The organism is Leptolyngbya sp. AS-A5 (assembly GCF_039962495.1).
GTDB lineage: Bacteria > Cyanobacteriota > Cyanobacteriia > Leptolyngbyales > Leptolyngbyaceae > Leptolyngbya.
Genome location: NZ_JAMPLL010000003.1, coordinates 173,015 through 230,685, shown reverse-complemented (window position 1 = coordinate 230,685; position 57,671 = coordinate 173,015). Strand labels below are relative to the sequence as shown.

The following is a 57,671-nucleotide window of genomic DNA, read 5'->3' as shown; positions in this document are numbered from 1 at the left end:
AGGGTGCCATCGAGCTTCCAAAGTTTAATCGTGCGATCGAGTCCACCCGTCGCCAGAATTGAACTCGAGAACGCGATCGCTCTAACTTCCCCATCATGTCCAACGAATGAAGTTAAGAATTTTCCGGTGTCGGCTTGCCAGAGTTTGACGCTGCCATCTAAACTCGAAGACGCGATCGAGCGACCATCGGGACTAAAAGCAACCTTTTGAATCGGCGCGCCGTGGGCAACCCAGGATTTCACAACGCCTCTTCGCAGATTCCAGATTCGCAAGCGTTTATCCTGTCCGGCAATGACAAGAAAAGTGCCGAGCGGATGATAGTCTAAGCTTTGGATCGCACCGATGCTAGGATTTGGGGTTGGTTTAATTGCTGTACCATCTAACTCCCAGCGCTCTACTATCCCGTCTAATCCAGTTGCGATAATCTCTTCACCCGTTGGACGAAATTTTGTATCCAATTTCCAACCGCCATCACTCCTCAAATCCCGGATAAAATTACCGCTTTGTGACCAGAGCTTCACCGATCGATCCTTGCTTGCAGACACCAGCCATTCACCGTCCGGGCTAAAGGCTACCTGATGCACATCGCTACGATGTCCTTCCAATCGGGTCATTAATCCATTGTTCAATTGCCAAATTCTTGCCGTTCTATCCGCACTGCCAGTGACGATCGTTTGTCCGCTTGGGTGGTAGGCTGCTGCCCAAATTCCATTTTCGTGTCCTGGCAGCGTTCGCACTAATGTTCCATTGCGCTGCCATAGCTTTAGGGTTTTATCAAATCCAACCGAGGCAAAGGTTTGCTGATGTGGATTCCACACGACGCAATTGACACCATCGCTTTGCGCTTCAATTCTGCGAATCAGGCTTCCCGATCGGCTCCATAGCCCGATCGTATCGTCGAGGCTCGCTGATGCAATTTCGCTTCCGTCTGGGCTAAAGGCAACCGATCGCACCGAATCTTCATGCCCCGATAAGGTTTTGATCAAGCGACCTGTGCGCGTCCAGAGTTTGATCGTGCGATCGGCGCTGGCGGTTGCGATCAACTCGCCATCCGGACTAAATGCGACAGCATTCACCCCTTGTTGATGCCCGTTCAGCGTCTGGATGAATTGACCCTGGCGCGACCAGAGTTTCACGGTACGATCGGCGCTGGCAGTTGCGATCGTGCGATTATCGGGACTAAATGCGACTCCATAAACTGTGTCCTCATGTCCGCTCAGCCGCTGTATTTGCCAACCATCATGGCTCCACAACTGCACCATATTATCTGCACCCCCGGTCGCGATCAGTTCCCCATCAGGACTAAACGCGATCGCAAACACACTTCCGGTATGCTGCTTTAGGGTTGTAACCGGAGATCCATCTTTGCGCCAGAGCTTGACGGTTTGATCTTCAGATGCTGTAGCAATAAAATCTCCATCAGGACTAAAGCTCACGGCGCGAATCCCGCCGGTATGACCCGACAGCCGATTCGACTCAGCCGCCGTGTAAACAGCTTGCCCCAACACGCGATCGACTTGGGCCAAAACTCCACGATCCTGAATGTGCGATTCTTGCGCGATTGCACGGGCACGGAGCGCTTCGATCATGGCATCTAATCCATGCCCTAGAGCGTAAAGCAACTCGGAATTGCTGGTCATCGCGATGATGCTGCTCCGAGTTGCCTGCTGATACTGCACAGACGCGATCGACCCCAGCGCGATCGCGATCACTAATACCGCGCTCAGCAACACTAAAAGTTGGCGCTGGAGCTTTGTATTTCTGCGCTCTAGTACCAGTCGTGCCGCGATCACTTGAGCGCGATCGGCTTCAAGATCGCGCAGCGTGGTCTGTTCTTGTAGCGTTTGACTGGCAGAGAGAAAGCGGTAATCGTCGTCACTGAGTTGTTTTCCGATCGACCAGTTTCGCGCATCGATTAGCGCTTGTCCCCGCAACAATCGCGATTCATCTTCATAACCGGAATTTTTCCACTGTGTCAGTGCCTCGGAATACGGACGCAGCTTGGCAAATTGTCGATCTATCCAGCTAAGATTAAACACCGCTTCATACACGGGATTCTTAACGCGGAGATATCCGTCCGATCGCTTAACTAATCCAGACAGCAGTAAGGCGATTTGTTCGACGCTGTTATCGATTTCAATACCCTGATGTCGTTGCTGAAATAAAGGATAGTTTTGATCGATATCGAGCTTAGGCGATCGTAAAATTTGCTGATACAACTCCAATAGCCGTCCAATTCGGCCTTGATCAGCGACAATGCGATCGCGAATAGTTTTCAGATGTTCGGGGCGATCTTGCGCTTCCCAATTGTCGATCGCGCGCAGTTGAAACCAATACTCTAGCGTCAGTGGAGAAATCGCGACAGTTTCGCCTGGTTCTGTAGACTGCTCGGAAGCCTCGCGCACTACAATCTCGCAGAACTTCTGAGTCAGAAACGGCTGTCCCCCTGTCCACCTTAGAATCTGGTGCAGCACCAATTCTGGATTTTTCACCACTCGCCTTAAGCCTTCGATCAAAGGAGCCGATTCAGAAAACTGAAATCCTGCAAGCTCGATCGCTCTGCCAATATTAAACGGCGTTCTTTGTTTGTCGCTGATCAGTTCGGCAGGCGTTGTCACTCCAAACAGCGCAAAACTCAACCGTCGAAATGCAGGATTTTCCGATCGCTGGTGATAACAAGAGCGAATCAACGCAAAAAAATCATCAGCGGGAAACTTGAGTGCCAGCACACTATCAATTTCGTCGATTAAAATTGCAACGTTTTGCTGGATCTGTGCGAGCAAAACCGTCTCCAAAAACTGTTCTAACCGCTTCACAAACGTCAAATGCGCGCGATCGCGCCACCACCGCCCAAGCTCAATCTCTAAGTCAAAACTACTGACTAGCGCCGCCGCGATCGAGGCATACCACTGCTCTGCGCTCACCTGCTGCACGCCAATTCCAGTCATATCGATCGTGCAGCACTGTACCCCTGCTTGCCGCAGTCGCTGCATCGATCGCACCCGCAAGCTCGACTTTCCCATCTGCCGCGAATTAAACACATAGCAGAATTCACCCGCAAGCAGCGCTTGATATAGCTCCTCATCGGCTTTGCGCTCGACGTAATACGCCGCATCCGGCGGCAAACTGCCCCCCACCTGATAGCGCGAATTCGAGCCTTGAACAGTCACAGTGTCGAAAGTGCTTGCTGAAAGAATTGACGATACAGTTCGCAGCTTGGCGAAATCAGAGAATTCTTCATCCGCACTAACCCTTTGCTCTGAAGCTTAAATGCTTGAAGTGGTTCCACTTCTACGGGCGCGTCCGAGAACACCACCCGCCTTAATGCTGCCATTAACTCTGGATATTTTTGCAGATCCCACAAAAGATTCCGTAAATGATTCCCATATACGCCATCACTGGTGGTCGATCGCAATAATTCCTCGATGCTAACGCTCTGAAGGCTCAAGTGATGCAGACCCACCTGCACCAAATAAGGATTGCCGCCCGTTAAGTTCAATAGCGCTTCTGCCGCAGTTTCGAGATCCTCAAAGCCATAGCGTTGCGCCAGATCAAGCACCTGTTCTGCATTCAGCGTTGGTAGCTCAACCAGCAACCCTGCATTAAACGGCGATTGATTCAGGTGCAGCGGGACATAGACTTCAATGGAGTGAATCAGCACCAGCCGTAGTTTCTGCCAAAGTTCACTTTTCGCATCGCCATAGCGCGATTTTTCATACCATGCCCGCAACATTCCAAAAAAATCAGCCGCGATTTCTGGATGCTCAAACACGGCATCCACTTCATCGAGCGCCAGCACGATCGGCTCGGTAATCTCGGTAAGAATGTAATTTTCAAAGTAGTTGGTGCAGTTGTAGCTGTTGCCAAACAAATCATCCCAGTGGCGATCGAGGTGATTGTGCAAGCCGAAATTTTGCGACACGATCGCGCAGAACCACTGCAAAAATCGCCGCAAATCCGTTAATACAGACGCATCGGCTAACTGCAAGCTAATAATCGCAGTGTGATAGTGCTGCTCTCTGAGCTGGGTGAGGACTCTCGACACGAGCGAGGTTTTTCCCATTTGCCGAGGCGCTTTGACGCGCACCAAGGCTCCAGGCTGCATCAACGCTTCATAGCACAGCGCTTCGATCGGCGGACGGTAGACGTAAAACGGTGAATCGATCGGCAACTGCCCGTTTGCAAGCAGGCTCTGTCGGTTGAAGGGCGGACTGTCTGCATCAGTATAGTCTTCGGGGCTGAGCCTCAGGTCAAACGCCCGAAAGTAGTTCTCTAAAGTATGTTGATCAACGGCAACCTTGCGGCTCCGCACTCGTGCTAAGGTGTTTGGACTCAATTCCGTCCGATCGCTTAGCTCTTGGAGTGTGTAAGGCTTACCAGAATGTTGCTGTTGATTGAATCTCGCTTCAGCAGCTTGGAGGCGTTGCCAGCCGCGAGCGCTAAGGATAACTCCTCGTTTGCGCTTCGCGGGCTGGCGTGGAGACGGTGCATTTGACATGGATAGACATTAACCTGACAAACAGCATAGGCTTTGGAAATACACACAAGCAATAACGTGATTTCTAGCTTTTTAAGTAGAATAAAAGGTTTTACCGGCAAAAAGCTTGCCGCTGAGTTAATTCAGTGAAAGGACTTCGGATTAGATGATTTGCCTCAGTCATCCGTCGCTTCTAGCCAGTATAAGTTTGTCTGAAATTCTTGCCGCACAGCAAATTCACAAATTACTTTTTTTGGCTTCGTTTTAACGACAAAAATCTAAATCATTACGCAAGTTTGCAGTGTAACTTTTGTGTATCCGCAAAATGGCGTAATTTAGTACGACAAATGAATGATGAATCTGAACCAATTTCAGCGAATTAGAGGTGAAGCAGTAAAACAATAAGCGCTCTGGCGCTTGACAGTCGTGCTATTCAGGCTATTTTCTGCAAGCGCCCGAATCGTTTAACTGTTGCTCAATCCCTCGATCGCAGCATTTTCGGCTTAAGTGGTGGACTTAAGTCGTGATCTTCAGTAGCCAATCGGGGCGTTCAGAGGCAAACTAAGCAAAGGTAAAGTCTGCATTGCATCCGTATTTTCCCGGTTAAGTAAGTAGGATACGCAGTGCTAATGCTCTTAGAGGTGAGTAAAAAGGCGATTCTGCTTCGATCCAGATAGTAGAAATATTCAAATAGAAAATTACTTAATTCCGACTTAGCTGAAATTAAGTAATCAGGGTGCATGAGGGATGAGGATATGATGTCAACCCTATCTAGAACTTCGAGACAATGTTAACCCGAAACAAAGCGTTAACCCGAAACAAAGCGACCGAACTTAAAAGCCGCAGACTTGAGGCGATCGTAATTGATGGACAATCTCGCGTAAATAGGATAGGTTCTTGTGAGGTTAATTGCAGGACTGCAAACTATATTATTACACGGCTGATTAGTGCAGTTCGGGACTGAACAATTCTTTAGTCCCTCTCCACAATTTTTTGCCAGGTAACGCTTTACAGTTTATTTTTACCTTCATACACTGCCCCATTACAATCTCGTTTGACATTCGTTTTTATTCGCTCAGTTGATGAGTTGTGTAGGCTGATTTACTTCTAATGAAGACCATTCTTGTAATCGAAGACGATGAGCTGATCCGGAACAATCTGCTTGAAATTCTGGAACTCGAAGGGTTCCGGGCGATCGAAGCAGAAAATGGTCAAGTCGGAATTCATAAAGCCAATGCCTATCTCCCCGATCTTGTGCTTTGCGATATCTGTATGCCAGAGCTTGATGGCTATGGTGTTTTAGAGTCGCTGCGATCGACTTCGCAGACTTCGACCATTCCGGTTGTGTTTCTAACGGCAAAAAGTGAACAGCGCGATATGCGGTACGGAATGAATTTAGGTGCAGATGACTATCTCGTTAAACCCTGTTCGGTGAATGAGCTAGTCGGCGCGATTTCAACCCGCCTGAAGAAGCAGGCAGCCTTCATTCAACGGTATGCTGCTCAACAACATCAGGCAACCGCAGCCTTCCGTCGCGGTGCAATGCTCGATCCGTTGACCAACTTACCGACTCGCGGCTTGTTGTATCAGCATCTGCAAAACCTACTGACTCTGCAGTCTGATACTCAGTCTTCTATTGCAGTGCTGTGTCTGAATCTGCGACGCTTCCATGTGATTAACTCCAGCTTTGGGCACACGGTTGGCGATATCGTGCTGCAAATGATTGCTAACCGTCTGAGCAAGATTGTGCAATCGAATGGATTTTTAGCGCGACTCAATGGGGATCAGTTTGGAATTGTGCTGAGGGATGTGTCGGGAGCAGAACTCGAAGCCTATGCTCAAATGCTGCTCGATCGCGTGACGCTGCCCTGTGTGATCGACGGTCGCGAGATTCGATTGAACATCAGCCTTGGAATGACCTGGACGAATCAGGCGGAGGGAACGCCGCAGGACTTGCTAACTCAAGCGGAAACAGCCCAACACTGGTGTCAGCAGCCCAATATATCGGCTTACCGGCGCTATGACGCTGAGTTGGATGCGCTGGAGATGGAGCGGCGCTTGATCGAGATGGATTTGGTCAAAGCGATCGAGCGGGCTGAGTTTCGGGTGTATTATCAGCCGCAAGTGGATTTGAGGAGGGGGCAGATCGTCGGGGTAGAGTCGCTGGTGCGGTGGCATCATCCAACGCGAGGCATTGTATCTCCGGACACGTTTATTCCGATCGCGGAAGAGCTGGGCTTGATTGTGCCGCTAGGAGAATGGGTGCTAAGAACGGCGTGTCAACATGCAAAACAGTGGCAAGACTTCTATTTGCAGCCGCTGCAAGTGTCGGTGAATTTATCAATGCGGCAGTTTCAGCAGCAGGATCTACCGAAGCGAGTGGAAGCGATTCTGCAGGAAACGGGGATTGATCCAAAATTGCTGATTTTGGAGTTGACGGAAAGCTGTGTGATGCAGGATGTGCAGATGACGATCTGTACTTTAAATGCGCTCAAAGCATTAGGAATTGAGATTTCGATCGATGATTTTGGTACGGGCTATTCGTCGCTGAATTATCTGTATCAGTTGCCGATCGATGCGTTGAAGATCGATCGAACGTTTGTGAAGCAAATTCATTCGAGCGAGGGTGCAGTTGCGATTTCTGATGCCATTATCAGCATGGCAAAAGGGTTAAGGTTGCACATTGTGGCGGAGGGAATCGAGAACCAAAATCAGTTGGAGTTCTTCCGCGATCGAGGATGTGATGCCATTCAAGGATATTTCTATAGTCCGCCGATTTCGGCAGAGGAAATGCAATCTCTTCTGAAGAAAGATCGACGACTTTAATAAGTGGAGATTTGATTTAGGCTCCAGTCATAATCCAGATAAGAAATTCTGGCGTTTTTAGGGATTGCTGGATTAATGTATTCGGCGATCGAGGGGGCAACGCTGAGAAAATCTTGGCGATACCATTTGAAAATTTTGCTACAGTGCAAAACATTGCGATCGGCATCGTATTTTACTTTTTCGGGGTTTTGAATAAATCGATTTCTGTCGGCTTCAAGTTGTTGATCAACGCAGTTGGGAAAATAGGCTTCATTTCTTAATAACGGGCAGCCGATCGAAGCGCAGACGATCGCAAAATGAATGCGCGGATCTTGAAATTGTTTTCTCAGGCGTTCGTTTTCGATTTGTCCTAAGCTGAATTTCTGATTGAATGCAGTGCGATCGCGATTGAAAAAGAATTGAAAAAAGGCAATCCAATTGGGAATGCCGAAAACTTTAGGCTGAATTGATCGGATCGGATAGCGCGGCAGAATTTTCTCAATGACAAAGGCATTGTAGAGGTTAATCCACAAACTTAATTGCTCATCGGGTGTGGGATTGCTCCATTCTAGAGATGAGATCCATTCTGTGACTGCGTTAGGCTGTTCTTGTTTCCAACGAACGTAATCGACTTGTCCGTGATCGTTTACATACGTCTGTAAGAGCTTGTTCCAGGGCTCAAAATCCATTGTTATCCCTCAATTTCAGAAAGTTCCATCCAGCGAATCGTAGACGTTTCGATTTGTTCTTCTAGCTTTGCTAATTGTTCAGAAAGTTTCTGAACTTCGGTAAATCCGGCGGGTGGATTGTTGTAGAGTTTTTTCTCGATCGCTGCTTTTTCGGCTTCGAGTTCAGGAATTTTCGTTTCTAGAGTTTCAAGTTCGCGCTTCTCTTTGAAAGATAATTTACGCGGTTTATTAGAAACAGATTTTGCTGCGATTGGCTTCGGTTCTGGTGCTTTTTCGACAGTAACTTCTTCATCCTTTTTGTAATCCAGATAAATCGAGTAATTTCCTGGATACTCGCGCACGTTGCCGCCTGATTCGAGGGCGAAGATTTTATCAACGGTACGATCGAGAAAATAACGATCGTGCGACACCACTATGACGCAGCCGTTAAAATCTTCTAGATAGTCTTCTAAAACCGCTAAAGTTTGCACATCTAAATCGTTAGTCGGTTCGTCGAGAATTAGAACATTCGGTGCGCTCATCAATACTCGGAGTAAGAATAAACGCCGTCTTTCTCCACCCGATAACTTATTGATTGGCGCATATTGCTGATTTGGTGGAAACAGAAAGCGCTCTAGCATTTGAGACGCGGTGATCACTTCACCTTCTGAGGTTTTGACTAGTTCCGCCACGTCTTTTAGATACTCGATCACGCGCTGATTTTCGTTGATTAAAAGATCGTCAGAATGCTGATCAAAGTAGCCAAAATGAATCGTACTTCCGGTTTCGATCGTGCCCGAATCCGGCTCAAGTCTGCCTGTAATTAAATTGAGAAGCGTCGATTTTCCTGCACCATTTCCACCGATGATCCCAACTCGATCTTCAGGGTTGAAATTATAGGTGAAATCTTTGATTAGGGTACGATCGCCAAACCCTTTCGCGACGTGATCCAGTTCAACAACCTTTTTACCAATGCGCCGTCCTGCAGTTGAGATCTGCACTTTAGTCTGAGCTTGTCTAAACTCAGTTTCCTGCATATCGTGAACGCGATCGATCCGGGCTTTCTGTTTGGTGCTGCGGGCTTTGGCTCCTCGTTTGAGCCATTCTAATTCTCGTCGTAATACGCCTTGATGCTTGCGTTGTGAACTCGCCTCAGAAGCTTCTTGCGCGGCTTTCTTCTCCAGATAGTAAGAATAATTGCCGTTATAGCTGTAGAGTTCGCCGCGATCGAGTTCGATGATTCGATTGGTGACGCGATCGAGGAAATAGCGATCGTGCGTTACGAGGAGCAATGCACCCCGAAATCTGCTGAGATAGCTTTGCAACCATTCGATCGACAGTGCATCTAAATGGTTGGTCGGCTCGTCCATTAATAAGACATCCGGCTCTGATAACAATGCAGTCGCCAGCGCAATTCGTTTCCGATAGCCCCCGGAGAGTTGTTCAATTTTGGCGTTGAGATCTTGAATTCCGAGCTTCGTTAAAATGATCTTCGCTTTGGTTTCCAGTTCCCAAGCGTTGAGCGAATCCATCTTCTGCGTCACCTGCGACAATCGCGCCATAGTCGCATCAGAATTGCCGTTTGCATGGGCTAACTTCTCAGATAGCTGCTCGTATTCTTTCACCAGCGACATCTGATCGCCGCTATCTGCAAAAACTTGTTCTAAAACCGTTCGCTCTGGGTCAAGATCAGGCTGCTGCGGCAGGTAGATCATCCGGCTGCCTGAAGTTTTCGTCAGCTCGCCTGCGTCGATCGATTCCAATCCGCCGATCATCTTCAGCAAAGTCGATTTTCCTGATCCATTCGTTCCAATCAGTCCGACTTTTTCGCCTGCTTCTAGCGTAAAACTGGCATCGCGCACAATTTCTTTGATGCCGAAATCTTTTTTGACCGATCGTAGCGTTAGAACACTCATGATTGATTGAACGAAACCCGCTCATCAACGGTAGCACTGATTGAGGTGGGGAGTGGGGAGTAGGGAGAATTAACAATCTACCCCTGCTCCCTACTCTCTACTCTTGCGGTGCCACTCGGTCTTTGAATCCTTTTCCTGCTGCAAATACCGGAACTCGTGTCGCTGGAATTTGAATTGCCGCCCCGGTTGCCGGGTTGCGTCCTTCACGGGCTTGACGTTCCCGCGCTTCAAAGCTACCAAATCCTACGATCGTCACTTTATCCCCACTAGCAACAGTTTCCAAAATGGTATCGACCATCGCCGTTAAGATTGCATCTGCTTCTTTCTTAGTTACGCTTGCCTTTTGAGCGATCGCGTCTACTAATTCACCTTTGTTCATCTGTGTGTCCTCACAATAATTCCAACGTAGATTCCAACATAATCCGCTGCATTGTAGTGCAAGATTTTGCAAAGTTCAATCGTACTATGCAATTTCCTAACACAAAGTATCATTAGAGTGTAGAACTCAAGTGTCAGTTATGCTGCTTTCAGCGTTCGATCTTAAACCCGTGATTGATCTAACCGACGAGCAGTTTTACCAACTCTGTCGGGCAAATCCCGATGTCAAGTTTGAACGGGATGCAACCGGAAAGATTTTAATTATGTCTCCTTCAGGCGGAACCACCGGAAATCGTAACTTTGAGATAGCTGCTGAATTCGGTATCTGGAATCGTCAAGCTCAGTTAGGTGTTTGTTTTGATTCTTCAACGGGATTCAAGTTGCCGAATGGAGCAACTAGAGCGCCCGATGTCGCGTGGATTGAGCGATCGCGTTGGGATGCCCTCACCCCTGAACAGCAGGAAAAATTTCCTCCGATCGCACCCGATTTTGTGCTGGAACTGATGTTCCCGTCTGACACTTTAGAAGAAACTCAAGCCAAGCTGCGAGAGTACATCGAGAATGGCGTGAGATTAGGTTGGTTGATCGATCGTAAAACCCGCCACGTGGAGATTTATCGCTCGGATCAATCGGTTGAAGTGTTAGATAATCCGACTTCACTAGAGGGTGAAAATGTTTTACCGGGATTTGTGCTGAATTTGGCGATCGTCTGGTAGGGTCTATTCTTGAAGCATTTTGGCAAGTGAAACATGGTTGTACCCGCGACGTGCCAGCCCGGAATTGCGGCAGGAATGGCAGCTTTACAGATGTTTTACAACACGGGTACGGGCTTGTGGGATACCTCGAACTGGTGGAATGCGGCAAATGCGCTGGAAGCAACGATAGAATATTCGCGCCTAACCGATTCCCTCACGTATCGCGGCAATATCTTCAATACGTTCTATCAGAAGCCGAGGTATGCGAATTTTATCAATCCTTGGTTTCGGGATGATGATGGCTGGTGGGCGATCGCTTGGATTCGAGCTTATGATCTCACAGGTGAACAGAAGTATTTAGACCAAGCCAAGTTCATCTTCTGGGACATGACCAAAGGCTGGGATAACGTTTGTAATGGCGGATTGTACTGGCACAAGCGCGAGTTAAATTACAAAAATGCAATTACTAACGGATTATTACTTTCGGTTGCAGCAAAGTTGAATCTACGTGAACCAAATGATAAACGCTATTTAGAATGGTCGCAAAAGATTTGGAAATGGTATCAGCAAAGCGGAATGATCAATGTTGAGAAGTTAGTGAATGATGGTTTAGATAGCAACTGCCGCAACAATGGAAAAACAATCTGGACATACAATCAAGGTGTTTTGATCGGTGCATTAGTGGATTTGTATCGAGGGACAAAAGATGCGGAGTTATTGAAGCAGGCGGAAGCGATCGCGGATGCGTCGATCGTAAAACTCGCCCGCAATGGCATTCTGCGCGAACCTTGCGAAGACAACAATGACTGCGGCAATGATGGGCCGCAATTCAAAGGAATTTTTATGCGGAATTTGACGGACTTGTATCGCGTCAGTCCCAAGCCAGCTTATCGCGAATTCATTGCCAGAAATGCAGAGTCGATCTGGGCAAATCGCAATGAGAAAAATCAGTTTGGTTTGAATTGGGCAGGAACGATCGATAAAGCCGATGCAACTCGACAAACAAGCGCGATCGATGCTCTGAATGCTGCAATTTCACTTTCGACCGCAAGAACTGTTCAAGCCGAGAATTTCGTCGCAACTAGCGTTCAGCCAAATTATGTAATGAGTCAGACTGAGAATGATTTGACTCGGTTTAAGGTGTCGATCGGTTGTTCGGGTCGGTATGATTTGGTGTTTCGATACGCATCCCCCCAAAGCGCAGTTCGGTATGTCTATGTGAATGGTCGAAGTTTGATCGATCGACAAGCGTTTCCAGCAACAGGTAGCTGGAATCACTGGCAGTCAATCAAAATCGAAAATGTCTGGCTAAATGCAGGTGATAATTCTGTTTCAGTGATTTTCAATTCGAGTAAAGGCAGCCAGAATCCTTTAGCGCTGGATGCTTTATCGATCGATGTTTCTCGTAGTTTGAAATGAATGTGATTCAGAAAGTTACACATCGCTTAAATCAGATTAAATCTCTGAGCGTTTACGGTTTTGATCTGATTCAAGAGCGAATGACTGATTTTTCTCAGTTACAGCACTATGATCAAGCCAATACTAAATTGATTCCAGATTTCGATCGCGTCATTTTCTTTGGTGATTCAATTACTGATTTTTGGGATTTACAGAGCTATTTTCAAAATCAGTCTTATGTCAATCGCGGAATTGCTGGACAAACGACACCGCAGATGTTGATTCGGTTTCGTTCAGATGCGATCGCGCTTCGTCCCAAAGCCGTGATTCTTCTCGCTGGAACGAATGACATTGCAGGCAATACAGGCAGCGCGACGATCGCTCAAATTCAGGATAATCTGATGTCGATCGTCGAGCTTGCAAAATATCACCAAATCCGCGTGATTCTGGCTTCACTACTCCCAGTGAGTGAACTGGTTTCCGCTACTCGTCCTCTCGACAAAATTGCGGCACTCAACGATTGGATTCAGAACTATTGCTCAGAAAATGACTGCGTTTATCTCGATTACCACAGCCAGATGGTAGACGATCGAGGTTTCCTACAATCTCATCTTTCGGTTGATGGGTTACATCCAAACGACGCAGGTTATAAAATCATGGCTCCACTCGCAGAAGCCGCAATTCAAGGGGTGATATGACGATCGAATTCAGTTTAGATGCCAACCGTGAAGCGATCGACTGGATTCGATCTCTTTTAGCAACGGTTAATTTTGAAGGGAATCTACAAATCGAATCCGCTTCTGAGCCTTGGGCATTCCATGTTTGCTTTTATTTGCCGAACGACGATCGCAGCAAAATTAATCAAATCGAAACAGCATTGTCATCGCTTCATCGCACTGGAATGACAACAGAATTAGAAATGACGGTCGTTGAACAAGAATCAGAAGACATCGTTACTACACATCGAATCGGTAATAAATTTGTGATTGTGAATGGAAATTATGAAGCACAATCAAATGAAATTGCCTTAAACATCGAGGAAAGCCTAGCATTTGGTAGCGGCTTTCATCCCACAACAACACTGTGTTTACGATTGATTGAACGCCACGTTAAGCCAGACTTAGAGATTTTAGATCTGGGTTGTGGAACTGGAATCTTGAGTGTGGCAATGGCGAAATTAGGCGCACAGGTTCATGCGATCGATAACGACGCGATCGCAGTTGAAGCTACCGAACGCGCGATCGATCGAAATTCGGTTGATGTTAAAGTCGATCGCGCCAGTCTCGGCAAAGGCAGCGATTTAGGGCATTGGATGGGCGGCGAAGCTCCGGAAACATTGTCGATCGAGCCTGCTCAGAACTTTGATCTGATTGTTGCCAATATGTTTGCTCGAATCCTGATTGACTTGAGCGAAGATTTGAAAGCAGCACTCCGACTAGCGGGACGATTAATCTTATCGGGATTCACGATCGAATACGAAGAAGAATTAACCGAAACGCTCATACCCTTGGGATTTGAACGAATCGATCGAGAACAACTTGGAGACTGGATTGCGATCGTTTATCAGCTTCATTGAGTTTGACAAGAAGAATTCGCTTCGATGCTGAAACCAGGATCGCTGCCTAAATTCGCTATATAGAGGGGCTTTGAGTGACTTCTGTAACTCATCTGTTGTAGTCTATTTTCGATTTGATATCGGTATTTGATATCAGTAAAAGTTTGCAATGGATCGCAATCTCAAAATGTTGCATTGCTCTCCCGAAATCAGAGAGGGCAATGCAACATTTTGTTCTAGGTTAATGTTCTAAGCTAAAAGGGCGGTTTCGCTGGTCGATCGCGTTAATGCAGCAAAACAATGATCGATCTTAGTTAATAGTTTTGGTTAATGCCCTGAGATGTTAGCTCGAATCGTTTGATTCTCCTCAGGTGTTTTAGAGGTAGTGCTATCTGCAAAGGGATCAGGTTGATCCACATTCTGCCCTTGCGGTAAGACATCCGCTACAGTTGCTTCGTTAGAACCCAGGTATTCTTCCTGCAATGGATCTTCCTTCGCCGCCTGCTTAAGTGCGCTTGGGTTGGGAGTTTGAAAGGGAATATCCTCTTTCTCAGACACTTTCTCGCTCATAGTGCAGTTCGCATGGTAAATGGTCACTCTAAACCATAAAACTGTGATAAAACTCCTACACCTTGCAGAAGAGGTAGGTGCTTTCGATCAATCCGATGCGATCGTAGACCTTCACCTCTAGAAACTGCTTGGCTAGGTGAAACCAATCAAACCAAAGCGAAAAAACCTCACACCGGCACCCGCCTCAAACCAAATCAGAATTAACTTCCAATTCTTCTGGAATTTCCTCAATCTCAGGCAGCTTTTCTAACGTTAATCGCGTTTGATTCGAGCCGCCCAAGATCTTGAGCAATTTCGGTTTTGGATCATGCAGTAAGTAAATTAATCGATCCCCCACTTGCCAAGTTAGATCTGCTAGACAAACCTGTAAACTCTGATCACGCTCCAACAATACAGGCAACAGCGTTTCTGCTTCAGCCATTGCTCTAAGTCGGGCTTGCTGCGCCTCAAAATTCTCTAATTTGAACTCAGTTTCACCCAACTTAACGGCACTGTCTGACAAAAATTGATTCCAAGTTTTCAGGTTAAATTGCGGGGTAAATGCAGGCTGAATCTTCACTGAAGCGGCAGAATCCGCCGGAAAAACCGAGACAACACGCGGCGGCGCAAACTCTTCGATCGCCCGTTGCGCCAGCACTAAATTCACTTCACCATTGTTCGTCATCGCTAGGAAGGTTCCCACAGATGCCAGTCCCGCTTCTTCTAAGACATCGGTATCTAACGCACTGCTGATAAATATTCTGAGATCTGCATCGGTGGGATAAGAGTCGGGAGCAGTATCAATCAGCGCAACAGACTCACCTCGATCGCGGAACAATCGCGCAATCAGCAAACTTAGCGGACTACACCCAACAATCACCGCACCTGTTGTATCTTCTGCAGTAATTTTTAATAGGTTAGCGATCGTTTGTGCGCTCACAGACTGCAATACGACCGTCAATATAATCGTTAAAAATACCAGCGCTTTAATCGAATCACCGCCGTTAATTCCTCGTTGCGTTAACAAAATTGCAAAAATCGATGCCACAGAAGCCGCAATAATTCCACGAGGCGCAACCCAACTGAGAAAGATTTTTTGCCGCCAATTCAAATTGCTATTCCACGTACAAGCAAATACATTCAAGGGACGCACAACGAACATCAGCACGAATACCGTTAACAGTCCACCCCAACCCAGCGCAAAAATCCCTGGAATGGATAAATCTGCCGACAATAAGATAAACAACACCGAAACCGCTAGCGTGGTTAATTGTCCCTTAAATCGCTTGAGCAATCGTTCTTCCGGTAGCGCAAATGCACGCAATACAATCCCTGCAACCACTGTCGCCATCAATCCCGCTTCACCGCGAATCGTTTGCGCTAACCCAAACAACCCCCACAATCCTGCTAGTACCACCAGCGTTTTGAGATCATCGGATAAAAATGTCGCTCTCCTCAACAAAGCGCCCATTAATCCTGCCCCGATCGCCCCAATTCCCGCCCCAATTCCCAACCGCACAATCAAATCGATCGCAACACCGATTAAATCGGACTGCCCATTCAGCACCACATTCAGCACCACCACCGCTAGAATCGCGCCGATCGGATCAATCAACACCCCCTCTCCTTCTAAAAGCGTTGCCACCTGTCGATCGACTCTCACATACCGCAGCAGCGAGTTAATCACCACAGGCCCCGTCACCACTACCAATGCCGCATACACAAACGCGATCGACCAGGGAAATTCACTCAACATATGGGCTGCGATCGCGCCCCCCAAAATCGAAATCAGCACCCCGATCGTCACCAAATTCCGCAAGCTGCCCGACACGCGATCGAGTTCCCGCAATTGCAGATTAAACCCACCCTCAAACAAAATCACCGCCACTAACAGCGCGATCAGTACCTCTAATCCGGTGCCCAACTGATCCGGGTGCAGCCAATTTAGCCCACTCGCCCCCAGAATTACCCCAAACAGCAGCAAAAACACGATCGCTGGAATTTTTAGCCATTCTGCCACCACCTGAGCGCCAATTCCCGCCATCACGGTCACGACGATCTGCAAAGTAAGTTCAAGCGTGGCATCCATAGCGGCAGAAAAGGGGGACAAAATAAAAACGTTTTCCCGAACTTCTGTCCTCATTGTGCGACCAACGTGACGCAAAAAGTTGCCGCGATCGCAAATTAGATTGCGAAATTGCAACCAAATCGCGGGTTTTACTCAATATTTTGTAACTGCTCGACACGAATTCGGCGATCGCGCTTTATGGGAACATGAAGGCAGTCAACGATTCACAAAGATTTAAGAAAATGGCACAAGATCAAAAACCGACCGTGGTGATTACGGGTGCTTCCTCTGGAGTCGGCTTGTACGCTGCAAAGGCTTTGACCCAAAGAGGTTGGCATGTGGTGATGGCTTGTCGGAACTTGGAGAAGGCAAACAATGCTGCACAGTCTTTGGGGATGTCACCCGATAGCTATACTCTGATGCACATTGATCTGGGGTTACTCGACAGTGTTCGCAAGTTTGTTGATCAGTTTCGCCAAAGTGGAAAATCTCTCGATGCACTGGTTTGTAATGCAGCCGTGTACTTACCTTTGCTCAAAGAACCACAACGCAGTCCCGAAGGGTATGAGATCAGTGTGGCAACCAACCATTTTGGACATTTTCTATTGTGCAATTTGATGCTGGAAGATCTGAAGCATTCTGCTCACGCTGATCCGCGTTTGATCATTCTTGGAACAGTGACCGCAAACTCGAAAGAACTGGGCGGAAAGATTCCAATTCCGGCTCCGGCAGACTTAGGGAATTTGGAAGGCTTCGAGGCAGGGTTTAAAGCTCCGATCGCAATGATCGACGGCAAGAAGTTCAAAGCAGGTAAAGCTTACAAAGATAGTAAGTTGTGCAACATGATCACGGTGCGCGAACTGCATCGCCGCTATCACGATTCCACCGGAATTGTATTTAACTCCCTATATCCGGGCTGTGTTGCAGATACTCCATTGTTCCGCAATAGCTTACCTGTGTTCCAAAAAGTCTTCCCGTGGTTCCAAAAGAACATTACCGGGGGCTATGTGTCTCAGGAACTTGCAGGAGAGCGCGTGGCACAGGTGGTTGCTGATCCTGAGTTTAAGCAATCGGGTGTGCATTGGAGTTGGGGCAATCGCCAGCAAGCCGGACGCGAATCCTTTGTGCAAGAGCTTTCTGAGAAAGCAAGTGATGACGCAAAAGGTAAGCGGATGTGGGAGTTGAGCGAGAAGTTAGTGGGTCTAGCGTAGTGGATAGTGAGCGATCGCTAAAATGCGCTTTGTATTTTGGCGATCGCTCACTATTATCAGTAGACTTCTTGCGTGAATACTTTGCCTCACCCTAACTCTTTCCCCCAGGGAGAGCTGCAGGGCTGATTTATTTTTCTCGGGCGATTTCTCCACCTGCGAATTGCACAACGTTAAGCTTAATCGTCGCCCTCGTCTGATTGCTCGATCTCAAGCTCAATGGCTTGTTTCTCCGCAGGCTCGATCGTCTGTTCAATCTCGATTGCTTCCTTTTCCTCTGGCTCAAACTCAGCTGCTTGTGCTTGTGGTAATGCCCTTTCAACCTGTGCAGGCAACTCTAACGGCTGAAGCTCGACCAACTCTGGCAAAGCCACTAGCGGCTTCTCGACTTCTTTGACCGTGATTGGAATCTGTAACGGCTGGAGTTCTTCGACCCAACAAGTTGCGATCGGTAACGTCTGATCCAAATCGTCTAGCGCTCTCGGAATCACCATGACAGAATGCAGTTCTCCGACTCGCTCAGCCTCTTGCATTCCGACCTCAACCGCCATCGCCACATTCGCCACGGTTCCGCGAATGATCGCAGTACACAAGCCATCGCCGATCGTGTGATACGCCGTCAAAGTCACATCGGCAGACTTGAGCATCGCGTCGGCTGCCGCCACCATCGCCGGAAAACCGCGAGTTTCAAGCAGCCCGACTGCGAGATTACTAAACTGATTGGTACTATGTTTGCCAATCATTGCAGCAAGTTTACTGCCAATCGGTAACACTTCATCCAAATTTGGCATCGGGCGCGGAATAATCACCGTCGAAACCTTCATGCCGAATTGCTCAACGGTTTCGGCTCCCACTTCCACCGCCAACCGCACATCCGAAATGCCGCCACGCACCACCGCCGTACAGTAACCGCCGCCGATCATTTCATAGCCAACCAGCGTCACACCGGATGACTTCAGCATCATGTCAGCAGTGCCCACGATCGCGGGAAAGCTTTGGGTCGAGACAAGACCAAGGGCCGTATTGAGAAACTGATCTTGGCGGTTCATGGGCACAGGGATGTAACTGTCCCTTTCATCTTACTCTGTCGGAATTTCCTTGCAAGCGCCAACCTTCCGGTAACAAGGCTGTAATGCAGTTAAAGCGGCGAGATTGAGCAAGCCCAATCTCGCCGCTCCCGGTTTATGCCGTCACGATGTACGGAGAATCGACTGATGCAACTCGTCCATCTCTGAGCAACGTTTGATAAACCATTGCCGAAACATCGGCGCGGGTCGCTTCTCGGTTAGGGTTGAACTGCTTCTGATTTGGATAGTTCACGATGATATCTGCCTGAACTGCTGCGGCTACTCGGTCTTGCACCGATTGCGGAATTGCACTGCGATCGTCTAACACCGCCAAGATATTTGCATTGGCAGACGGAATGCCAAACCCACTTGTCAGCGACAAGACTAATTGCAGCCGCGTGACATTCTGATTCGGCTTGAAGGTTCCATCTGGGAAGCCGGAAATAAATCCAGCGCGGTAAGCTTGGTCGATCGCACTCCTCGCCCAGAAATCTCCAGGCACATCCGCGAAGTTAATCCCTGCTCGCTTTGGCGCTGGATTGAATGCCCGCGCAATCAAGGTGGCATACTGAGCGCGAGTCATCGCTGCATCGGGCTTAAAGGTGCCATCGGCAAATCCTTGAATCAAGCTCTGATTGGATAAGCCCAGAATGAAATCTTTTGCCCAATGATTTGTTACATCAATAAAGGCGATGTTGGTTGCATCAGGATTGACAATGTAAGCGGATGCGATCGTCGGTGCTTGACTCAGTGCCACTAACGATTGATAAATAAACGTCGTCACTTCAGCACGGGTAATTTCCTGCAAAGGGCGCAGTTGTGACAAGTTTGGATAGTTCACCACTAAGCGGCGCTGCGTTGCGGCAGCGACTTTATCAGTGGCAAAGCTCGGAATCTGAGCGCGATCGCTATACAGTGCCAGCAGATTTTGCGTCCCACCAGATAGCCCTAACCCATTGACGAGGGCAACGATCGCTTGCGTCCGAGTGAGATTTAAGCCAGGTCGGAAAGTCCCATCTGGGAATCCAGTAATAAAGCCCATGCGATTCGCTTTTGTGATCGCTTCTGTTGCCCAGAAATTTGAGGGCACATCAGAGAAGTTAGTTGCAGGTTGCTTCAGCGGCAAATTAAAGCTTTTCGCCACGATTGCAGCAAACTGAGCGCGGGTTAATGAATTCTCTGGCTTAAAGGTATTGTCTGGAAATCCAGTGACCAGATTTCGACTCACGAGCGATTGGATAAATGCTTCTGCCCAATGCCCTCTGATATCCGTCAATCCAGCCGTCGGAGTTGGAGTCGGAGTCGGAGTAGGTGTTGGAACTGGCGTGGGAGTCGGAGTCGGAGTAGGTGTTGGAACTGGCGTGGGAGTCGGAGTCGGAGTAGGTGTTGGAACTGGCGTGGGGGTCGGAGTAGGTGTTGGAGTCGGGGTTGGAACTTGACTCACCACGAAATCGACTGCGCCTTGAACTCTCGATGCATTTAATTGATTCCCGACAGAGACGATCGTAATTTGGGGATTCGTCGCATTCTGAAGATCGAACTCGCCGTTATCGCGGATGGTATTACCGCCGGGATCTTGACTGCTGCCTAAATTCGGGGCGCTGCTTGCTAAGATGACAACGCCGCTTTCGGTATTTCGCTCGATCGTATTGCCCCGCAACACTGGACGCGCTGCATTACTCAACACGATACCAGCGCGGTTCTGAAACACTCGATTTTCAAGGATTAATGGTGCCGCATCATCGCCGATCGCAAGTCCAAACCCAGTGTTCTGACAGACATTGCGCCGGAATTCCCCTTTGGCATTGCGAGAAAAAGAAGCACCATTGGCATCGTTTTGTACAAATACGCAATCGGTCACAATCGGATTTGCCGTTCCAGTGGCAAACACACCCTCACGTTTGCAGTTAGTGAAGGTGCAATTGGCGATCGTCGGAGCCGTTGATTCTGCCCAAGCGCCTGTTCCGCGTGAATTCGGATTTGTTACCGTCACACCGCGTACCTGAGCATTGGTTTCGAGCCGGAAGGTGATATTCTGTCCTGCCCAAGTCGGACTCAAGAAGTTCCCGCCTCCTTGAACTAAAATCCCACTGCCTTTATTCGACTCGTTACCGATCACCGTCACTCCAGACGGGATCACGATCGGGAAAAATTCACCGCTTTCTGTGCTGTAAGTTCCGGGAGCGAGTTGAATCGTAGTGCCAGAGCGGGCTTGTTGAAGAGCGCGGGCGATCGTTTTGAGCGGAGCCGATGACGTTCCGGCAGCACCATCGTTACCGCTACTAGGATTGACAAAGAGAATGGGAGAGCCTGCTTGAACCATAACGTTTTAAGCGTGAATAGGTAATCTTGTGAAATGCAACAGAAAGTAAATCAGCGATTCCAGGAAGCTTCAAAAGTAATTCATGATACTCATTTGCGCCCAAGTCGCACACAGATTTGTTAAGAAACTTCGAGTAAGAGAATATTGAAGTCAAATCTGCACTTCTCTGCCTTTCTCTAGATGGATTTTTGGATCAAATGCTTACGTTATGGTTTTGATGCATTTGTGATTTTCAAACCACCGAATTTTCAAACCACCAATTGACTCATAAAGATTAAAACATTGCCAAGGAGCGCGCAACTCCAGCGCGATCGCCTTTTAAGTTATTCCTAGTGTCGTTTGTACCTTTGAGAACTCGTGCTTGACTCTCTTCTCCCACCGCTCAACGAGCATAATTTGCCGTATCCCGATACCATCCATCCGATCGTGGTGCATTTTGTCATCGCGATGGTGTTGTTTGCGTTCGTCTGCGATATGGTTAGCTACTTTACTCGCAATCCAAAATTGGCAGAGGTCAGCTGGTGGAACTTGGTATTTGCTACAGTCTCTATCTTTATTGCAGTCATTTTTGGACAAATTGAAGCGGGACTTGCAGAGCCTTATGATGCAGCCGTCTCGACGTTGAATCTACATTCCATCCTGGGTTGGTCGCTGTCTGGAGTTTTGGCAGCCGTGACCGGATGGCGCTATGTCCTTCGACTGCAGAACAAACCCCAGCTTCCAACCCCTTATATTGTTGCCAGTGTTGCGCTGGTGGGACTGGTCATTGCTCAGACCTACTTAGGGGACTTATTGGTATGGGTTTATGGGCTCCATTCTGTTCCCGTCGTAGAAGCCACAAGAGGAGGACAACTGTGATGACCAAAACAGAACTCCTAGATCAAATGGCGGGTCAGCTAGGAGCGAATCATTTACCGTATGTGATCCCAATCCATCCCAATCTGGTGCATTTAACCTTGGGACTGTTCATTGTGGCGATTTCGTTTGATATTGTTGGGGTGCTATTTCCGGTGGATAAAGCCCTATTTAAGTATTTGGCGATTCCGGTCACGCGATCGGGCTTGTTTGATGTGGGTTGGTTCAATATGGTAGGAGCGGCTGTGATTACCTTCTTCACCGTTGCTTCTGGCTTTTATGAAATGCTGCTCGCTGATCCGCTCCCCGATGTTAAAAGCGTTTGGGGGCTACAGGCACTCGAAACAATGATCTGGCATGGCGTGGGTGGCGTATTGCTGCTAACTCTGATCGTGGGCATGACCGTGTGGCGAGGATTTCAGCGCTTCGCTTGGCGGAAAGACATGGCGCGCCAAGTGCAGTGGAGCTACATTGCGGTGGGTCTTCTGATCTTTCTGATTATGTTTGTTCAAGGAACATTGGGAGCGCACTTAGGCGGCGAATTTGGCATTCACACCACAGCAGATCAATTGATTAAAGCAGGCGAAAACCCCGATCTTAAACTGTAGAAGCTCATGAAACTCCGCCCGATTTTAGTAATTAGTGCCTTTGTCGCTTTTCTAACGACTGCCAGTTTCTGGATGGCAAAGCAGGCGTACTCCTGGTTTCCACCGCAGGCTTCGGCTGAGGCAAAACTGTATGATGAACTATTCAGCATTCTGACGGGGATCGGAACGTTTATTCTGCTTGGCATTTCGTTGGTTGTGTTGTATTCGGTGTTGTTTCAACGTGCCGAAAAGTATGACTTTAGCGATGGCCCGCACATTGAAGGCAATACGACGATCGAAATCGTCTGGACAGCGGCTCCCTTACTGTTAGTGCTGTGGATTGCAACCTATAGCTATCAAATCTATGATGCAATGGCGATTCGAGGTCCAATGGAACTGGTGCATCTTCACAATCCTATGGAGATGCAAGCCGCATATGCCGTTAATTTAAACGAAGTGAAGCCAGGTCTGCCGACCGAGAACATTGATGTCACTGCGAAACAATGGGCTTGGGTATTCCGCTATCCCGCTCAGAGCATTACAAGCACAGAGCTACATCTACCTGTCGATCATCGCATTCATCTAACCTTGCACTCAGATGATGTGCTACACGGATTCTATGTGCCTGCATTCCGGTTAAAGCAAGATGTGATTCCGAGTAAGATGATCGACTTTGAGTTCACGCCGATTCGGGTGGGCAAATACCGACTGCGCGATTCACTCTACAGTGGCACTTACTTTGCCTCGAATCAAGCCGATGTTGTGGTTGAATCCCAGGAAGACTACGATCGCTGGTTAGCCGCTGCCACAAGTCAATCTCCCACTCCCGCCTTTAATCCCGCTGCCGCAGAACACGCCCGCAGTGCTGAGAAAAACGTAGTTCGAGGTTGGAAAACCGTGGAACCTGCACCGCCTCCGGTTGTGAACTTTGCACCCAAACAAGAACCGACTAGCCCTGCTGCTTAGCAAATTAAAATAACTGGATAAATTGCGATGACGAATGTTCCTGTAGAAGCGATCGAGGTCGCCCGCCAGCAACCGTATCCTGGTGCGCCCGATAACTGGAAGCGATTTTTCACCTTCAGCACCGACCATAAGGTGATTGGGATTCAGTACATTGTGACGGCGTATGTCTTCTTTTTGATCGGCGGATTGCTGTCGATGATCATGCGCGGTGAATTGATTACACCCGAAGCAGATTTGGTCGATCGAACAGTTTATAACGCATTGTTCACAATGCACGGTTCGATCATGCTATTTATGTGGACGTTTCCCGTATTGGTGGGATTGAGTAACTATCTAGTACCCTTGATGATTGGGGCGCGAGATATGGCATTCCCAAGGCTGAATGCGGTTTCGTTCTGGATGATTCCTGTGGTTGGGATCTTGATGATCGCGAGCTTTTTTGTTCCGGGGGGTCCTTCACAGTCAGGATGGTGGGCTTATCCACCTGTTAGCTTACAAAATCCCACCGGAAACCTGATTAATGGTCAGGTGCTATGGATTCTTGCAGTTGCGATTTCTGGGGTGTCCTCGATTCTTGGTGGCGTGAACTTTGTCACGACGATCGTCAGAATGCGTGCGCCCGGAATGACTTGGTATAGAACGCCTGCGTTTGTCTGGTCAGTGTTAGCTGCACAGCTCATTCAGCTTTATGGACTGCCTGCCCTGACTGCCGGAGCCGTAATGCTATTGTTCGATTTAACTTTAGGAACGAGCTTCTTTGCGCCAGAGCGGGGCGGAAATCCAGTGCTGTACCAGCACTTTTTCTGGTTCTATTCCCATCCTGCTGTGTATGTAATGGTGCTCCCCGTGTTTGGGATGTTCTCCGAGGTGCTTCCGGTCTATGCGAGAAAACCTTTGTTTGGGTATCGAGTGATTGCTACTTCATCACTCATGATTACCTTCGTTAGCGGCTTAGTGTGGGTGCATCATATGTATGCCAGTGGGACTCCCGGATGGATGCGAATTCTGTTTATGTTTACCACGATGCTTGTTGCCGTTCCAACTGGAGTTAAGGTGTTTGGATGGGTGGCAACGATTTGGGGCGGAAAGCTGCGGTTGACGACCTCGATGTTGTTTGCTCTTGCTGGAATCACAAATTTTGTGTTTGCTGGTATTACTGGGGTGATGCTGGGATCAGTGCCGCTCGACATTCACGTCAACAATACTTACTTTGTGGTGGCTCATTTTCATTACGTGGTTTACGGCACGATCGTCTTTGGGATCTATGCAGGTTTGTATCATTGGTTCCCGAAAATGACCGGGAGAATGTATTACGAAGGACTTGGAAAGCTACACTTTGCGCTGACTTTCATTGGCACAACCTTGTGTTTCTTCCCAATGCACTTTGCGGGATTGATGGGAATGCCGCGCCGAGTTGCTTCTTATGATCCTGAGTTTGCGCTGTGGAATGTGATGGCAAGTATCGGTGGATTTTTGCTCGGAATCTCAGTGTTACCCTTCATTCTGAACGTGGTGAGTTCTTGGATTCAGGGGGAAAAAGCACCGAACAATCCCTGGCGTGCGATCGGTCTCGAATGGCTCACTACTTCCCCGCCTCCGGTCGAGAACTTTGAAAAAATTCCTGTGGTGATTTCACCGCCTTATCAGTACGGCAAAAGTCAACCGCTTATCGAGAATCAGTCCGAGATTGTCCCCGCTGATGGAGTAACGACATGACCGCAGAAAGTTCGATCGCGAAATCTATAGAAGCCGATATTCGCTCCGAGCAGGCACACGAGGAAGCAGAAAACAGTAAGTTCGGCTTTATTGTGTTCCTGCTGTCTGAGAGTGTGATTTTTCTCAGTTTCTTTATTGGCTACAGTGTTTTCAAAACCAGTAACTCTGATTGGTATCCACCGGGAGTCACTCCTCTAGAGACAAGAGAGCCGTTGATCAACACGATCGTTCTTGTTTCCAGTAGCTTTGTGATCTATGTCGCTGAACGATATCTGCATGATAAAAAGCTCTGGGGCTTTCGACTATTTCTGCTAGCAACAATGGCAATGGGGGGTTACTTCCTTTATGGTCAAGCCGTTGAATGGAATCAACTGAGCTTTGGACTGACCTCTGGCGTATTCGGTGGATTGTTTTATCTATTAACCGGATTTCATGGCTTGCACGTTCTCAGTGGAATTTTGCTGCAAACGATCATGATTGGTCGATCGTTTATTCCCGGTAACTACGACAGTGGTTACTTTGGCGTAGAAGCGACCTCTTTGTTCTGGCACTTTGTCGATGTCATCTGGATTATTCTGTATGTTCTGATTTATGTCTGGCAGTAGGAGCAGCGCCATGATTATTGATGATCAATTCTATGATGTGATTATTGTCGGCACAGGCGCAGGAGGCGGCACTCTGGCGCGTAAGCTTGCTCCTACAGGTAAAAAGATTCTAGTTCTAGAGCGTGGCTTTTTCCCGGTGCGAGAAAGCTCCCAAACTCAGGACATCGAACTGTTTAAAAAAGAACAGTTTCACGCCCCGGAACAATGGTACGACGAGAATGGAGAGCCGTTTTATCCGCAAACGAGCTATTGTGTCGGCGGTAATACGAAGATCTATAGCGGAGTCTTGATGCGAATGCGCGATCGAGACTTTGAAGCCGTTGAACATCAAGACGGCATTTCTCCAGAATGGGGCGTAAAATACTCAGACTTCGAGCCTTATTACACTGAAGCTGAAAAGCTATACCAAGTTCACGGCAAGCTAGGGGACGACCCGACAGAACCTACGCACAGCGAAGACTATCCATTTTCTGAAGTTGCACATGAATCGCACATTCAAACCGTGTGTGATGGACTTTCCAAACAAGGCTTACATCCCGCTTATTTACCTCTGGGCATCAATCAGCAAGGGAGAACTGATGCCGAAGATACAGGGATTACTCCGATTCTAGACTATGAGAATGTGACGCTGAAGACTTCTGCTCAAGTTGTTTGTTTACATACCAATCCTTCTGGCACAGAAATCAAAGCTGTTGAAGCTAAGGTTGGTGAACAATCGTATCTCTTCCTTGGGCATATCATTGTGTTGTCTTGTGGTGCGATCAACTCTGCGGCATTGCTATTACGATCGCAAAACGAAAAGCACCCAAACGGCATTGCGAACCATTCCAATCAAGTCGGACGCAATCTAATGAAGCAACAGCTATCGGTTGTGGTGCAACTGATGGCAGACGCGAACTGTGGACTATTCCAGCGCACCCTTGGAATCAATGATTTTTACTGGGGCGATGGTGATTACACCTATCCAATGGGTCATGTCCAGAACTCAGGTGGCATCTTGCAAGATGTGATTTTTACCGAAGCACCTCCGGTTCTCTCTGCGATTTCGCGAGTGCTGCCCGGATTTGGAATTCGCCAATTGGCAACGCGATCGCTCGGTTGGTGGTTACAAACTGAAGACTTACCGAATCCCGACAATCGCCTCCGCTTCGTCGGAGATAAGCTGCACATCGACTACACCGCCAACAATGTGGAAGCACACGATCGCTTAGTCTATCGCTGGATTGATGCGCTCAAACAAGTCGAAGCTTCCCAGCCTTCAATGTTCAATCGCGCTGCCCATCCTCGCAGTGATATGCCGATTCAGGTAGTGGCGCATCAATGTGGTACCTGTCGATTTGGCGAAGATCCCAATACTTCCGTGTTAGATCTCAACTGTCGCACGCATGAAGTCGATAATCTTTACGTGGTGGATAGTAGCTTTTTCCCATCGAATGCGAGTGTGAGTCCGTCGCTTACCGTGATGGCGAATGCGTTGCGCGTGGGCGATCATCTGGTTGAGCGGTTGAAATAACGATCGCGCCATAATAGTTCTATTGAGTTGGGGAATTGTCGATGTCTCAAGATTTGCTGAACGACGAAGACATCATCACAGAACTAGACATCAGCCATCTGATGATCGAGGACGATACCCCAGTGAACAACTTTCAACCTGAAAAACATCAACGGCTGTTAGTCGAACCGCTTTACAGTTCCAAAGCGCTGCCCGCTCCCTTCCTAGCGGCTGCAAATGTTGGCTTATTTTACAAGCTGAAGGGCGATCTGATCGTCCCCGATGTGATGCTGAGTTTGGGCGCGCAATGCGCTGACTTCTCAGAACGACGAAACCGCTCCTACTTTGTGTGGGAGTTTGGTAAAGTCCCAGAAGTTTGCATCGAGATTGTTTCCAATCAGGAAGGAGATGAAGTCGCGCTCAGCCAAAAATCCCGCCAGAAGGGAAAAGCGACAGCGAAAAAAGACATTTATGCTCAAATCGGTGTCCGTTGCTATGTGGTGTTCGATCCGCTCCAGCAAATTCAAGCCGATATGAATGGCGCACTACTGCGCGTGTGGGCGATCGCACAAAGCGGTTATGTCGAATTGACCCCACCAGAGGGACTCTCCCAACCAGGGTAATTCGTCTGGCTCGAAGCCGTTGGATTAGGCTTGTCACTCTGGGAAGGACAGTTTGAAGACGAAGTGATGCGGCTGTGGTTGCGGTGGTGCGATCGTTCCGGTCAGGTGATTCCGACTGGAGCCGAAGGTCTAGAAATCGAGCGTCAACGCGCCGAAATCGAACGCCATCAAGCCGAAACAGAACACCAACGCGCCGAACGACTAGCTGAGCAGCTCCGGGCACTAGGGATTGATCCCGATGAAGGTTAGGGAAGAAGTAGCGATCTCACTCACGATCGCTACTTCCCACCTCAAAACTGAAACGTCGCCCAATCTGGCTCTCGCAGATATTCCACCATGTTGTTAAACTTGCGGAACTCTGCTTGATGAATCCAGAACTCATTATCGGGATAGTTGTCTAACCAGTCTTGGTTCAACTCATCAAACGTTTGACTTAATTGAGCGCGATCGAGATCCGTTGGCAGCTTGCCAAAATAGCCCAGCGTAATGTGTGGCGTGAAGTAGTATTGCTGCTCGATGCCAATCTCGATTAGACCTGGATTTTGATAGATGGATCGCCGGAATTTCAAAATCCGCTCGTATCCTGAACTATCAACCGTTGCCAGGCAAACCGCGATCGCTCTTGCCATCACCATCAATCCGACCACCTGGAATCGAATCGCCTCTCCGGTGCCAATCGGCTGAGACTGACGGAAACTACCCGCCACACGATCGCGCAAGCGCTCATCAAATCCCGGCGATTCTGCCGCATGAAGATACGCGCCATTCCAGATAAGATCCGCAACCGTCACATGAAAACTGTCTGCTGGAATCGGCGCAAACATCTCAGCCCCTAGCGTTTGGGCAATCCGATTCTGGTAATGTTTCAGAGACTCATAGAGACCCCGATTTTTGCCGTCTTCAGATCCAGGCGGCGTAATCACCGTGTAGCCGGGAAACGCAGTCGGAAGCCATACATCCTCCAGGGAGCGCTGAAACTTTGGGGACTTTTGGATGTGCTGCACCTGAGACTTGTAAGTGTCCGGCAGGGTTAACCGCATCACGCGATTGAGGAAAGTTTGATAATTCTCGTCCAATGTGCGATCGCCTCGCGCCGTAAATCGATAAATTAGAAATCCATTCTTAAATCTAACGGTAAAGTGTCATCCTACTACGAGAGATTTAACGATCGGGTATTACTCTAGGGCAACGGGAAGCGAAGATCAGTATGGGGATTTACTTTTATTGGGGCGAGGATAGCTTTGCGCTCTCTCAAGCCGTGAAGCGCCTGAAACAAAAGATACTTGACCCAATATGGGAAAGTTTTAATTTTGATAAATTCTCGTCGGATCAAAGTGATGCGATCGCTCAAGCGCTGAATCAGGCGATGACTCCTCCATTTGGTGCCGGAAATCGCCTCGTCTGGCTCTCAGAAACAACTCTAGCGCAACGCTGTCCTGAAGATGTCCTAACTGAACTCGATCGCACCCTCATCGCCTTGCCTGAAACGACAACGCTTCTATTGACCAGTTCGACCAAACCCGATGGACGGCTAAAATCAACCAAACTGCTCCAGAAGTACGCGACCCTTGAAGAATTCGCCCTCATTTCACCTTGGAAAACTGAACTAATTAGCAAACAAGTGCAGCGAGTTGCACAGGAATTAGATCTGAAACTCACGCAAGGCGCGATCGACTACATTACCGAAGCTGTCGGCAACGATACGCGCCAACTTTACAGCGAACTCGAAAAGCTCAAAGTGTTCGCAGGTGAATCCAATAAGCTGCTGAATGAAAGCGCGATCGCGCCGTTAATCACTGCCAGTACACAAAGTTCACTGCAACTGCTGACAGCAATTCGGCAGGGAAAAACAGCAGAAGCATTAGAGCTGGTGAGCGATTTACTGCGGCAAAATGAGCCAGCTTTGCGAATTGTGAGTACGCTGGTTGGGCAGTTTCGCCTGCGACTCTGGATCAAGCTGATGCTGGAATTAGGAGAGCGAGATGATCGAGAAATTGCTAAAGCTGCGGAGCTAAACAACCCAAAGCAGCTTTACTATCTCAAACAAGAACTCTTCTCAACTTCACTCATCCAACTGCAAAGCGCTTTGCCCTTGCTGCTCAATCTAGAATTCAGCCTCAAGCGGGGTCACGATGAAACGATCGCCCTTCAAACCAAAACGATCGAACTGTGTCAAATTTTCCGAAGCCGCTAAACTTCATCGGGATCAATTCCCAGTGCTCTCAGGCGCTCTGCTAAGCGTTGCGCTTTTGATTCGGGCTTCATCTGCTCTCAGACGCTCGTTTTCCGCTCGCTCTGCACCTGTCGGAATCACTTGCCCAGATCGATCGCACCACCGCAAACATAATCGATTGGCTAATACCTAGCTCCGTGACGATTTCATCAGTATTGAGAAGTTGACCCGTCATGAGTAGTCCTCAAACTCGATAATTCATTATTGTCCAATCCTGGCTGTAAATCGGGCGCATCTGAAAGTTGGGTAGTGAAGATCCGGGTGAACGGCGACAGAAATCATGGGAGTAGAGCCAGCCGCCCGAACTTTTTTAACCTTCTTCCCGTTTTCTGGAACTTCTTGCAAGTAAAATAATTCAGATTCCTTGTACCTCTCTTGTGTGCTAGTTCCCCGAATGTCACACCGTCTTATGATGAACCGTGATCTCTCTTCTCTCTCTTGCTGGTTAGTCAAACGCTCGATCGTGTTAGGAGCATTCTCCTCGATCGCAGTTTTAGCAGGCTGGGCACCGAATCTATCGGCTCCCTCGATCGCCCAGATGTTTGATTCTTCCGCATCCGCTCAGGAATCTTCATTCACTCGATATGTCCGTTCTGCAGTTGCCCTGGAACAACGTAGACAAGCCCTGCAAAGTCAACTCCAACAAGCCACAGGCGGAAATGTGCCCAGTGGCGTTTGCCAAAACATCAATCAAGTCAACGGAGGGGCGCGGGATCGAGTTCGTGGCTTGTGTCAGCAGTTTCGCCAGAGTTTTTACGATATTCTCGCAAGCCAAAATCCCAAACTCACGCCGGAAGAATTTAATTCGTTCCAAAGCCAAGTTGGAAGTCGTCAGATGTGCGATCGTGTTGCCCAAGAAGCTCGTCGCCTAAAGCTTGGTGAGATTAGCTGCAAAGACGCAAAATAGCAAACCTCCCTATCACTAAACACGGTAGAAGAAATCCCCTTCTAGCGTGTTTTGTATTAATTTACACGCCGTGTTTTAAATCGGAGTACGATCGCAGCGGCGATTCGAGCAATGCAGAATGAAGACAGCAAAAACGGCGAAGCTGGAATCATTCACACAGCACTGAAAGCTGGCGTAAAAATATCACCCGACTTAGAAGCTTATCTAAATCGGGTGGAAGATGAGATCGAGCTTATGATTGCTCGACCACTAAAATAGGTACTTTAATTAGAATCCCATTGCTCCCGCAACCGCACTTAAATCAGGGTCAATTCCTTGCTTGAAGTTATTTTCGCTGAACTTGATTGCTGAATCCGGGTCTTTCAAACCGTTTCCAGTCAGGACACAAACGATAGTTGCCCCAGTTGGAACTTGATCCTTCACCTTTAGCAATCCTGCTACTGATGCAGCACTCGCAGGCTCACAGAAAATGCCTTCATTCGCTGCCAGCATTCGATAAGCTGTCAGAATTTCTTCATCAGTCACGGCATTAAAGCTGCTTTGGCTTGCATCTCGAACCGCGATCGCTCGATTCCAGTTCGCCGGATTCCCAATCCGAATCGCCGTTGCTAAGGTTTCTGGATGCGTAAATGGTTCTCCCTTGACCAGCGGAGATGCACCTGCCGCTTGGAACCCCATCATTTTTGGCAATTTCGACGATCGACCTTCCTGGTGGTACTGACAAAATCCCATCCAGTACGCGCTAATATTTCCGGCATTGCCCACCGGAATACAAAGCCAGTCGGGGGCATCACCCAAGACATCAACGACTTCAAATGCCGCCGTTTTTTGTCCTTCTAGACGATAGGGATTTACCGAATTGACCAAAGTAACGGGATAATTCTGAGACATTTCTCGCACGATTTCTAAGGCGCGATCGAAGTTGCCTTTAATCGATAAAACTTCGGCTCCATATAACAGCGCTTGCGCTAGTTTACCCAAAGCTACATAGCCATCAGGAATCAGTACAAACGCCCGCATTCCACCGCGACGAGCGTAAGCTGCCGCCGCTGCTGAAGTATTTCCGGTACTTGCACAGATCACCGCTTCTGCCCCTGCTTCCTTCGCCTTTGAGATCGCCATTGTCATACCGCGATCTTTGAAGCTTCCCGTTGGATTCAAGCCGTCGTACTTGACAAAAACTTGCACCTGACGACCGATCGCTTGCGAGATTGCAGGCACCGGGATCAAGGGCGTATTGCCTTCGTGCAGGGTCACAACAGGCGTTTGATCGGTTACGGGCAGGTAGCGTCGATAGCCGTGAATTAAACCGCGCCAGGGTTGGACTCTAGGCAGTTCTTCAGAGGGAGAGGGATTTGCAAGAGACAGGCGTAAGGTCACAGGAATCAATCTTTAGAGGGTGAAATACAGTGGCAATATTCTAGTGTACTGTGTTTAGCGGCTTCAAATGCAGCCAGATTTTAATCGTTAATCACCAGATTCTGTGATTTCGGAATTTCTTCTGGAACTGAGGGAATCTGCTATCGTCTAAAAGTGGATACCAGAATACAAACTTCTGTTAAGTTTGAGTTAAGATCTTCTGGTGGTGTGAGTAAGTACAAATTACTAATCAATATGAACGCTTCAAACGGACAACTTAGTAACACTGCGGTCTGCGGTTCTCAGCGGGGTGCATCTGAAACCACGAACACGTACTCGTGTAGCGTGGCTATCGCGCAGGAGAAGATCAAATTGCTCTATCCTGTTGATCAACAAGCCAAGTTCTTCGACCTGCAAGCGGAGGCTGATCTGCTCCTCAAACAGCTTCAAGCCCTCAAACAGCAGCGAACGGAGCAACCGGTTAGCCCAGTTTCATAGAGTTCCGAAGAGGTGAGAAATAGAGAGAAACTGTAACACTCTCTATTTCTCACCTCTTCCACTTTGAACGATATACTGATTCAGTCATTACTACGAACGTTTTAATATGCGATCGTTTTGGGCTGATCCGTATTTGTGGATTCATCTTGCAGGGATTGCGGCCGTGCCGCTGTCCCTGCTCGTTTGTTTATTAGGGTTGGCAGCAGGTGATCCGATTTTGCCACCTTGGTTGGAACTAGGACTCGTCGCGATCACGGGCATTGCGCCGATCACTTGGATGCAGCTTCAAAAACCCTTCTATATCTATAGTCTGCTAGCAGTGGCGCTCCGTCCTTCACAGTTAACCGAAGCACAAAGAAAGATTTTGGCAATGTTTGTCGCTCGTCGCAATCCGATCGCGGTTGGAGTTGCGGCGTTTGTTTTATTTCTGGCACTGAAGCAAATTTACGCAATCGCGCCGATCGCAGAAGCAATCACCCCGATTCCAGCTAGAGGCTCAGGGCTAATTGTGGCAGCGCTTGGATTTTTTGCAGCTAACTTATTTCTACAAGTGCCGCTTAGCGTTCTGCTGGTGATGCTATCGAGCGAGGCAGAAGTGGCGCTGATTCAGCCGATCGAAGTTGATCAAATTCTCAACCGTCTCTTCGTGTTCGGATTTCCAGTTAATGCGATCGTCCCGCCGCTTAGAGTGGATTCCACGACTTAAAAAGATCGTCTGGATTAGAGCAAATCGACTTAGGATAAAGAAAGGAACTTTACAGCAAAGCTCCGGCTCTATCCGCGATCGTCTCTGCTTAAAATCATGGCTTTTTTTCGTCAATACATTGCCCCCTTGATTGTCGTTTTGGTGTTTGTGTTCTCGCTGGTTGTCGTTAGCGCGCGGATTTTCCTGCCGAATGATATGGCAGCCCCCGCTCCGATCGAGGAGGCGAACCCGACCAGCGATAGGGCTCAGATTCCTGATGCCGATGCAGTCGCAGGGTTACCGCCGAACCTTGCACCCTTTATTCAAGGGTTGCCCAACGATCCGACCCAACTCTAAAGGCAGTGACGGAATTCATTCCAGGGTATTCGCTTGAACGCGGCACAGGCTCTAGACGCGATCGCGATCGGCTACTAAGCTTTATGCAGTGTACCTATCGTGAACTCTTCAAGGGCGAATTTTCTCAGCTTGAAGACGCGATCGACCGATTTTTTTCACCCGAAACGCCGCTCGTCTGGGTGCAAGGATCGAATGAATCAAGCTGGAACCCGATCGCTGGACTGTGGCTCGGAAGCGCGATCGATCAGGGCAGTGGCGATCGACAGGCTCATATTTTGTTGCTGTATGTCATGCCAGATCATCGACGGAAGGGAATAGGAGCGGCGCTAGTGCGCTACGCTGAAACATGGGCAAAGTTACGCGGCGATCGGCAAATCGGGCTGCAAGTGTTTGAAACAAATTTGCCTGCACTTGGACTTTACCGCGCTCTGGGATACGAAACTCAGTCGCGGTGGATGACCAAATCGATCGAATAGCTGGATAAAATACTTCTTATGTATAGCGATGACGATTTAACCGTTCTAGATATTGAAGCGGATTTAGAAGACCCGTTGGATCACATTCCGGCGATCGCTGATGAAGTCACGCCGAAACCGGATGCGGATGCGATGTTGCCGTTGCTGGACGCATCCGATATTCAGCAGCGAATGCTAGCGGCGCGGGTGTTTTGCGATGTGCAGGACGATCGGGCGATTCCGCAGTTAATTACGCTGTTAAGCGATCCCTGTCCGCTGGTGCGAGTAAGTGCGGCGTATGCGCTGGGTCGAAATCCGAGCCCTGATGCGGTTGAGCCGTTAATTGATCGCTATCGTCAAGATTGGAATGGCTATGTGCGAAAAGGAATTGTCTGGGCATTGGGAAATTGTCGCGATCGTCGATCGCTCGATACGTTAATCGAGGCGCTGAAAACGGATATCTCTGCGGTTAGGTTGTGGGCGGCGAGTTCTTTGGCACAGATGGCAACGTTGGGATATGAGGTTGTAGTTGCGGCTGTACCGCCATTAATTGAGGCGTTGCGGCGCGATCCAGTGGCGGCGATTCGCAGTAATTGCGCGTGGTCGCTGGGTGAGTTATGTCGCGAAATGCCCTCGAATGTGGTGTACGCAACCGCGATCGATGCCTTGATTGAAGCGTTTGCGGAAGACGAAGATAGCGGAGTGCGTGAGGATGCAAAAGCCTCAATGCTGAAGGTTGGCGATGCACGAGGCTTGCAGGTGATTGAGACGCTAGAGCAAGAGGATTGGTTCTAGTCTGCGTTTTGAATCGCGCGGCAGCACTGTTCGATCGATTGCCTTTCCCGCAGTGCTGTCACAAGCGCATCGTAAGCCGCTTGATGGTTCTGCAAAAGCTCTTTGGCTCTGAGAATCGATAATCGCTCACGTTGGGGCAGCTCAGAAGCGGGAATGCCTAACTTCACTAACGTCTCGCGAAATTTTTGGCGATCGTCCGTCCCGCCCTCAGAATTTCCAAAGGCTAACTGCTCTGCCGCAATTCCCGCCATCCACACCGTACAATAACGCTCGATCAGTTGAGCCGACAGCTTGCCTTGCTTTAATTCCGATTCAAGTTCTTGCGTGTCAAACTGCACGCCGCCTTGCCCGGATCGACCCTGTCGAAAGGCTTCCCAAGCGTTCAAGGTATAGCTCACAACCGGAATTTCAAGCTGTTGCGCTGTAAGAAAATGTCCGGCTTCGTGGCGTAGAACGCGATCGCGATATTCCGGTGAAAAACTGGCGAACCAGTCGAGCGCGATCAAGCCAAATTTCCCCTGCAATTGGAACGCATCCAGCGTCGCCAGTCCCAGAATGCTGAAGGTTGCGATCGCGGGAACCGCAGGTGGAATGTGCAGCAGTGGACTGAGTAACGTCGAAAGCGTCATGCCAAAAATACCAATGGCAACGAGATTTAGAGCCGTTTGATTCATGGTGAGGGACTGGGAAAAGGGGAAGCTTGCTGTTGCTGAAACTCTTTGGATTTGTAGAACGTTTCTAAACTGGCTTTATCTCCGACAAATCGCCAATGCCAGGGTTCATAAGTTACCCCCTGCTTGTTTCCTTTGGGAAAAGACAACTCAAAGTTAAATCGGGTAGCATTCTTGCTGAGCCACTGAAACGCGGGCGTTTTTTCAAAATCTGGACTGAGATTCGTGGCAGGAACATTGCCATCCCCGATGTCGATCGCATAACCCGTGTGATGTTCACTGTACCCAGGTGGGGCGCTCACTAAAGCCCGCTCCTGTAGCGTTTGCGATCGCTCTGCTTTGATCTCGAAATAAATTTGCTGTTGTTCGCTAATTGATCGAAATGCTGAAATCGGATTCAGAATAACTTCTTCTGCACTCGCTGCTGCCACCATCTCTCGAAACGCCCTTGCAGCAGGACTCCGCATCTTCATGGCTCCATCGGCGCTGATGGGTTCTAACTCAGATTTTGGCGCTTCAGGATAGGCAAAATGATTGAGAAGGCGCTCATCTGCGGATTGGGAACTGAGCGAAGCAGCCGGAGAAGGAGATGCTGCGACAGTGGGATTGCTGCGAGTTTGTGCAGCTTGATACGCAAACCAGCCGCCTCCAGACAGCAGCGCGATCGCACCGAACCCCCCCAACCCCCATAGCCAGGGAAGCAGTTGAGATTTCGGTTTAGCTAATTCAACCACCGTTTCACGTTCCGCGATCGGGATATCGTCAAACGATGGCGGATCCTGCTGCGACTTTCCCGGTTGGCTGGCGTTACTCAAAACGTCATCTCCTCAACGTTACTTTACATAGTATGTCAGGTGAACGAATGATCGCACATTAGAGACGCGCCAAGAAGCCGTAGTTCCCCGTACAACGCTGCCAATTATTGTCCTGTATACTGAACCCGATAAATCCGATTGTTTGCTTCGTCGGTAAATAAAAGACTGCCATCATTTAGAACGAGCAATCCAACCGGTCTACCCCAAGTCGTTGGGATTTTTGGATCAAGTAGAAATCCAGTGAGAAAGTCTTCGTACTGCCCTTGAGGGCGACCCTCGCTAAACGGCACGAACACGATTTTATACCCGGTTCCTTGTGAACGATTCCACGATCCTCGGAAGGCGACAAACGCACCGTTGCGATACTTTTCTGGAAAGGTATTGCCTGTATAAAAGCGCAGTCCTAATGCAGCAGAATGTGCCTCAAATAAAACATCAGGAGTGCGAGTCTTTGCCGCGAGATCAGGGCGAGTGCTCTTACCATCTGCCTTAAGGTGACGGGGATCTAGACGATCGGGGCTGAGATAAGCGTAGGGCCAGCCGTAGAATGCGCCTGCTTCGACCTGAGTGAGATAATCGGGGACTAAGCCATCTCCGAGGTTGTCACGTTCGTTCACCGTGGCGAATAATGTTCCGCTTTGGGGATTGAAGTCGAGTCCAACTGGATTTCTCAGCCCAGCGGCAAAAGTCTGCCGATCGCTCCCGTCTAAATTCATCACCTGAATCGAGGCGCGGGGTAAAGGTTCTTCATCGACATTTGATCGCGATCCGACAGAAACGTAAAGCTTTTGTCCGTCAGGGGATGCTACAACATTTCTCGTCCAGTGCTGGTTATACCCTTGTCCTGGAAGCTCTGTAATTTTTTCGCCTCGTCCTGAAATTTGATTATTTACGTAGGGAAACCGTAGAACTGCGTCAGTGTTGCCGACAAAAAACGAATCACCTGCAAACGTCATTCCAAGCGGTAAATTTAATCCGTTTTCGGCGGTGGCAAAGGGTCTACGGCTAAACACAGCACCATCTCGGTGCTGAAGCAGCATAATCCGGTTTTGACGAGTTTCAGTCACCAAGACCTCGCCGTTCGGAGTGAGTGCTAGCCAGCGCGGTCGATCGAGTCCTTCGGCAAAGACATTGACCGTGAATCCTGCCGGAACCCGCAACACCGGATTGTCTGGAACGGGCACCACAGATGGAGGCTTTGAAGCGCTATCTGGCTGACTCGGCGGTGGCAGTTGCGCCAAATCCACTCGGAGCGGCTGCGGTTCAAGCACTTCTGTGCGAATTGTGCGGCTTGGGGTGGAAGAAGCCTGTGCGGGTCGAGGCTCGCTTCCCGTTTCAGAAGGTTGCGTTGTGCAGGCACTTAATGCTGCGATCGCCAGCAGCATTGCAGCGAAGGCACTTTTAGAAGAACGAATCAGCATGAAGGCAGGAAAACAGTGCAGTTTCTAGCGTACAGATAGAAACACAATTTGACATCTTTGACGAGGTAGATGTTGCTAAGCCCGAAACCTTTTGCAGAATTTATTGAGAATCCCGCCTAATCCACTCAAGAAAACGGAGATTCTTCTTGCATTCTTCCCGGTTCCCCGATACGATGAGAATCGAAAAAAAATACGAAAACATTAGCGACAAACCGTAGAATAAGGAGAACACAATGAAGGGTTGGCGGTTCCAGACACAGTGGGCGAAGAATGCCCAAAGATTCCAAGCATTTTGGACACCCCGATCGCTACGCAAATCGGTCTCACTCTTTGTGATTGGTGTGAGCTTGAGCTTTGCGATCGCGGCTTGCGGCGGTGGCAATGATGCTTCAACGCCTGCTGCTGGAGGAAATGCCAGTCCGGTTTCCAATTCAGCAAAAGATGTTGAATTGACGCTAGTAAGCTACGCGATTCCGAAAGCGGCGCACGATGCAATTATTCCTAAATTTGTCGAGCAGTGGAAAAGAGAGAAAGGTCAAAACGTTACCTTTAAGCAAAGCTATGGGGGTTCTGGTTCTCAAACCCGCGCGGTTATCGACGGTTTAGAAGCCGACATTACGCATTTGGCGTTAGCCGCTGACACGGAGAAGCTGGTCAAAGCTGGACTGGTGAATTCAGGCTGGGAAGCCAGAGTGTCGAATAATGGCACGGTGGCGAAAACGGTAGCAGCGATCGTCGTGCGTCCTGGCAATCCCAAAAATGTTAAAACCTTCCAAGATTTGACCCGCGATGATGTGAAATGGGTCACGGCTGATCCGAAAACCTCAGGCGGCGCACGCTGGAATTTCCTAGTGTTGTGGAATGATGCCCTCAAACGCAACAACAATGATGAAGCGAAAGCGAAAGAGTTTGTGACCCAGGCCTACAAGAATGTGGCAGTGTTGGCGAAAGATGCTCGCGAATCAACTGACGCTTTTGCGAAACAAGGTCAAGGGGATGCGTTGATTCAATATGAAAACGAAGTCATTCTGGCGAAGCAAAAGGGAGAAGCGCTCGATTATGTTGCGCCCGACGTGAATATCTCGATCGATACTCCGGTGGCTATCGTGGATAAAAACGTAGACAAGCATGGAACCCGCGAGGTTGCTGAAGCCTTTGCGAAGTTCTTGTTTACTCCCGAAGCCCAGGCTGAATTTCTCAAGCTCGGCTTCCGTCCGCTCGATAGTGCTGCTGGAACGAAAGCGGATACGGCAAAACTGCCTCCTGTAACGAAATTGTCATCCATTCAGGATTTTGGTGGCTGGAGCAACGTGCAGACGAAATTCTTTGAAGATGGCGGCGTATTTGATCAGACGCTAGCTGCCTCCAAACAATAGTAGAGTTGATAGTTGATCCGCGATCGCGAAGCCTGGTGTAACCCTTGCTCATGACGATCGCGGAATTTCTCATTTGGAGTGATTGATGATGGTTGCTTCCAGTCCTACAGGATCTGAGAAAGTCCCAGTTTGGAAAATGATGGTTCGATCGGTCGTGCAAGCTCCATGGACGTGGCGCATCATGATCGGGTATCTCGCCGTGATGCTGTTTGTGCCTGTTACCGCAATGTTCTTAAGGGCATCAACGGTTGGCGTGGAGAGATTTTGGCAAATTGCGACAAGTCCGATCGCGCTTGCTACGTATGACATTACGTTTACAACTTCACTGATTGCAGCATTAATCAATGGTGTGTTTGGCACATTGATTGCTTGGGTGTTAGTTCGCTATGACTTTCCGCTCAAACGATTTATTGATGCGTCGGTTGATTTACCGTTTGCGTTGCCCACTGCGGTAGCGGGGTTAACGTTAGCCACGGTTTACAGCGAGAATGGCTGGATCGGTTCGCTGCTTACACCCTTTGGAATCAAAGTCGCATTCACACGATTAGGGGTCGGGATTGCGATGATCTTTATCTCATTACCGTTTGTGATTCGCACCGTGCAGCCTGTACTCGCTGAAATGGAAAAAGAAATCGAGGAAGCGGCTTGGAGCTTGGGCGCGTCAGATTGGCAAACGTTTCGGTATGTGATTCTGCCGCCGTTGTTGCCTGCAATCATAACGGGTGTGGCGCTAGGATTCTCGCGTGCAGTCGGTGAATATGGCTCAACGGTGATCATTGCTTCAAATACACCGTTTAAAGATCTAATTGCGCCTGTGTTAATTTTCCAGCGTCTTGAGCAATACGATTATGCGGGCGCAACTGTGATCGGAATTGTGTTGCTGTTTATTTCGTTAGTGATGCTGTTGGGCTTGAACCTCTTGCAAGCCTGGGGTCGTCGCTACGATACAGGTTCTTCAACTCGACGAGTAGGACATTAATCATGAGTACGATCGTTTCTTCGCCCCGCTCTAAATCAGGAGCGAAAAAGAAAGCTGAGTGGGTGCCGATCGTGCTGATTACGATCGCGATCGGGTTTCTCGCTCTGATTATTTACATTCCTGCGATTAACGTTTTTTACCAAGCGTTTAGGAAGGGAATGGGGCCATTTCTGGCAAATATACGGCAGCCGAATTTTATTACTGCGGTGAGATTAACGATCGCACTGGCAGCCATCTCAGTCCCGCTGAATACTATTTTTGGACTGTGTGCAGCCTGGGCACTGGCGCGGAAACAGTTCCGCGGTCGTACACTGTTGCTTAGCATCATCGATTTGCCGTTTGCGATCTCGCCTGTGGTTGCTGGGTTAATGCTGGTGTTGCTGTATGGGCGAAATGGTTGGTTTGGACCTGCCCTGCAGGCGGCAGATATCAAGATTATCTTTGCGTTTCCGGGAATGGTGTTGGCGACGATGTTTGTGAGCTTGCCGTTTGTGGCGCGGGAAGTGATCCCGGTGCTAGAGGAAATTGGTCCAGAGCAAGAAGAAGCAGCAAGCACACTGGGAGCTAGTAACTGGCAGACTTTTTGGCGGGTCACATTACCCAGTATTCGTTGGGGATTGCTTTATGGGTTGATTTTGACCAACGCAAGGGCAATGGGCGAATTTGGTGCGGTGTCGGTTGTGTCTGGGAACTTAGCTGGAAAGACGCAGAGTTTGCCGTTGTTTGTGGAAGAAGAGTACAAGCAATATGCGACTGAATCAGCTTACTCGGCGGCGGTATTGTTGGCGCTGTTAGCAGTAGTAACGTTGGTGGTGAAGGAGATTATGCAGCGTAAAACGCGGGTTCAAGACGAGCAGGAATAGGAAATCATCGCGCTAAGTGTTCTTCAATCAAGCATTGGTGCTTCGTTTTAGGCGGTCTCAGCCCCCTGGATCTTTTATTCTGGGGGATTTTGAGAAAGATGAAGAAGGCTCGATCTCTAGAACGCTCTAATCGCAAAGTTGAGAAACGCTTTCTCAAGCAGAATCGAGCCAATGAAAGTCTTAATTAATCTCCTCAAAGTTCCCCACTCGTGGGGCATTTGGGGGGCACAATCCACCTAAACCGAAGCAAAAAAAATCAGGGCGTAATACCCTGATCCATGTGAAGCGTTTATCAACGGAAACCTAAAAATCTATAAAAACATCCGAGAAGCGAACTTCTCAAAATTTGCTTGTGTTTGATGAAGGAGCTGTTCTCGACTATCTGGCGTATTCGTTAAGCTAGGAACTAAATTCCGGGCTTGAAGCGCCATATGCAATTGGAGATGAGCAACATACTCGCTGAATTCTTCTTGGGAAGCTGATTGTGTCAACGAGGTTTTTAATAACTCTGATGTGCGCGAATCCAAAGTGTTCTCTCCTAGACGATCGACAAATTACCGTCGGTGGTAGTCGAACGAAGCTGAATCATCCGACAGATTGATTATTCCAGCAAAGTTAGGGTTTGCGCCACACTTCTTCAAAGATGTTTACGTTATTCATTAAATTTTCTGATCAAACCTTCGATTCCTTCAACGATCGAGATCTTCGTGTTTAACTTTTGCTCAAGTTCTTCGACGCTCATATCGTCGAGAAATACGGCCTCACCTTGCTTGAGCATCACAGACGGCAACAGAATGCCATCGCCTAAATTCTGCCCCTGAAGCGCCATCAAGATGTCTCGACCCGTGAGCAATCCGGTTACAGTAATGCTTTGTCCCCAGTAATCGCTGTTGAGGGCAACCATGCGAACGGTTAAGCCTTCGACCTGACTGAAGCGATCAAGCAGTGGTGTAAAGGCTTTCTCAACTGCATTTCCCAGAACCCAAACATAACTTCGACTAGGTGTAACTTTCTTTGGCAGTCGTTTCGCTGCCGTCTCAAATTCTTTTAGAAACAGACGAATGGAACCGACTCCGTTTCCAATCTGCGGATAGTCTCCGTAGTCTGATTCGGGCGGTAAATCCATTCCCGCGATCAAAAACCACTCGTCGGCTAACCAGACGATCGTCGCTCCGTATTCTTTCCGAAATCGGGCTTGCAGTGCTTGAACTTGGGCGATCACCTCTCGCGCCTTCTCTGGTGAAACGGGGATTAATTCATCTTCAGTCGGACGAAATCGCGTTAAACCGACCGGGACAACCGCGATCGATGCCACCGCCGGAATTTCTTCTTTGTGAAACTGGGCGAGATCTTCGATCGTCCGGATGAAATGTTCGCCGTCATTAATTCCAGGACACAATACAACTTGAGCATGAACCTGTAAAAGCCGCTCTTGGAACCAGTGCAATTGCTCCAAGATTTGCCCTGCGCGGAGGTTCTTGAGCAAGCGAATTCTTACCTCTGGCTCCGTCGCATGAACCGAAACATAGAGCGGCGAAAGCCTCATGCGCTCAATTCGACTCCATTCCCGCTGAGTTAGGTTGGTTAGGGTGAGATAGCTTCCGTAGAGAAAGCTCAGTCGATAGTCATCATCTTTGAAGTAAAGACTTTCCCTCTTTCCGGGGGGCTGTTGGTCAATAAAGCAGAATGGACAGCGATTTGTACACTGCATCAAGCCATCAAACAAAGCTGTGTCGAACTCTAAGCCCAGATCCTCATCGTAATCTTTCTCGATCTCGATGTGATGGGTTTTGCCTTTCTGATCCAGCACTTCGAGTTCTATGAATTCGTCTGCACATAGAAACTGATAATCAATCAAATCGCGGGGCTTTTCACCGTTGATCGACACAACTCGATCGCCCGCTTCAAACCCAATTTCTTCTGCGATCGACTCTGATAATACACGGGTGATTAAAGCTGGACGGATAGAAAGCTCGCTCATGACTCGAAATTACACGGCTTTTCTAGTCTAAACTCCCTTCAAAAGCTTTGTGGCGATCGCCACAAACAACGTGACACCCAACGCCAGACGATACCAAACAAAGACCCAGGTACTCTGACGCTGAAGGAATTTCAACAACCAAGCGATCGACAAATACGAAAAGATAAAGGCCGATACAACGCCCACAAGCAGCGGTAAACCTTTATCGGCTTCTTGTAGCACGTCTTGCGCTTGAACGAGAGTTGCAATTGCTAGCGTTGGAATGCCTAGTAAAAATGAAAATCGTGCGGCGGTCTCTCGACGCAATCCAAGAAATAATGCTGCGGTTAAAGTCGAACCCGATCGCGAAGCTCCAGGCAGTAAAGCAATCATTTGCCCTAAACCTACGAGAATTCCGTCTTTAATCTCCAGTTCATCAAAGCCGCGTTTCCGGGTTCCAATTTTCTCTGCCAATCCAAGTAAAAGCGACATGACGATCGACATCGTGGCGATAACCATCACGCTTTCTGGCAGCATATTTAATTTCTTCAGCACAAATCCCACTCCTAGTGCTGGAATTGTGCCGATCGCAATACCGACCAAAATTTTCCATTCCTCGCGATTCCAGTCTTTGCGCTTAAGTGCCGTCAATGCGCCTGACAGAATTGCCCGAATATCTTTCCAGAAGTAAATCACAACCGCAATCACGCTGCCGAATTGAATCGCATCGATCGCGGCTTTATTCCATTGATTTTGCCAGCCGAAGATGTCTGTAAAAATAATCAAATGAGCGGTACTACTAATCGGCAAAAACTCTGTAATGCCTTGAACCAAGCCCAGCACAATGCCTTGAAACAAAGCAAAAAGACCATCGACCTGATTCGCGACGAGAAAAACTGGCATCATGCGCTTCCTTAAACCTACTGAGGGACAACACTCTCGCTGTGAGTTTACAGCCTTTCTAAAAAATGCTGATGATCAATTCCGAAATTCTTCAGCGATTTCCGTAAAATTCCACTACGATTAGAGACATCCCCCCAGGGGGTATCCGCCGAAAGGAATGATTCAGCCTTTTCGATTGACAGTCTGAAGATTTCCTATGGTAGTGTTAAGTTAAGTTAACAAAATTAACAGGTTTAAGAATCCTTGCTTACCTATCCGCCCCATTCCAAAACAACCTACTCTCCAGAGGCTGAAGTGATTGCGGTTTCTGAATCTTCTTTCGTTGAGTGCTCTGCTCCCCCCCGTGGGCTTCTCATTTTCGGTGCATCGGTCTTTTTAGTTTCGGTTCCCGTTTTTTTTGAAGCTCCCCTTGTACGATCGCTCCCTCTCCTCTGCCTGATGCTAACTTCAGTCTGGGTTTGGCTCTCGATCGCACTTTCCGCAAAACCTCACACAAAGCACTGGGGCGAACTCCTCACAGGATTTACCTGGACTTGGTTGGCTGGATCGCTCTACTGGGGCTGGATGCGCTGGGAACCGACGCTGCACCTCCCGATTGAAGCGATTGGATTACCGATCGCGATTTGGGGTCTCAGACAAAATTGGTGCAAGCTGGGAAACTTCTTCTACTTAGGCTCGTTGTTTGGGACTGCACTCACCGATCTTTACTTTTATCTTACGGATCTGATTCCCTACTGGCGCAAACTCATGCAGGTTGAACCCGATGCCGTTCAGCCTGTCTTTCAGCAAGCTCTGATTCAGATGTACACACCGTCGGGTATCTTCTGGGTGATTGTACTAGCAGCTTCATTACTCATCGTTGGTATGGCTTCGCTACGAATGAAAACAGCACCTTGGATTGCGTTTGGTGGCGCGGTGCTGAGTACAATCCTGGTTGACAGCTTATTTTGGGTTGCAGCGACCCTGGCATAGCTACTTAGAGTTCATGAATTCCTTCTAAGTAGCTACGCCAGAATTGCGGAAATTACGGGCAAAAATAATTTACCTTACTTTCATATTCCAAGCGCTACTACTGAAACATTTCCGCGTTGAGCGTTGCATCATAAGGGAGGATGCACTCTTTCCTTGTTGAGCCTGTGGTCATTCTCCAACCCATTCCCCACCTTGTGCTGCACAGCAGCGATCTGAATAGCCGCCAGCTTCCGTTGGTGGGAAACAATTGCTGGACGATCGGACGGAGCGAAGACAATACCTTTGTGATTCCCGATCGCTGGATTTCTCGAAATCACGCAATGCTGCAATCGATGGAAACTGGGGAATTTTACCTGATCGATTTGGGCAGTCGGAATGGAACTTTTGTCAATGGGCGACGCGTGAGTATCCCGGTCACTTTGCGGAATGGCGATCGTTTAACCTTTGGGCAAACTGAACTGGATTTTGTTTGCCCCCAAAATCGCCCAACCGCCAACGCTGACGATTCTGACTCTAGAGACTTCACAGCGACCGCAACCCTTCATGTCCGCCGTTTAATCTCAGTTTTGGTGATTGATATTCGCGACTTTACAGTTCTGACGCGCCAACTCGACGAGAAGGTGCTGTCTGAAGTGATCGGGACTTGGTTTCGGCAAGCAGGCAATATTATTCGGGAGTATGGAAGCTGGGTTGACAAGTATATTGGCGATGCGGTGATGGCAGTCTGGACGCACGGAGCGCAGGGAGTCGATCGAGATGAGGCGCTACGGATTTGTCAGGCGATCGCTGCACTACACCAGATGACCAGTAATCTGTATCATCAATACCCGCTACCATTTCCGTTAAAGATTGGGGCAGGAGTGAATACGGGATTTGCGATGGTGGGCAACACTGGAAGCGGCGATCGACCAGACTACACGGCCTTAGGCGACACGGTAAACGCTGCATTTCGGCTGGAATCCGCGACCAAGCAGCTTGGACTAGATATTGCTTTAGGTGAGCGGACTTATCAACATCTCGCGGAACAAATCGGCAATGTGCAGTTTTTTGAGCGCTACAGCGTTGACCTCAAAGGATATGACACGCCCACTCCGACTCATGCTTGCTCGTTTGCCGATCTCGATCGCTTCCTCCGAGCAACGCTAGGGACTGTCCGTTGATTTCGATGCAGCAAGATTCTCCGATCGTATCCGCAAGATGATAGGCTCTAATAAAAGCTGTGTATTGCGTTTGCTCGATCCAGTTGGGAGGGACTAACAATGAAACGTTTGATTCGCTTTTTGGCGGTTTTTAGTTTGGTGGTGGGCTGTCTGGGTTGGTTATCCCAAACCGCAGTCGCAGCAAACTTGAATAGAGTGACGGTGTTAGCGGCAGACTACCGCAACGTCGTGGAAGATAAAATGGCGACCGAGTTCGGTAAGAAGCTCGATTTGAACAACACGAATGTTCGTGCTTTCCGCCAACTGCCGGGATTGTATCCGACTTTAGCAGGCTTGATTGTGAAAAATGCGCCTTATGAATCGGTAGAGGATGTACTCAACATTCCAGGCTTGAGCGACAAGCAAAAGGAACTTCTAGAAGCGAATTTAGATAACTTCGTGGCGACTGAAGTGTCTAAAGAGCTAGTGGAAGGGGGCGATCGCTATAACAACGGCATTTACCGCTAATATAGTTTTCACTTTGTAGGCTGACGCTCTATGCAGGGTTTAATCTGCATAGAGCGATTTTTTATTTCAGGGAAAGCGATGTTGCAATCTGCGTATGATGTGTTGGTGGTCGGGGCAGGCGCGGCAGGGTTATACACAGCGCTCTCGCTGCCTCAGCATTACCGAGTCGGTTTGATTACGAAAGATAGTGTGGCTCGCTCTGCCAGTGATTGGGCGCAGGGTGGGATTGCGGCGGTGATCGACCCACAAGACTCGGCTTCGCTCCATATTACCGATACATTAGTTGCGGGAGCGGGCTTATGCGACGAGGATGCGGTTAAGTTTTTAGTTGAAAATGCGGCGGAATGTATTCATCATCTGGTTGATTTGGGGGTGGCGTTCGATCGTCACAATCATCAATTAGCGCTGACCTTAGAGGCAGCGCATTCCCGGCGGCGGGTGCTTCATGCGGCAGATACGACTGGGCGAGCCGTAGTGAGTGTTTTAGCCGAACGGGTGCTAGAACAACAGAATATTCAGGTTTTAGACCAAACCTTTGTGCTGGATTTGTGGTTGGATTCGGAAAATCAGTGTCAAGGCGTTTGTTTGATTTACAAATCTGAGGTGCATTGGGTTCGCGCTCAGGCAGTGATTTTGGCAACTGGGGGAGGGGGACAGGTTTTTGCTCAGACGACCAATCCGGCGGTGAGTACCGGGGATGGAGTGGCGATCGCGCATCGAGCCGGAGTGCTTCTGCGCGATTTAGAATTTATGCAGTTTCATCCGACGGCGTTGACCAAACCGGGTGCGCCAAGATTTTTGATTAGTGAAGCAGTGCGGGGAGAAGGGGCGCATTTGATCGATCGCTCCGGGTATCGGTTTGCGTTTGATTATCATCCTTCTGGTGAACTGGCTCCCCGTGATGTGGTGAGCCGCGCTATTTTCAATCACATTCAAAAAACTGAAGCCGATCCTGCGACTGCTACCGTTTGGCTGGATTTGCGCCCGATTCCCACCGAGACGATTCAGCATCGATTCCCAAACATTATTCAGGTTTGCCAAAAATGGGGAGTCGATGTGTTCAAAGAGCCGATTCCTGTTGCACCTGCAGCACATTACTGGATGGGGGGAATTGGGACGGATTTAGAGAACCAGACTTCGATCGCGCATCTCTATGCCGTAGGTGAAACTGCAAGTACCGGAGTTCATGGAGCCAATCGCTTGGCAAGCAATTCGCTGTTGGAATGTTTGGTGTTTGGAGCGCAGTTCCGATCGCTATCGCTAGACCCGATTTCCGCAGCCCCTCTAAAAGCGGTTGAAACTTTATCAGTTGAGTTCGACCCGGAGCCAATTGAGCAATTCCGTGCTGCTTTACGTCGGTTGGTTTGGCAGAGTGCGGGAATTTCGCGAGAGCAGAAAACGCTAGATGCTGCGATCGCTCAAGTTCAATCTTGGCAGCAGGAATTTCTGCAACTGCCGCTGAGCCAGCTTTTATGCAATTTCAAGCTTGATCGCGCTCTTAAGCTGAATCTTTCTGCTCAAGATCTTCGATCTTGGGGTGAGCTGTACAACTTATTCGATATTGCGGTGTTGATCCTAAAGAGTGCAGCGCTCAGAACGGAAAGTCGCGGCGGACATTACCGATCGGACTTTCCTCAAACGTCTGAAACTTGGCGAGTCCACACGCTCGTCAAACAAAATCACTGGACAACTGCGCCCGTTAGAGATATTTCTGCACCACTTGCCAACCCGTGATCGACACCCAGACGAGGCTCAAACACAGCAAGAAGTTTACGCCTACATGCACTGATCGCGCCCAAGGCTGGCTTGGAATCTGCACCGCGCTCCAAACCGAGAGAAATATGAGTTCTACCACTGCCAGCCCTGACCAAAGATGGTTAGAATGCCCTAAACTGCCGTAGTGACCTAGCGTTCCAACGATTCCAATGCCAAGTAAAACTAGAACGAGAACCGCGATCGCAATTCCCACACCGATATGGATCGATCGCAGTCGTTTCGCTCCAAACAGCAATTCTGATCCAGTCACGACTTGAACCAGATACGCGGCGATCGTTAGACCCATTGCCCAAGCTGCAATCCGCCACAGCCAAATAAAAGAAGGTAAATCCAAAGCCTTCACCGAACTTGTCTTCTTCATTGTGCAAAAAAACAGCCACGATCGGTCATGGTGATCGTGGCTATTGATTTGAAATCAGTCTTTTAACCCGTAAGCGGTACTCTTAAGCAATGACTAATCTTAAAGAAATGTAAGTATACAAAGCTTTATGAGTCTGTCGAAGCCATTGCTAATCCTAGAGGTTTGGAAAACGGTTCGTCCTCGCCCTCCTCGCTCACCATCAAGCTTGAACAGGGAATAGTGTCCGACAAGATCGCGCTTGCCATCATTCCTGTGTGAATTTCAAGTTGAGCGTTTGCGCTCGCTTCAAAAAGTAACCGTTGCCCCGGAAAAACTACACGCTCAAAATACCAATTCGGTACATTTGTAATTCGAGCAATTTGAATTTGACTCGTTGCATTCACATAACAACAAAGAATGGGATCAGATCCACCCAATGGTAGAGGATCAAGAGTTTGAGGCATGGCAGTTAAAGACCCTACGTTAAATAACAGGCTGTTTCTGAACACTAACACTGGGCGATCCCTGGCGACTGTAAACGCGATTACCAATGTTGCTTTTTAAGACGATTTGTGCGTTGAAATTGAGCCATATCAAGCGATTAACAAACAATTAAGTCTGCTTAATCTCTGAATACTGAATACAACAAACTTGCATTCAATATTTAGTAAGAAAAATTAATCATGATTGACGACTGCGCTTCTGGAGATAAAACTGGCGCTTAGCCATGCAGAGAACTGAAGTCAGTGATATCGTAAAGTTATGTGAAATAAATTCAGGATCTCGATGCGGGATCTTGCATCGGGCGACTGTGAGTAAAATGCTATGGAAACTCGAATTCTCTACGTTCGACTGCCTTGTAATCCCATTTTTCCGATCGGTGTGGTTTATCTTGCCGATCATGTTCATAAACAGTTTCCAAACATTACGCAAAAGATTTTTGATTTAGGCACGGTTCCGCCCCTGGATTATGTCTCAGCGCTTGATGCTTGCATTGATGAGTTTCAGCCCACTTTGCTGGTGTACTCTTGGCGCGATATTCAGATTTACGCTCCGGTCGGTGGACGGGGAGGCAACCCGCTTCAGTATACGTTTGAATACTATTACGCCTCGAATCCGCTACTGAAAGCGCGAGGCGCAATGGGTTTACTCCGAATTGCATCAGGCTATTACGGGGAACTGTGGCGCAATTCTAATCTGATTCAACGCGGCGTGAAACGCGCCAAACGCTACAATCCCGATGCGAAAGTGGTTGTGGGTGGCGGTGCGGTAAGTGTGTTTTATGAGCAAGTGGCGAAAAGCTTGCCAAAAGGCACGATCGTTTCGGTGGGTGAAGGGGAAACGCTGCTAGAGAAATTGCTGCGCGGTCAGGATTTTCTTGATGAACGCTGCTATATCGTCGGAGAGACGAAACCCCGCGATCGCATGATTCATGAGTTTCCAACTCCGATCGAAAAAACTGCCTGCAACTACGATTACATTGCACAGATTTGGAAAGAGTTTGAATATTACTTTCAGTCTCAGGATTTCTACATCGGAGTGCAGACCAAGCGCGGCTGTCCGCATAACTGCTGCTACTGCGTTTACACGGTGATCGAAGGCAAGCAAGTGCGGATCAATCCTGCCGATGAAGTTGTTAAAGAAATGAAGCAGCTTTACGACAAAGGCATTCGCAACTTCTGGTTTACCGATGCTCAGTTTATTCCGGCTCGCAAATACATGGATGATGCGATCGAACTGCTGCAAAAAATTGTCGATGCAGGCATGACGGATATCCACTGGGCAGCTTACATTCGGGCGGACAATCTCACGCCGCAGCTTGCGGATTTGATGGTTAAAACTGGAATGAATTACTTTGAAATCGGCATCACGAGCGGATCTCAAGAACTCGTTCGTAAAATGAGAATGGGCTACAACCTCAGAACCGTTTTAGAGAATTGTCGCGATCTCAAAGCCGCCGGATTTAACGATCTCGTTTCCGTGAACTATTCGTTTAACGTAATCGATGAGCGACCGGAAACGATTCGACAAACGATCGCCTATCACCGTGAACTCGAACGCATTTTTGGAGCAGATAAAGTTGAGCCTGCAATCTTCTTTATCGGTCTGCAACCGCACACCCATCTAGAAGAGTACGCCTTCAAAAACGGCATTCTTGAGCCAGGATACGACCCAATGAACGTCAAACCTTGGACAGTCCGAAAACTGCTTTGGAATCCAGAACCGCTCGGCTCATTCTTTGGGGAAGTGTGTTTGCAAGCATGGAAACGCAATCCCAATGATTTTGGGCGCGAAGTTATGGATATTCTAGAAGAAAGACTCGGACGCGCCGACCTTGAAGAAGCGTTAACCGCGCCGATCGACAAGCCCAACTCTCAACTCGTTACCGCCTCTTAATTCCCCCGCTTTCTTACTTCTCCCACTGATATGCTGGAAGGTTCGATTCTCAATGATCTCCGAGTGGCTCACCAACCGGGAGCGATCGGCAAGCGCCCCCTTAATTTTGGTGTGTACTACAAAAACACGCTCGTTTCGCTCTGTCACGCGCTGGAAGACTGTATCCTCAGTTGCTCTAGTGCGCCGCTAGTGATCACTGCTTTCCAACGGGGAAAATGGTACCTCGCAGAAGCCGATCGCTACGGTGAAATCGCCGATCATGCTCAACAGATTGTGATCATGGCTTCTGGAGATACAGGCTTTGCGGAACATTCCACTAGCCAACGATCAAATGTGGCGTTAGTCGAATTAGAAAAATCTGATCCGGTCGCTCAAGAATGGCACTTGATAATTCTCGCTCCTTCGTATACTGCGATGGTGCTGTGCCAAGAGCTTACGCCGGAAGATTATGGGGTGCAAGGCGTTCCGACTGAGGATCTAGAGCGCAAGTTCTACGGATTCTGGACATTCGAGGCAGGGTTAGTCGAAGAAACGGTCAACATTGCGATCGCTCATATCGAGCGGTACAACCCCGACTTGGCAAATCAACTACGATCGCGAGTATCTGAAGTTTCCGTTCAAACCAGCGAACAGGACGAGATTTATCAAGCTGTTTCGATGGTGGTGAACTATCTTCAGGCGGGACAGGAAGATTTGCGAGCGCGCTCAAAGCACGAAGCCCTGGATAACAATCTAACTTCCAATGAGCTTCAAGCCTTTCTCCGACTGGCTCAACTGATCGATCAAACCGATATCAGCAATCCAAATGCGGCGGCTGAAGTGGCAACCTTGTCTGAGGCAATGGCACAACTGCTCGATCTTCCCGCGTGGCAGTTGAATCGATTAAAACTCTCAGCATTGCTGCACCGATTAGCATTCCTGCGGCGAGCGGATAGTGTTCTAAGTCCGGGAAGTTTTGGACGAATTTCTGAGCACCAAACTGAAGAAGCGCCTTGCTGCCCGATCGTTCCCGGTGCCCAAATTCTGCGAAACATGGGACGAATGAACGCGATCGCCACGATCGTCACGCACCAATCTGAGCAATGGAACGGGCAAGGACAACCCGCCGGGCTTGCAGGCGATGAGATTCCCCTAGAATCAAGAATTCTCGGTTTACTGGCAGAGTTTCAGCAGCGAGTCACCCAGAAGCAATCAACGAATCCTGAGACGGCTTTGAACCATGCCCTTGCTCAATGTCAGGCAGAAGCAGGCGATCGCTGGGATAGCAAGCTGGTTGAAGCCTTGGGTCTTTTAGTCAGTGCCATGCAGCAAGGATTGAGCTTACCGATTCAAACTCCCAAAATTGCTGCTGGAATGTGGCTTCTGGATTCACACTCGGATGACGAGCTGTTAGATTTGTCTGACAAAGTAACGGAGCAGGTGTGATGGACATTGGGGCAATTCGATCGGGGAAAGTCAAACAGCTTGCAGGTGCGGATCTCCAGGATGAAGATCTCTCGAAAGCTGAATTAAGCGGTGCAAATCTTGCAGGTGCAAAGCTCGCTGGCGTAGATTTCACAAACGCAAAGTTATCCGGTGCCGTACTAGACGGTGCGAACCTAGTCGGATGTCAACTGATTGGCACAGATTTGCGGGCGACCTTGACAGGTGCGAACTTGATGCAGGCAGATTTAACCGAGGCGGATCTGCGCGGGAGTAACTTGCGGGGTGCGAACTTGATGCGATCGCGCCTCACTCGTGCCAACTTAGCGGGTGCATTCCTGAGTGGCACAAATTTAATGGGAGTCAGTTTACAAGGCGTTGATCTGCGTGGGGCTGACCTGCGGGGTGCGAACCTGAGCGGCGTTAACTTGCACGGAGCAAACTTGTGCCAAGCCGATCTGCAAGGCGCACAACTCACCGAAGCAAACTTAGAGGAAGCTGACTTACAGGGAGCGAACCTAGCAGGCGCAAACTTGGCAGGCGCAAATTTACTTTGTGCTGACCTCCAGGACGCAAATCTTGAAGGCGTGAATTTGATCGGAGCTTGTACGGTCGGAACAGCGATCGATCAAGCGAGCAATCAAGGCGCGATCGCCTCCAAGATCTCTTAGCTATCGGTTGGTAAGCTGGTTGCAGGCTGCATACTTGCGAGACCAAGGTGGAATAGCGCATCTTGAATAATCAGATCCGGCGAGATTTCTGTAAACATCTGCACGCTTTGCCGAACTTGGTCGATCGCTTTGGGATTGTCGAGCAAATCGCGAATTTCTTCACAGAACGGGAGCGATCGCCGAATCTCGTAATTTCACCCCTAAGGTGGAATCCCTTAGATAGAACGGGAAGCTTAGAACTGTTGGCAACAGTTGAGAAATGTTTATGCCTATCTCTTCCCGCCTTCTATCGATCACAGGCTGGAGCTATTTGGTGAGCCTTTTGCTGTGGTTGAGCTTTCGTTTGCTGTTTTTCGATCGCTTCTGGTGGTTAGCGCTGCTCAATACAATTGCACCATATCTGTTCTTGCCGTTAGTCATCCTTCTGCCTTTGGCGCTTTGGCATCGAAGGCGAACACTATTTTTTGGGATGATTTTGGGTTGTCTGCTGCTTGTGATGTGGGTACAACCTCGACTCCACTTTTTCTCTAAGGCTGTACCCACAACTCCAGCAGGTTCGCTGCTTAAAGTGATGACGTTTAACATACTGTGGAGCAATCAAGACTACGACAAGATTGCACAGATGATTCGTCAAACAAAACCAGATTTGATTGGGGTACAGGAGCTACAACCGAATCAGCTATCCAACTTGCTCAAAGCGATCGCTCCAGACTACCCGCATCACACAATTCATCCGGTCGATCTCTTTCATACCGTTGCATTGTTTAGTCGCTTGCCCATTGAAACCGCTAAACCCTTACCTGAACCGCCGATAGAACGCGGAATTCAAGCGATAGTCCGCATCGGGGATCAGCACCTCAATGTTTTAGTCACGCATCTTGCTCCGAATAATATGCCACTATTGCCGATCGATCAATTTATTGCTGAAACTCGCGATCGCTATGCACGCCGAGCCGCAGAAGCGACTTATCTCAAAGAACTGGTACAACAGCGATTGCTGCCCACCCTGATGTTGTGCGACTGTAATCTAACCGACACTTCTGAGGCTTACCAACAGCTACGCAAGCACTTCAAAGATAGTTTTCAGGAGCGAGGTCAGGGATTAGGACACACACTCTTTATCAGTGGTGTACCCTTTCCAGTTCAACGAATTGATTACATTTGGCACAGTGAGGAGCTTGAAGCGATTGATGCCTCTGTTGCTCCCGATGGCGGCTCGGATCATCTCCCAGTCGTCGCGACCCTAAAGATTCGATAGGGATTATTTCAAATCAGCGTGTCTGCTGAAATGAGTTCCAACTGATGCAGTTAGCTCGCTGATTGCTTGCTTCACTTCGTTTAAGAACAATGTTTGTCGATCGTAATACCACTGCTGAGCTTCTTGAGCGGCTTCTGGTGATTGTTCAGCGTTAATCGCTGCCATCAATTGTTGAGCAAAGCTTCGTGGCAGATCCGCGATCTCCACGGTTTGCGGCGGATTAGCAATGCCTCGCAGCGCGATCGTAGTCGCTACAATATGAGATCCCGAAGCGATCGCGTCCAACGTCTTGATTTGAATTCCACCGCCGCTCAAGGTCGGAATCGCCATCACTCGCGCCTGCATCATAAACACCTGCGAATCTTCGACAAATCCTTGATAGACCAGATTCGGATAGCGATCGCTCAGCCAATCTGCTCCTCGACCCGCGACGTGAATAGTGAGCGACTCTGGAAGCAGTGGATACACCGCTTCTAAAAACCATCGCAACCCTTCTTCGTTTGGCTTCCATGCCCAGCTACCAATAATGCCAATATCAAACATCTTCGCAACAGTTTCAGTCTGTCTGCTGACAAACCCCGAAGGCAAGCTCAATGTTCTTGCCTTTGTGAACTGAGCAAAATAGTTCGCATCATGCTGCGTCAACGCCCAGACTTCTGCGACTGAAGCTGCCGTTTTTGCTTCTAGTGCTTCAACGGTTGCAGCTTCACGTCCGTAAACCCACTTTGCCAGCCTATTGCTTGATCGCTGATAGTGTTGGCGATACATATCATGTTCTAGATTGTGAGCCACTAAAATCACTCTGGGATGATCAATTACATCGAGCAACCAGCCAAGCTGGGCGTGATCAATCACGATCGCATCATACACCTCAGCCGACAACAGCGACTGAACTTGCTTGATATAGCGGCGTGTGAGATATTTCGCTGCAGAATAAGGCATCCGCTTGATCAGGCTCAGCGCAAACCAGCCCATTGCTTTGAACTTTGCTTTTTTCGTCTCAACAGCACGATCAGCAACGAGTACCTCATGCGCTGCCTTATGTAATGCACCATCCTCTTTTCGACCATAGCCCAGCACAGTGACCGTGCATCCCGCTTGCTGCAGCGCCTCGACGATGTTTTGAGACGCAATTTCACTGCCATGCAGCTTACGAGCAGGAAGTACAGTGGTGAGAAACAGAACGTTCATGATGATTTAGCTTGGTGAATATAAAGGACAGAAAAGACGGTCAAGGCAACTATGATCGCTGAGGATAAGGGTTCGGAGACAATGCAGTCTTCTGGTCAAAGTCCGAGGAAGGACTGCCTAAACGATCGTCGATCTTGAGGCGGCGATACTGAAGCGCGATCGCGATCGCAAAAGAGACAAAGATACTCCATTCTCCCCCGGCACTCGCCACGCTGAAGCTATCCGCGGAATTAATGCAAGCTGCAAGAATGAGCGATTGAAACACCCAAAACAGTTCTACAGTTTTGAGCCGCAACAGCAAGTAAAACGTTCTGAAAAACAGCGTACACAAGCTAATGAGATAAAGCGTGAGTCCCACAATACCTAACTGTAGAAATAGTTCAAGAAAACCATTGTGAGCATTAAAGCGAACGCCAGCCCGAAAAGAATTCACTGCCCAGGTCTGCGTCAGAATTGGATAAGCTGCACCAGAAGTCCAAAATCCGGAGTATCCATGCCCCAGCCAAAAATGCTCTAATCCCTTCTCTAGCACCATATTCCAGATGGGAAGCCGCCCGTTAAATTCAAGGTTCTTACCCAATACATCGACCACAATGAACTGCAAATTCAAGAAGATCGATAGGGCGACACCTAGACTTACGGCGAGAACGATCGCCGTTGAAGCCACGCGCAGCCTGTAATCCTGCTTGAGAATGCTGTAAAGCGGAAAGAGATACATCGTGATCAAGAGCGCTGCCAAAGCAGTTCTGCCTCGACTCAATAACAACAGCGCCACTGCAATTGCACACACGCTCCAAATCAGCCAGCGCCATCTGGAGCGCTGCAACCCCAGCAGCGTCAGCAACAGAATGGCAGATGTCATTTGAGCCGCAAACAGGTTCTTGAACCCAAAAATACCCTTCCAGGCTCCGATAAATTCACCATCTGTTTGGATGCCATACGTGGGAAAGGCAACCCCTGCGATCAAGCTCAAGACAGCAGCGATACCAAGAACCTTAGCGAGTAGTCGCATTTCACCGCCCAGACCAAAGCGCACAGCAATGTAAACACCGAAAACTCCGGCTCTTATGAATGCTTTGGTTTCGTCGCCCGTGACCTCCGGAGCCATAGACCAAAACACGGAGACAAGCGCCATGACGTGTAGCAGCAGCAGAGGAATGTCTCTGGTCATCGCGAACAAGAGTTTCTTCCAACAGCCTGAGACTAAAATCAGAAATGCCAGAATTGGATAGCTTATTAGGTTGGCGATGCTCACCGCTTGCGGGGGAAGCGCGATGCCTAAGAAGTACGCAAAGAAGAGTCCAGCGAACCAGGGTTCTAATTTCTGGATGAGCAGTAGTAGATCTTTGAGTTTCAAGGGTCTGCCTCCGGTTCTAATCTGAGTAACGAGTTTTAGTGTCGCTTGCGATCGTTGCTCTGTAGGATATCTTCAAACAGAGACTGATAGCGATAGGCTTGCTGCGCTTGGGTAAATTCTTGCTCGACTTTTTCGCGAGCACGATCGCTTAATCGACGATGACGATCACGGTTTTCAATTGTCCAGGCAATCCCCAGCGCTAAATCGTCGATCCAATAAGGCTGTGCTAGATAGCCTGTTTTCTGATGCTCAATCAGGTCGGGCATTCCGCCAATTTCAAATGCAACACAAGGCGTTCCACAAGCCATCGCTTCCATGATCGTATTGGCAAGATTCTCCTGCGTCGATGGCAGGATAAACACATCTGCGGCGGAGTAAATCAAAGACAGCGA

Annotated in this window: 54 protein-coding genes and 1 pseudogene (2 of these 55 running past the window's edge); 32 read left to right on the top strand and 23 right to left on the bottom strand. The window is 48.7% G+C overall.

What is annotated here, in order from left to right; all coding sequences use genetic code 11:
* Positions 1-3,170, bottom strand: the 5' portion of a protein-coding gene (locus tag NC980_RS05710; RefSeq protein ID WP_190377808.1) for an AAA-like domain-containing protein. 352 nt of this gene lie to the left of the window's left edge; 3,170 of the gene's 3,522 nt are visible here — the first part of the coding sequence; it begins with the start codon at positions 3,168-3,170; its stop codon lies beyond the left edge, outside the window.
* On the bottom strand, positions 3,167-4,498 hold the full coding sequence (locus NC980_RS05705) for an AAA-like domain-containing protein (RefSeq protein ID WP_190377807.1): 1,332 nt from the start codon (positions 4,496-4,498) through the stop codon (positions 3,167-3,169). The genes NC980_RS05710 and NC980_RS05705 overlap by 4 nt, the downstream gene beginning before the upstream one ends.
* Before the next feature lie 1,089 nt (positions 4,499-5,587).
* Between NC980_RS05705 and NC980_RS05700 the strand changes: the two genes are divergently transcribed.
* A complete protein-coding gene (locus NC980_RS05700) occupies positions 5,588-7,303 on the top strand; it encodes an EAL domain-containing response regulator (RefSeq protein WP_190377806.1) in 1,716 nt (571 codons plus the stop codon).
* Here NC980_RS05700 and NC980_RS05695 read toward each other — a convergent pair.
* From NC980_RS05695 to NC980_RS05685, 3 genes are all read right to left on the bottom strand, one after another.
* Complete coding sequence (locus NC980_RS05695; RefSeq protein WP_190377805.1) at positions 7,300-7,971, bottom strand: DUF547 domain-containing protein; 672 nt, start codon at positions 7,969-7,971, stop codon at positions 7,300-7,302. The two genes, NC980_RS05700 and NC980_RS05695, sit on opposite strands and share 4 nt — an antisense overlap.
* 2 nt (positions 7,972-7,973) lie before the next feature.
* On the bottom strand, positions 7,974-9,866 hold the full coding sequence (locus NC980_RS05690; protein ID WP_190377804.1) for an ABC-F family ATP-binding cassette domain-containing protein: 1,893 nt from the start codon (positions 9,864-9,866) through the stop codon (positions 7,974-7,976).
* Positions 9,867-9,963: 97 nt separating this feature from the next.
* Positions 9,964-10,245: an HU family DNA-binding protein gene (locus NC980_RS05685; RefSeq protein WP_190377803.1), complete on the bottom strand. Its 282-nt coding sequence runs from the start codon at positions 10,243-10,245 to the stop codon at positions 9,964-9,966.
* Between the two features lie 139 nt (positions 10,246-10,384).
* Here NC980_RS05685 and NC980_RS05680 point away from each other — a divergent pair, with 139 nt between their 5' ends.
* The 4 genes from NC980_RS05680 to NC980_RS05665 are packed head-to-tail and all read left to right on the top strand — an operon-like array spanning position 10,385 to position 13,913.
* On the top strand, positions 10,385-10,960 hold the full coding sequence (locus tag NC980_RS05680) for a Uma2 family endonuclease (protein WP_190377802.1): 576 nt from the start codon (positions 10,385-10,387) through the stop codon (positions 10,958-10,960).
* A 33-nt stretch (positions 10,961-10,993) separates the two neighbouring features.
* Positions 10,994-12,358: a glycoside hydrolase family 76 protein gene (locus tag NC980_RS05675; RefSeq protein ID WP_242027057.1), complete on the top strand. Its 1,365-nt coding sequence runs from the start codon at positions 10,994-10,996 to the stop codon at positions 12,356-12,358.
* Positions 12,355-13,035, top strand: coding sequence for a GDSL-type esterase/lipase family protein (locus tag NC980_RS05670; protein ID WP_190377801.1), 681 nt, complete (start codon positions 12,355-12,357; stop codon positions 13,033-13,035). The genes NC980_RS05675 and NC980_RS05670 overlap by 4 nt, the downstream gene beginning before the upstream one ends.
* Positions 13,032-13,913 (top strand): 50S ribosomal protein L11 methyltransferase, encoded by an 882-nt coding sequence (locus NC980_RS05665; RefSeq protein WP_190377800.1) that lies wholly within the window; start codon positions 13,032-13,034, stop codon positions 13,911-13,913. The genes NC980_RS05670 and NC980_RS05665 overlap by 4 nt, the downstream gene beginning before the upstream one ends.
* A gap of 306 nt (positions 13,914-14,219) precedes the next feature.
* Here the strand turns inward: NC980_RS05665 and NC980_RS05660 are convergent, their stop codons facing one another.
* Both NC980_RS05660 and NC980_RS05655 read right to left on the bottom strand, forming a co-directional pair.
* Positions 14,220-14,462, bottom strand: a complete 243-nt coding sequence (locus NC980_RS05660; RefSeq protein WP_190377799.1) for a hypothetical protein — start codon at positions 14,460-14,462, stop codon at positions 14,220-14,222.
* Positions 14,463-14,646: 184 nt separating this feature from the next.
* Complete coding sequence (locus tag NC980_RS05655) at positions 14,647-16,530, bottom strand: sodium:proton antiporter (RefSeq protein ID WP_190377798.1); 1,884 nt, start codon at positions 16,528-16,530, stop codon at positions 14,647-14,649.
* 221 nt (positions 16,531-16,751) lie between these two features.
* On the opposite strand from NC980_RS05655, the gene NC980_RS05650 reads away from it, so the two are divergent.
* On the top strand, positions 16,752-17,720 hold the full coding sequence (locus NC980_RS05650) for a protochlorophyllide reductase (RefSeq protein WP_190377797.1): 969 nt from the start codon (positions 16,752-16,754) through the stop codon (positions 17,718-17,720).
* A 176-nt stretch (positions 17,721-17,896) separates the two neighbouring features.
* On the opposite strand, the gene NC980_RS05645 is transcribed toward NC980_RS05650, so the two are convergent.
* The gene (locus NC980_RS05645; RefSeq protein WP_190377796.1) at positions 17,897-18,766 is read right to left on the bottom strand and encodes a BMC domain-containing protein; all 870 of its coding nucleotides are present in this window, start codon (positions 18,764-18,766) and stop codon (positions 17,897-17,899) included.
* 133 nt (positions 18,767-18,899) lie between these two features.
* The gene (locus tag NC980_RS05640) at positions 18,900-21,107 is read right to left on the bottom strand and encodes an S-layer homology domain-containing protein (protein WP_190377795.1); all 2,208 of its coding nucleotides are present in this window, start codon (positions 21,105-21,107) and stop codon (positions 18,900-18,902) included.
* Between the two features lie 357 nt (positions 21,108-21,464).
* On the opposite strand from NC980_RS05640, the gene NC980_RS05635 reads away from it, so the two are divergent.
* The 7 genes and pseudogenes from NC980_RS05635 (at position 21,465) to NC980_RS05605 (ending at position 28,200) form a co-directional block, all read left to right on the top strand.
* On the top strand, positions 21,465-21,965 hold the full coding sequence (locus NC980_RS05635; RefSeq protein ID WP_347272624.1) for a DUF2231 domain-containing protein: 501 nt from the start codon (positions 21,465-21,467) through the stop codon (positions 21,963-21,965).
* A complete protein-coding gene (locus NC980_RS05630) occupies positions 21,965-22,570 on the top strand; it encodes a DUF2231 domain-containing protein (RefSeq protein ID WP_190377794.1) in 606 nt (201 codons plus the stop codon). Before NC980_RS05635 ends, NC980_RS05630 begins: the two co-directional genes overlap by 1 nt.
* Positions 22,571-22,576: 6 nt before the next feature.
* A complete protein-coding gene (locus NC980_RS05625) occupies positions 22,577-23,515 on the top strand; it encodes a cytochrome c oxidase subunit II (RefSeq protein WP_190377793.1) in 939 nt (312 codons plus the stop codon).
* A 27-nt stretch (positions 23,516-23,542) separates the two neighbouring features.
* The gene (gene ctaD / locus NC980_RS05620) at positions 23,543-25,231 is read left to right on the top strand and encodes a cytochrome c oxidase subunit I (RefSeq protein ID WP_190377792.1); all 1,689 of its coding nucleotides are present in this window, start codon (positions 23,543-23,545) and stop codon (positions 25,229-25,231) included.
* Positions 25,228-25,836 (top strand): heme-copper oxidase subunit III, encoded by a 609-nt coding sequence (locus NC980_RS05615; RefSeq protein ID WP_190377791.1) that lies wholly within the window; start codon positions 25,228-25,230, stop codon positions 25,834-25,836. The genes ctaD and NC980_RS05615 overlap by 4 nt, the downstream gene beginning before the upstream one ends.
* Positions 25,837-25,846: 10 nt before the next feature.
* Complete coding sequence (locus tag NC980_RS05610; protein ID WP_190377790.1) at positions 25,847-27,349, top strand: GMC family oxidoreductase; 1,503 nt, start codon at positions 25,847-25,849, stop codon at positions 27,347-27,349.
* A 41-nt stretch (positions 27,350-27,390) separates the two neighbouring features.
* Positions 27,391-28,200 (top strand): annotated as a pseudogene (locus NC980_RS05605) (Uma2 family endonuclease).
* Between the two features lie 41 nt (positions 28,201-28,241).
* Here NC980_RS05605 and NC980_RS05600 read toward each other — a convergent pair.
* On the bottom strand, positions 28,242-29,027 hold the full coding sequence (locus NC980_RS05600; RefSeq protein ID WP_190377789.1) for a DUF1868 domain-containing protein: 786 nt from the start codon (positions 29,025-29,027) through the stop codon (positions 28,242-28,244).
* Between the two features lie 131 nt (positions 29,028-29,158).
* Here NC980_RS05600 and holA point away from each other — a divergent pair, with 131 nt between their 5' ends.
* From holA to NC980_RS05585, 3 genes are all read left to right on the top strand, one after another.
* Positions 29,159-30,145: a DNA polymerase III subunit delta gene (gene holA, locus NC980_RS05595; RefSeq protein ID WP_190377788.1), complete on the top strand. Its 987-nt coding sequence runs from the start codon at positions 29,159-29,161 to the stop codon at positions 30,143-30,145.
* Positions 30,146-30,578: 433 nt separating this feature from the next.
* Positions 30,579-31,091: a DUF4168 domain-containing protein gene (locus NC980_RS05590; protein WP_190377787.1), complete on the top strand. Its 513-nt coding sequence runs from the start codon at positions 30,579-30,581 to the stop codon at positions 31,089-31,091.
* A 111-nt stretch (positions 31,092-31,202) separates the two neighbouring features.
* Complete coding sequence (locus tag NC980_RS05585; protein ID WP_190377786.1) at positions 31,203-31,349, top strand: hypothetical protein; 147 nt, start codon at positions 31,203-31,205, stop codon at positions 31,347-31,349.
* Positions 31,350-31,358: 9 nt separating this feature from the next.
* On the opposite strand, the gene thrC is transcribed toward NC980_RS05585, so the two are convergent.
* On the bottom strand, positions 31,359-32,426 hold the full coding sequence (gene thrC / locus NC980_RS05580; RefSeq protein ID WP_190378024.1) for a threonine synthase: 1,068 nt from the start codon (positions 32,424-32,426) through the stop codon (positions 31,359-31,361).
* A 396-nt stretch (positions 32,427-32,822) separates the two neighbouring features.
* Here thrC and NC980_RS05575 point away from each other — a divergent pair, with 396 nt between their 5' ends.
* The 5 genes from NC980_RS05575 (at position 32,823) to NC980_RS05555 (ending at position 35,240) form a co-directional block, all read left to right on the top strand.
* Positions 32,823-32,948, top strand: coding sequence for a hypothetical protein (locus NC980_RS05575; RefSeq protein ID WP_348253908.1), 126 nt, complete (start codon positions 32,823-32,825; stop codon positions 32,946-32,948).
* Between the two features lie 106 nt (positions 32,949-33,054).
* On the top strand, positions 33,055-33,654 hold the full coding sequence (locus NC980_RS05570; protein WP_190377785.1) for a low-complexity tail membrane protein: 600 nt from the start codon (positions 33,055-33,057) through the stop codon (positions 33,652-33,654).
* Between the two features lie 96 nt (positions 33,655-33,750).
* Positions 33,751-33,990, top strand: a complete 240-nt coding sequence (locus tag NC980_RS05565) for a hypothetical protein (RefSeq protein ID WP_190377784.1) — start codon at positions 33,751-33,753, stop codon at positions 33,988-33,990.
* Between the two features lie 5 nt (positions 33,991-33,995).
* Positions 33,996-34,466: a GNAT family N-acetyltransferase gene (locus tag NC980_RS05560; protein WP_190377783.1), complete on the top strand. Its 471-nt coding sequence runs from the start codon at positions 33,996-33,998 to the stop codon at positions 34,464-34,466.
* 18 nt (positions 34,467-34,484) lie between these two features.
* A complete protein-coding gene (locus NC980_RS05555; protein ID WP_190377782.1) occupies positions 34,485-35,240 on the top strand; it encodes a HEAT repeat domain-containing protein in 756 nt (251 codons plus the stop codon).
* On the opposite strand, the gene NC980_RS05550 is transcribed toward NC980_RS05555, so the two are convergent.
* The 3 genes from NC980_RS05550 to NC980_RS05540 form a co-directional block, all read right to left on the bottom strand.
* Positions 35,237-35,914, bottom strand: coding sequence for an ATP-dependent Zn protease (locus NC980_RS05550; RefSeq protein WP_190377781.1), 678 nt, complete (start codon positions 35,912-35,914; stop codon positions 35,237-35,239). The two genes, NC980_RS05555 and NC980_RS05550, sit on opposite strands and share 4 nt — an antisense overlap.
* On the bottom strand, positions 35,911-36,726 hold the full coding sequence (locus NC980_RS05545; protein ID WP_190377780.1) for a M15 family metallopeptidase: 816 nt from the start codon (positions 36,724-36,726) through the stop codon (positions 35,911-35,913). The genes NC980_RS05550 and NC980_RS05545 overlap by 4 nt, the downstream gene beginning before the upstream one ends.
* A gap of 104 nt (positions 36,727-36,830) precedes the next feature.
* On the bottom strand, positions 36,831-38,147 hold the full coding sequence (locus NC980_RS05540) for a sorbosone dehydrogenase family protein (protein WP_242027054.1): 1,317 nt from the start codon (positions 38,145-38,147) through the stop codon (positions 36,831-36,833).
* Between the two features lie 233 nt (positions 38,148-38,380).
* On the opposite strand from NC980_RS05540, the gene NC980_RS05535 reads away from it, so the two are divergent.
* From NC980_RS05535 to cysW, 3 genes are all read left to right on the top strand, one after another.
* Positions 38,381-39,523 carry a sulfate ABC transporter substrate-binding protein gene (locus tag NC980_RS05535; RefSeq protein ID WP_190377779.1) on the top strand — a complete coding sequence of 381 codons (1,143 nt, stop codon included), beginning with the start codon at positions 38,381-38,383 and terminating at the stop codon, positions 39,521-39,523.
* Between the two features lie 85 nt (positions 39,524-39,608).
* On the top strand, positions 39,609-40,502 hold the full coding sequence (gene cysT, locus NC980_RS05530) for a sulfate ABC transporter permease subunit CysT (protein ID WP_190377778.1): 894 nt from the start codon (positions 39,609-39,611) through the stop codon (positions 40,500-40,502).
* A 2-nt stretch (positions 40,503-40,504) separates the two neighbouring features.
* Positions 40,505-41,365, top strand: coding sequence for a sulfate ABC transporter permease subunit CysW (cysW, locus tag NC980_RS05525; protein WP_190377777.1), 861 nt, complete (start codon positions 40,505-40,507; stop codon positions 41,363-41,365).
* 311 nt (positions 41,366-41,676) lie between these two features.
* On the opposite strand, the gene NC980_RS05520 is transcribed toward cysW, so the two are convergent.
* The 3 genes from NC980_RS05520 to NC980_RS05510 all read right to left on the bottom strand — a co-directional run bounded on the left by NC980_RS05520 (position 41,677) and on the right by NC980_RS05510 (position 44,231).
* Positions 41,677-41,856: a hypothetical protein gene (locus NC980_RS05520; protein WP_190378022.1), complete on the bottom strand. Its 180-nt coding sequence runs from the start codon at positions 41,854-41,856 to the stop codon at positions 41,677-41,679.
* Between the two features lie 161 nt (positions 41,857-42,017).
* Positions 42,018-43,346, bottom strand: a complete 1,329-nt coding sequence (locus NC980_RS05515) for a TIGR03279 family radical SAM protein (protein WP_190377776.1) — start codon at positions 43,344-43,346, stop codon at positions 42,018-42,020.
* A gap of 27 nt (positions 43,347-43,373) precedes the next feature.
* The gene (locus NC980_RS05510) at positions 43,374-44,231 is read right to left on the bottom strand and encodes an undecaprenyl-diphosphate phosphatase (RefSeq protein WP_190377775.1); all 858 of its coding nucleotides are present in this window, start codon (positions 44,229-44,231) and stop codon (positions 43,374-43,376) included.
* Between the two features lie 294 nt (positions 44,232-44,525).
* Between NC980_RS05510 and NC980_RS05505 the strand changes: the two genes are divergently transcribed.
* From NC980_RS05505 to nadB, 4 genes are all read left to right on the top strand, one after another.
* Complete coding sequence (locus tag NC980_RS05505) at positions 44,526-45,200, top strand: DUF3120 domain-containing protein (protein WP_347272646.1); 675 nt, start codon at positions 44,526-44,528, stop codon at positions 45,198-45,200.
* 140 nt (positions 45,201-45,340) lie between these two features.
* Positions 45,341-46,360 (top strand): adenylate/guanylate cyclase domain-containing protein, encoded by a 1,020-nt coding sequence (locus tag NC980_RS05500; RefSeq protein WP_199298600.1) that lies wholly within the window; start codon positions 45,341-45,343, stop codon positions 46,358-46,360.
* Positions 46,361-46,459: 99 nt separating this feature from the next.
* A complete protein-coding gene (gene psbU, locus NC980_RS05495; protein WP_190377773.1) occupies positions 46,460-46,867 on the top strand; it encodes a photosystem II complex extrinsic protein PsbU in 408 nt (135 codons plus the stop codon).
* Between the two features lie 78 nt (positions 46,868-46,945).
* Complete coding sequence (nadB, locus tag NC980_RS05490) at positions 46,946-48,601, top strand: L-aspartate oxidase (protein WP_190377772.1); 1,656 nt, start codon at positions 46,946-46,948, stop codon at positions 48,599-48,601.
* Here nadB and NC980_RS05485 read toward each other — a convergent pair.
* Entirely contained in the window at positions 48,567-48,977 is a 411-nt protein-coding gene (locus NC980_RS05485) for a DUF4079 family protein (protein WP_190378020.1), read from the bottom strand. The two genes, nadB and NC980_RS05485, sit on opposite strands and share 35 nt — an antisense overlap.
* Positions 48,978-49,129: 152 nt before the next feature.
* Entirely contained in the window at positions 49,130-49,447 is a 318-nt protein-coding gene (locus NC980_RS05480) for a DUF1830 domain-containing protein (protein ID WP_242027052.1), read from the bottom strand.
* 361 nt (positions 49,448-49,808) lie between these two features.
* Here NC980_RS05480 and NC980_RS05475 point away from each other — a divergent pair, with 361 nt between their 5' ends.
* From NC980_RS05475 to NC980_RS05465, 3 genes are read left to right on the top strand one after another with little or no spacing between them, the layout of a single operon-like run.
* Complete coding sequence (locus tag NC980_RS05475; RefSeq protein WP_190377770.1) at positions 49,809-51,380, top strand: photosystem II high light acclimation radical SAM protein; 1,572 nt, start codon at positions 49,809-49,811, stop codon at positions 51,378-51,380.
* A gap of 30 nt (positions 51,381-51,410) precedes the next feature.
* Positions 51,411-52,805 (top strand): DICT sensory domain-containing protein, encoded by a 1,395-nt coding sequence (locus NC980_RS05470; protein ID WP_190377769.1) that lies wholly within the window; start codon positions 51,411-51,413, stop codon positions 52,803-52,805.
* A complete protein-coding gene (locus tag NC980_RS05465) occupies positions 52,805-53,473 on the top strand; it encodes a pentapeptide repeat-containing protein (RefSeq protein ID WP_190377768.1) in 669 nt (222 codons plus the stop codon). The genes NC980_RS05470 and NC980_RS05465 overlap by 1 nt, the downstream gene beginning before the upstream one ends.
* Here the strand turns inward: NC980_RS05465 and NC980_RS05460 are convergent.
* Entirely contained in the window at positions 53,470-53,619 is a 150-nt protein-coding gene (locus tag NC980_RS05460; RefSeq protein WP_190377767.1) for a hypothetical protein, read from the bottom strand. The two genes, NC980_RS05465 and NC980_RS05460, sit on opposite strands and share 4 nt — an antisense overlap.
* Positions 53,620-53,738: 119 nt before the next feature.
* Between NC980_RS05460 and NC980_RS05455 the strand changes: the two genes are divergently transcribed.
* Positions 53,739-54,731 (top strand): endonuclease/exonuclease/phosphatase family protein, encoded by a 993-nt coding sequence (locus tag NC980_RS05455; protein WP_190377766.1) that lies wholly within the window; start codon positions 53,739-53,741, stop codon positions 54,729-54,731.
* Between the two features lie 3 nt (positions 54,732-54,734).
* Here the strand turns inward: NC980_RS05455 and NC980_RS05450 are convergent, their stop codons facing one another.
* The 3 genes in view from NC980_RS05450 to NC980_RS05440 are tightly spaced (at most 49 nt apart) and all read right to left on the bottom strand, a layout consistent with a single transcriptional unit that may run on beyond the window.
* A complete protein-coding gene (locus tag NC980_RS05450) occupies positions 54,735-55,922 on the bottom strand; it encodes a glycosyltransferase (protein ID WP_190377765.1) in 1,188 nt (395 codons plus the stop codon).
* Positions 55,923-55,971: 49 nt separating this feature from the next.
* Complete coding sequence (locus tag NC980_RS05445) at positions 55,972-57,279, bottom strand: O-antigen ligase (RefSeq protein ID WP_190377764.1); 1,308 nt, start codon at positions 57,277-57,279, stop codon at positions 55,972-55,974.
* A 35-nt stretch (positions 57,280-57,314) separates the two neighbouring features.
* On the bottom strand, positions 57,315-57,671 hold the final stretch of the coding sequence (locus NC980_RS05440) for a glycosyltransferase (RefSeq protein ID WP_190377763.1). Its footprint extends 933 nt past the window's final position; 357 of the gene's 1,290 nt are visible here — the last part of the coding sequence; the start codon falls outside the window, past its right edge; the stop codon is at positions 57,315-57,317.

Coding starts and splice junctions, on each gene's coding strand:
- NC980_RS05665 (WP_190377800.1), top strand. CDS start 13,032: ATGACGATCGAATTCAGTTTAGATGCCAACCGTGAAGCGATCGACTGG.
- NC980_RS05690 (WP_190377804.1), bottom strand. CDS start 9,866: ATGAGTGTTCTAACGCTACGATCGGTCAAAAAAGATTTCGGCATCAAA.
- NC980_RS05610 (WP_190377790.1), top strand. CDS start 25,847: ATGATTATTGATGATCAATTCTATGATGTGATTATTGTCGGCACAGGC.
- NC980_RS05705 (WP_190377807.1), bottom strand. CDS start 4,498: ATGTCAAATGCACCGTCTCCACGCCAGCCCGCGAAGCGCAAACGAGGA.
- NC980_RS05685 (WP_190377803.1), bottom strand. CDS start 10,245: ATGAACAAAGGTGAATTAGTAGACGCGATCGCTCAAAAGGCAAGCGTA.
- NC980_RS05450 (WP_190377765.1), bottom strand. CDS start 55,922: ATGAACGTTCTGTTTCTCACCACTGTACTTCCTGCTCGTAAGCTGCAT.
- NC980_RS05540 (WP_242027054.1), bottom strand. CDS start 38,147: ATGCTGATTCGTTCTTCTAAAAGTGCCTTCGCTGCAATGCTGCTGGCG.
- cysT (WP_190377778.1), top strand. CDS start 39,609: ATGATGGTTGCTTCCAGTCCTACAGGATCTGAGAAAGTCCCAGTTTGG.
- NC980_RS05615 (WP_190377791.1), top strand. CDS start 25,228: ATGACCGCAGAAAGTTCGATCGCGAAATCTATAGAAGCCGATATTCGC.
- NC980_RS05535 (WP_190377779.1), top strand. CDS start 38,381: ATGAAGGGTTGGCGGTTCCAGACACAGTGGGCGAAGAATGCCCAAAGA.
- NC980_RS05630 (WP_190377794.1), top strand. CDS start 21,965: ATGACCAAAACAGAACTCCTAGATCAAATGGCGGGTCAGCTAGGAGCG.
- NC980_RS05555 (WP_190377782.1), top strand. CDS start 34,485: ATGTATAGCGATGACGATTTAACCGTTCTAGATATTGAAGCGGATTTA.
- NC980_RS05550 (WP_190377781.1), bottom strand. CDS start 35,914: ATGAATCAAACGGCTCTAAATCTCGTTGCCATTGGTATTTTTGGCATG.
- psbU (WP_190377773.1), top strand. CDS start 46,460: ATGAAACGTTTGATTCGCTTTTTGGCGGTTTTTAGTTTGGTGGTGGGC.
- NC980_RS05455 (WP_190377766.1), top strand. CDS start 53,739: ATGCCTATCTCTTCCCGCCTTCTATCGATCACAGGCTGGAGCTATTTG.
- ctaD (WP_190377792.1), top strand. CDS start 23,543: ATGACGAATGTTCCTGTAGAAGCGATCGAGGTCGCCCGCCAGCAACCG.
- NC980_RS05655 (WP_190377798.1), bottom strand. CDS start 16,530: ATGGATGCCACGCTTGAACTTACTTTGCAGATCGTCGTGACCGTGATG.
- NC980_RS05660 (WP_190377799.1), bottom strand. CDS start 14,462: ATGAGCGAGAAAGTGTCTGAGAAAGAGGATATTCCCTTTCAAACTCCC.
- NC980_RS05695 (WP_190377805.1), bottom strand. CDS start 7,971: ATGGATTTTGAGCCCTGGAACAAGCTCTTACAGACGTATGTAAACGAT.
- NC980_RS05470 (WP_190377769.1), top strand. CDS start 51,411: ATGCTGGAAGGTTCGATTCTCAATGATCTCCGAGTGGCTCACCAACCG.
- NC980_RS05500 (WP_199298600.1), top strand. CDS start 45,341: ATGCACTCTTTCCTTGTTGAGCCTGTGGTCATTCTCCAACCCATTCCC.
- NC980_RS05590 (WP_190377787.1), top strand. CDS start 30,579: ATGTCACACCGTCTTATGATGAACCGTGATCTCTCTTCTCTCTCTTGC.
- NC980_RS05480 (WP_242027052.1), bottom strand. CDS start 49,447: ATGCCTCAAACTCTTGATCCTCTACCATTGGGTGGATCTGATCCCATT.
- NC980_RS05675 (WP_242027057.1), top strand. CDS start 10,994: ATGGTTGTACCCGCGACGTGCCAGCCCGGAATTGCGGCAGGAATGGCA.
- NC980_RS05645 (WP_190377796.1), bottom strand. CDS start 18,766: ATGAACCGCCAAGATCAGTTTCTCAATACGGCCCTTGGTCTTGTCTCG.
- NC980_RS05570 (WP_190377785.1), top strand. CDS start 33,055: ATGCGATCGTTTTGGGCTGATCCGTATTTGTGGATTCATCTTGCAGGG.
- cysW (WP_190377777.1), top strand. CDS start 40,505: ATGAGTACGATCGTTTCTTCGCCCCGCTCTAAATCAGGAGCGAAAAAG.
- NC980_RS05475 (WP_190377770.1), top strand. CDS start 49,809: ATGGAAACTCGAATTCTCTACGTTCGACTGCCTTGTAATCCCATTTTT.
- NC980_RS05670 (WP_190377801.1), top strand. CDS start 12,355: ATGAATGTGATTCAGAAAGTTACACATCGCTTAAATCAGATTAAATCT.
- NC980_RS05565 (WP_190377784.1), top strand. CDS start 33,751: ATGGCTTTTTTTCGTCAATACATTGCCCCCTTGATTGTCGTTTTGGTG.
- nadB (WP_190377772.1), top strand. CDS start 46,946: ATGTTGCAATCTGCGTATGATGTGTTGGTGGTCGGGGCAGGCGCGGCA.
- NC980_RS05625 (WP_190377793.1), top strand. CDS start 22,577: ATGAAACTCCGCCCGATTTTAGTAATTAGTGCCTTTGTCGCTTTTCTA.
- NC980_RS05650 (WP_190377797.1), top strand. CDS start 16,752: ATGGCACAAGATCAAAAACCGACCGTGGTGATTACGGGTGCTTCCTCT.
- NC980_RS05640 (WP_190377795.1), bottom strand. CDS start 21,107: ATGGTTCAAGCAGGCTCTCCCATTCTCTTTGTCAATCCTAGTAGCGGT.
- holA (WP_190377788.1), top strand. CDS start 29,159: ATGGGGATTTACTTTTATTGGGGCGAGGATAGCTTTGCGCTCTCTCAA.
- NC980_RS05700 (WP_190377806.1), top strand. CDS start 5,588: ATGAAGACCATTCTTGTAATCGAAGACGATGAGCTGATCCGGAACAAT.
- NC980_RS05510 (WP_190377775.1), bottom strand. CDS start 44,231: ATGATGCCAGTTTTTCTCGTCGCGAATCAGGTCGATGGTCTTTTTGCT.
- NC980_RS05585 (WP_190377786.1), top strand. CDS start 31,203: ATGCAGAATGAAGACAGCAAAAACGGCGAAGCTGGAATCATTCACACA.
- NC980_RS05465 (WP_190377768.1), top strand. CDS start 52,805: ATGGACATTGGGGCAATTCGATCGGGGAAAGTCAAACAGCTTGCAGGT.
- NC980_RS05515 (WP_190377776.1), bottom strand. CDS start 43,346: ATGAGCGAGCTTTCTATCCGTCCAGCTTTAATCACCCGTGTATTATCA.
- NC980_RS05680 (WP_190377802.1), top strand. CDS start 10,385: ATGCTGCTTTCAGCGTTCGATCTTAAACCCGTGATTGATCTAACCGAC.